Raw genomic sequence first — 57671 nt, 5'->3', positions numbered from 1 at the left:
TCCTCGTAACCGGGGTTGTGCGCCAGCCCCTCCGAGGCCTTCTGCAGCGCCGCCTGCGGGGCGGTGTCCGGTTCGGTGATCTCGAAGATCTGCACCAGCCCCCGCTCGTCCGGCGCCGTGTAGAAGACGCCGGTGTCGCGGACGCTGCGCCGCCAGCCGTCCGGCACCGCGGTGGTGAAGCCCTTGTCGTCGTGGACGAGGCGGTAGCCGTCCGGCGGCGCCGTCCCCCAGGGGTCGGTGGGATCGGTGGAGGCGGTGGGGCCGGCGTCGTCGGTGGGCGGCGCCGAGGTGCCGGTGGCGGGGTCCTCGGGCGCGGACGCCTTGGTGCGGGCCGGTGGGCGGGCGGCGGCCGGGTCGTCGCCGCGCCCCCACAGCAGATAGCCGCCGCCGACGCCCGCCGCGATCACGGCCGCCGCCACTCCGGCGACCAGTGCGGTACGGCGTCGCCGCCCGCCGCCCATGGGTTCCGGGGCGGCGGGCGGGGGCACGGGCGTGGGGACGACCAGTGGGTCGACCACCGGGCCGGCCCCCGAGTGGGCCACCGGACCGGCCACCGGACCGGCGGAGGCGTCCGCGGGCGGGCCGGCGGGAGCATCGGCAGGCGGCACGGCGGCGCCGTGCGGTAACGGCCCGGGCCCCGCCGACGGCGCGAAGTCCGGCCGGGGCGGCATCGGCCCCGTATAGGGGGCGGGCGGCGGTGTGCCGTCCTCCCAGCTCTGGGTCTCGCTGTTCCAGCGGGCCGGGCCGCGGCCCTTCATCGTCAGCCTCCCACCAGGGCCGCGACCGCCTGGCTGACCGCGGCCCCCGAGGCCAGCAGCCCCACCACGGCGCTGGCGTCCGTGAGCGCCGCACGCAGCCGGGCCAGCCGCCCCGGCCCGGCCGCCCCGGTGTCGGCGATCTCCGTCTCGGTGTCGGCCAGCTCCCCGCTCAGCGCCGTGACCTGCGGGGTCTCCACCGCCCGGGACAGATCCTCGCGCAGGGCCCGGACGGCGCGCAGCAGCTCCTGCTGCGCCGGGTCCGTCGTGGGCCCGGCGACGCCTTCGTTGTGGGTCACCGTGTTGTGGTCGCCGATGGCGAAGGCACCCTGGACGCTGCCGATGTGGATGCCGTTGCCGCGCTCGTCAGCCGTTGCCACGCTTGGTACTTCCCTTCGCCGCGGAGCCCCGCTCGGTGGTGTTGTGGGTGATCGTGTTGTGGTCGCCGATGCCGACGGCGCCCTGCGCGGACTCGACGTACACGCCGCCCTCGGCGACATGCACGATCCGCTGCTCGAACTCGTCGGTCCGGTAGCCGGCCTCGCTCAGCGCCGTGGTGACCCCGGCCGCCACCCGCTGCTGAATGGTCTTCAAGTAGCGGGCCACGTCCATGTCCTGGAAGAGCGAGGACTCCCCGTAGGAGCCCAGCTCGCGTACGGCGGCGCCCGGGCCCTCGGGGAGCGCCGCGCCGTGCCCCGCGGTCGCCAGCCGCCAGGCCGACAGCAGCCCGCGCACCAGCGTGAGCACGGCGGCGCCGGCGGAGCGCGGCGTACGGCTGAGCGCCCACACCGCCTTGCCGAAGTGGTGGTGGTGCCGGTACTGGTGGGCGAGCCGGTCGGCGTCCTGGAACTGCTGCCGCAGCGGCCACAGCACATGCGGCGCGACCTCCAGCATCAGCATCCCGCCCTGGGTGTGCACCCGCACGAAGACCGTGGTGACGATGCCCTCGTTCCAGCCGCCGACCCGGATGCGCAGGAAGTGCCGCCGGGTCTCCCCGCCCTCCTCGACGGCCGCGGCCCGGTGCTCCTCGAACGCCTCCGGCGCGTACGGCGCCGCCGCACGGGTCGGCAGCCCCTCGGCCGGCAGGAAGACGCACTCGTCGATCTCCATCGCGCGCAGCCGGTCGCGCACCGCGGCCGCCGCCTCGGGCGAACCGTGCGGGGACGGCACCCGCAGCGCCGCCACCAAGGGCACGATGCGCGCCAGGATGGCGGCGTTGTCCAGCGGCTCGACCTTGCGGTCCGGCCGCGGGACCAGCTCCACCGACAGCGACCACGTCTTGTACGGCCAGCCGGCGCCGCAGAACGGGTTGGCGGCCCGGTACATCATCAGCGGCCCGTGCTGCTCGATCCGCACCCGCTCCCGCAGCCGGCGAAAGCGCAGGCCCTCGGCCCGCTCCGCCGGGTCGGACATGACGTCGGGGAAGCGCTCCTTGGACAGCTCGCGGGCGAGCGCCCGGGCGAACTGCCCGCGCTGCAGGGCGACCAGCGTGGCCAGCACCAGCGGCAGCAGCAGCGCGATCCACACCTGGAGCATTCCGGAGCCGCCGCTGGGGTCGGCGTACCCGGCCGCGGACTCCCAGCCGCCGTACGAGCCGCTGTCCCCGTTCCAGCCGAAGTCCGGCTCGTCGGAGGAGGACGAGCCGAACGGCAGCAGGTTCGTCAGCAGTCTGGTGGGCAGCATCCGCCAGGCGCCGCCCAGGGCCTCACCGATGATGATCGCCATCACCAACGCCACGACGAAGAAGAGCAGTTGGAGCCGCCCGTACCACCGCAGCAGGAAGGAGAGGCCGCGCGCCAACCACGCCGGGATGGGCGCCCGGCGGACGAGGCGCGAGAGCGCCATGAAGACGACGGGGAAGAGGTAGAGCACCGCCAGCCCCGACGACATCGGAACGGCCACGATCCACACGCCCAGAATCGCGGCGGCCCAGCCCAGCTCCAGCCGGCGGGCGCGCAGTGCGTGGGCGAGCACCCGGGCCGCGTCGATGCCCAGCGAGGGCGCGGCGAACCGCTCCTCGTGGACGTACAGCTCGTCGATGACCGCGTCCCGGAACGGCTCGTCCATGTACGTACCGGCGCACAGCAGCCGGGTGGCATCACTGGCACCCGGCGGGGTCACGGGCAGTGGAGGCGGCGGAGCGTAAGTCGTGGACTCGGGCGGCTCAGGCGGCGCAGGCGGCTTCTTCTCCAACCGCGAGTGATCGTCGGGCCCTTCGGGCTGCGCGGGCACACTCGTCCAGGTCATCGGCCTCCCCCGTATCACGCCAATGGACTGCCACGGAGGCGAAGTTGGCGGACGAGACGCCAGTGACCGGCCGTGGCAACACGGAAGCCGCAGCATAGGCCAGGGGACCACTCCGTGTCAGCGCGATAACGGAAGGTGGTCGCCGCGGGGCTCAGAGGCCGGCGCGGAACTCCCCGTCTTTGACGGCGGCGAGGAAGGACGCCCAGCCGGCCGTAGGGAGGAGCAGGACGGGCCCGTCAGGGTTCTTGCTGTCCCGGACGGGGACGACGCCGGGGATACCGGGGGCTACTTCGATGCAGTTGCCGCCGTTGTCGTCGCTGTACGTGCTCTTGATCCAGGTCGCGGCGCTGAGTTCGTGCCTGTTCATGATGCTCGTACCCTTCCATCGCGTCGCTGATCAGAGCGGCGGACTCACGGGGCGAACAAGCGTCCGCCCGGAGCACATCATAGGTCCGGAAGTGGCGCGCGTAGGCGGCTGGATCGTCGTTGAAGTGCCCACGGTCCAGCGACTCCGAGTAGACCCACCTGTGCCCGTCTGGCAGCTCTATCAGCGACATGGAGCCTCTCGGCCGGGCAAGCCCGATGATGCCTGCTGGGGCCACCTGGATGCGGATGTTGGGGCGCCTGCCGACACTCAATAGATGCGCACATTGGTCGCGCATGAGCTTCGGACTGCCCACCATGTTGCGCAGGCAGCTCTCGTCCAGAACGACGACATACAACGGACCGTCGGCCGCGCGAAAGCGCTGCTGTCGACTCAGTCGGGCTCGGACGCGCTCCTCGACCTCATCGGCGCTCGCGGAACGACGGCTGAACAGCGCACGTGCGTAGTCCGGCGTCTGCAACAAACCCGGGATCACGCGCTCTTGATACTCCCGCAGGGCGATCGCCACCGCATCCATCTCAGCCCTGCGCTTGAACCAGTCCGGATGCTGCACCTCCGGATACCAGTCGATCCGCCCCCACAACCGCAGCAACACCCCACCCGTCCCCAGCAGTTCATCGCAAGCCCTGACGAAGGACTCCTGGGGTACGCGGGTGCCCGCCTCCACACGCGCCACATGGGAGCGGTCGCAGGGGATCTTGGCCGCCAGGGCGGCCTGGGTCAGGAGTGCCGCTTCCCGGTGGTGTTTGAGCACCTCGCCGAACACGGCCGCGGTGGTACCGGCAGTCCCTCCCGTGCCGTTGCGTCGCCCCACCGACCCCGCCCCCCTTTGTGACAGTTGACCACTGGCACGCGCTCAGCGTTGTGATCGGCGATCTCACTGAGCAACGATGAACACACCCAGAGTAAGAGGCCGCACTGACAATCACGGCGTGTTCCCGCATGCCCGAACGCGCAGAACCCCCGCGACGTTGGCAGACGTCCGGGGGCATGGTCTCCAACCCAGAGAGATTGACGACATGCACCACGTTATCCGGCTCTTCGAGCCCCTGCTACGGCTGTTACTCCCCAGCGCGGGGCGTCATCGGCATGCCGAGGTGCCGCCGCCCTGCGCGAGGTGCGCGGAGGGGCCGACGTCGACGCGGCCGCCCTTCCTGCCTCCCGTACGTCACTCGGAGGCGCTGCGGGATGAGGAATATGCCCTCGTACTCCCCTACCTGATCGCGTACGAGCGTCGGCAGCGGCGGCGCGAGTACTGGCGTCGCCAAGCGCAGGTGGGCTGATGGGCCGTATGGGTCGCCCCGTTCACCTGATGGAACCGTTGACGGAGCCCGATCCCCAGCCGGTTGCCGGGTGCGATGTGTGCGAGGCACTGGCCCGGCAGCGCGCGGGCGCGTACGCCGTCGGGGACCGGTCGGCGGTGACCGACCGCAACGTCGAGATCCGACGCCATCCCCACCCCGGGTAGCACCGGCTGTGGCTCACCCGCACCGGCCGTGGCCCACCCGCACCGGGCCCGGGTACAGCCGAGCCCGCACGGCCGTTGCGGACCGTGCGGGCTCGTGGTGGCTGCGGCGCCGCCCACGTGGGACGGCAGCGGCGGTTGCTCAGAGCAGACCGAGGGCGCGGACCGCGTCGCGCTCCTCCGCGAGCTCCTGGACGGACGCGTCGATGCGGCCGCGCGAGAACTCGTTGATCTCCAGGCCCTGGACGATCTCGTACGTGCCGCCCTTGGTGGTGACGGGGAACGAGGAGATCAGGCCCTCCGGGACGCCGTAGGAGCCGTCCGAGGGGATGCCCATCGAGGTCCAGTCGCCGTCGGCGGTGCCGTTGACCCAGGTGTGGACGTGGTCGATGGCGGCGTTGGCGGCGGAGGCCGCGGAGGACGCGCCGCGGGCCTCGATGATCGCCGCACCGCGCTTGGCGACGGTCGGGATGAAGCTGTCGGCCAGCCACTTCTCGTCGTTGACGGTCTCGGCGGCGTTCTTGCCGGCGACCGTGGCGTGGAAGATGTCCGGGTACTGGGTGGCCGAGTGGTTGCCCCAGATCGTCAGGCGGCGGATCTCGGAGACCGGGGTGCCGGTCTTCTGCGCGAGCTGGGAGACGGCGCGGTTGTGGTCCAGGCGGGTCATCGCGGTGAAGCGCTCACGCGGTACGTCCGGCGCGGCGGCCTGCGCGATCAGCGCGTTGGTGTTGGCGGGGTTGCCGACGACCAGGACCTTGATGTCGTCCGCGGCGTGGTCGTTGATGGCCTTGCCCTGCGGCTTGAAGATGCCGCCGTTGGCCTCCAGGAGGTCGCCGCGCTCCATGCCCTTGGTGCGGGGGCGGGCGCCGACGAGCAGGGCGACGTTCGCGCCGTCGAAGGCGACGTTCGGGTCGTCCGAGATGTCGATGCCCTGCAGCAGCGGGAAGGCGCAGTCGTCGAGCTCCATCGCGGTGCCCTCGGCGGCCTTCAGACCCTGCGGGATCTCCAGGAGGCGCAGCTTGACCGGCACGTCCGCGCCGAGCAGATGACCGGAAGCGATGCGGAAGAGGAGTGCGTAACCGATCTGGCCGGCGGCGCCGGTGACGGTGACATTGACGGGAGTGCGGGTCATGGCGATCTCCTGCGCGACGTTTTCTGGGGGCAAGCCCCAGACCACCATGGGTGGCGGTGGGTGTCCCTGCCCATTTATCTAGGCCTCTCAAGGTCTCTTGGTATCGAGAGACCGGCCGCCAGGCTATCGGACCCCCGCCGGTGGCAGGCGACGGGCCGGTGTGGCACACCTCACCGGGTGCGTCGCGGCATCCGTACGGCCGTCCGTAGGGGCGTACGCAGGGCCGTCGAGCGCTGGGCCGCACGCCCCTGGGAGGGGTCGGGGTGCGGCGGCCGCCCGCTGTAGGAGGGGTGCGGGCGACCGCCGAGTTGTGCACACCCGTGGGGGGTACCGGTCGCATGCCCCCGATGTCGGCGGGCATGCCCCCCAGTTTCCGAAGCGCTCCGGCGGACGGCGATTCCCGGCCAGCGGGGGGCGCACGCCGGCGGGACGACTGACCGGCGGGACAGCCGGCCGGCGGGACGGCCGGCCGACGGCTGACCGGCGGCTGACCGCGGGGCGGCCGACCGGCGGCTAGCGGGCCGTCGGCTGGACGCAGCCCTTCGTGCCCTTCATGGTCGTACCGCAGGCCGTGACCTTCGCCGGGTCGCCCGTCACCTCGACCATCGCGGTGTACGCGGCGCCGCCGCGCTCGACCCGCGCCGACAGGCCGCGGCCGGCCTCGCCGATGGTGACCTGGTCACCGGGCGCCGCACCGCTGATCCGCGCCCAGGCCGCGTGGCAGACGGAGCTGTAGCGGACCTCGATCAGGGCGCCGCCGGCCATCCCGCGCGACGGGCTGACGGCGCGGGTCCCCCCGCACCCCATCGCCTCCGGGTCCTTGCCCGCACACGCGGCCCCGTCGCAGCGCACCCCGGCGGGCAGCACCGGCCGCGCGCTCGGTGTCGCCTTCGGCGCGGGCGCTGCCGCCGCCTTCTTGGCGCCGCCGGTGTCCGGATTCAGCAGCAGTACCGCAGCGCCCGCCACCAGCAGCGCGCCGACGCCACCGACGACACCCATCAGCACCCGGCCACGGCGGGCGGGCGGCTTTCCGCCCTCCGCGGCGGGCTCGGCCGACGGGGCCGTGGACGGCGTCGCTGCCGCCTGCGACCACTCCGGGAAGTCCGATGCCGAGGGCGTCTCGCTGCTCCTCTGGTGCGGCACCGGCGGGATCCGGGGCGCGGGCTCGGTCCGCGGCGGATCCGCGACCTGCACGCCCTTCGCCGACCGCGCGGTCTTCACCGCCTTCGCGTCCTTCGCCGGCGGCTTGGCCCCGGCCGGCTGGGCCCCGATGTCCAGCGCGGCCCGCGCCTGGGCGACGCGTATCGCCTCCATGGTGACGTCGTGCCGCATCTCCGCCCGGCTCCAGGCGCGTTCGGCCAGCTCCCACATCGTGGTGAGGTGCCCGGGGTGGGTACCGGTCGCCTCGGCGAGCGCGAGCACCGCGCGCTGCGGCGGCAGCAGCCGCCCGTCGAGATACCGCTCCCACGAGGTCTTGCTGAAGCCCGTGCGGTCCGCGACGGCGGCCACACTCAGGCCGCTGCGGTCCACGAGTGTGCGCAGCCGTTCGGTGAACTCGCCCACCTGCGGGTCGAGTTCCTCCGGCAGCGCCTTCCAGCGAGGCATGGCCCCCCCTATCCCCACACGTACACGCGACGGCGCAACTCCCCCTGGTGCGCCCGCCCTCATTGACTACCCGTAGGGATGCTTCCAGCCAGGAGGCAGTTCCCCATTTCGAGGCGCACGGGAGCATTCAGGGGCATACCCGCTCGCCCGCGCACGCCCCGTGGGCCCCCTGCAGTGTGACATTTACACCGCACCGCCTACGACTTCTGTACGTATCTCGATAAGAACCGGCCACAATGGGGTATGGAATGCAGCCGTCCGGTCCGGGCCGGCTACCGCGGGAAGCACTCCGCGGCCGCGCCACCGGCCGGATACAGACACACCCGGACGCCGCTCGGGCCGCGGGCCGCCGTCATCGGCGTGACGAGGTACCCCTCGGCGTCGAAGCGGTCCTTCACCCGCGCCGACCGCGGCTTCGACCCCGGGGCCGACACCTCGACACGGTCACCGATCCGGCCGCCGCGAAGCCGCGCCCAGGCGGCCTTGCAGGACTCGGCGTAGCGGATCTCCACATGCCGGCCCCCGGCGGCGGTCCGCTCCGCGACCGTCGCCACCAGGCCCTGACCGCCGCAGTACATCGAACGGGCGTCCTTGCCGTCGCACGCCGTCCCCCGGCAGCCGGTCACCGAGAAGGACGTCGGCGCGGGCCGCGCGGCCGGGCCGCCCCCGGCCCCGTCCGCCGCCGGCCGCAGCACCAGCACCAGCACCAGCACCGCGACGAGGGCCAGCACGCCGGCGCAGCCCGCGGCCGCCACGGGCACGGCCCACCGCGGCCGCCGCCGCTCCACCCGCCCCGTCCCGGCACCGGGTCCCGGCCCGCCGCCGGCCGGTCCGGCGGCACCCGGCCCGCCCTCGGACGGGCCCGGGGCGGCCGCGGCCGGCGCGGCCCGCCCGCTCCACGCCGCGTCCGCCAGCTCCCACAGCGCCACCAGCCGCCCGGCCGGCTCGCCCGCCAGCCGGCACAGCGCCTCCACCGCGTCCCTCGGCGGCAGCTTCTTACCGTTGAGATACCGCTCCCACGACGACTTGCTGTACGCGGTCCGGGCGGCGAGCGCGGCCAGGCTCAGGCCCGTACGCGCCCGCAACTCCCGCATCCCCGCCGCCAGTCGGGCGCACTCCAGCCCTTCGCGCAGCTCACTGCCCCGCCCGCTCACCGGCGCAGCACCTTCCAGGTGTCGGGGCCCACGATCCCGTCCGACGGCAGACCGGCCGCCTCCTGCAGGCGCTTGGCGGCGCGCATGGTGTTCTCGCCGACGATGCCGTCCACCGGCCCGGGGTCGTACCCCCGGTGGCGCAGCAGGCACTGCGCCTCTACGGCCTCCCAGCCACTGGTGCCGTTGCCGAGGATCGCCGTGGCCGTACGGCTGCGCCCGGCGTACAGGCCGTCGGCCGTGCGCCGGACGTGGCAGGCGAAGGTCTCGCCCGCCCGGTGGGTGAACGCCGGTGCGGCATCAGGGGCGCGACCGGCCGACGCGACGCCCCGGGCGGGCCCGGCCGCGCCGTCGCCCTGCCAGGGCCGGGTGACAAGCAGCGCCACACCGGCCACGACGAGCAGGGCCAGCGCGCCGAGGGCGACCAGCCAGCGGGCGCGCGGGAGGCGGCGGGCGGGCTCCGGGGGCGCGGCCGCCGGGGGCGGCGGGCTCGCCTCCCAGGCCTGCGCCGCGACCTCGTGCAGCGCCAGCAGCCGGGTCGGATCGGCGCCGCAGACCCGCGCGAGCGCCTCCACCGCCTCCCTGGGCGGCAGATTCCTGCCGTTGAGGTACCGCTCCCACGACGACTTGCTGTACGCGGTCTTGGCGGCGAGCGAGGCCAGGCTCAGCCCGCTGTGGTCCTTCAGTCTCCGCAAATGCACGACGAGCTGCCGCACCCGCTGGTCAAGCGATGCGGGCAGCCCTTTCCAACGCGACATGTTCCACCCCATACGCGTTCGATCCCCCGAGGCCAGGAGCCCCCTGTGCCGCCGATGATGGCGCGCACCCGGCGCCCGGTTCCCGGTTTTACTCTTTCCGCACGGTATCCGGACATGCACACCCTGTTGTTCCGCATCCCACCGCGACCTCCGCAAAAGTGACGTCCCCGCAGGTCAGAGGCTGGGACGTCCCACCAGCTCCCCAGCACCGCGCTCCATGTGGCCGTGGACGCACACGGTGGCGCACAGTCAGTGGCGCACCACAGGGCGGCGCGGTCCACCCCGCGCCGCCACCACCACAACGGGGAGGAATTCCACACCATGAACGCTCGCAGGCGCCTTGCGCTCACCGCGGCCGCCGCGGCCGTCACCGGAGGCCTGGCGCTGGCGCCGGCCGCCGGCGCGGCCGCCGCCCCCGCGCAGGCCAAGCAGGGCTCGGTCACCGTCCAGCGCGCGCCGTCCAACTGTCCCCGCGGCTACCTGTGCGTCTACCCCAAGGCGAACTACAAGGGGACGCCGAAGAAGGTCGCGCAGAACAACCGCGACCTGCGCCGCTACGGCGGCGCCTTCAACTACCCGCTGTCGGCGTACAACAACGGCGCCCAGTGCAATGTGACGGTCTACGAGCAGCCCAACTACCGCGGCGGGCACGCGAAGCTGAACCGCGGCACGGGCTGGGCGTACATCGGCGCCAACCTCATGACCATCTACTCGAACAAGTGGTGCTGAGCCGGGCCTGCAGGTGGTGCTGAGCCGGACCTGAAATGCGGCGGCCCGCCCTCCCACGGGGGAGAGGGCGGGCCGCCGTCGTACGTGCCGGAGGGTCTGCCCCAGGGGTGCCTCTCCGAGGTACCGCTAGCGCACGGTGAAGTGCACGATGTCGTCCAGCAACGGGATATGGATCCACGGCTTGGGCTGCACCATCATCGCCAGCACCACGATCACGAAGCCCAGCACCCCGTACGTCGCCATGTCGGTGAAGCGGGAGCGGACGGCCAGCATGCCCACCGAGGGCAGCGCCCACCGCAGCACCGCGCCCGCCAGGAGCGCGAGGCCGATCACCAGCGCCCCGACCCGGAACGCGTCGAGCGCGACGAGCAGCAGCCCCACCGCGACGCCGCCCATCACCGCGAGCAGCGGCCACTGGCGGGCCGGCGCGGGGTAGTCGCCCGAGGCGGCCCGGCCGCCGCCTTCGGGGCGGGCCGTGTCGCGGGTCAGCGACGGAAAGCGGCGCGAGGAGCGCTGCGGCTCGGAGGCTCCGTCCGAATGCGCTTCGGCAGCCATGGCTGACAGTCCCTTTCCGGTGGCTGGTTCGATGGCGTTGGCCGTCTGGCCTGTCAAGAACAGGATCGCAGATACGGGGCGCGGGCTCAGCCGGCCGCGCGCTCGGCGGCCTCGACGACGTTGACCAGCAGCTGGGCGCGGGTCATCGGGCCGACACCGCCCGGGTTGGGGGCGACCCAGCCGGCCACCTCGGCGACACCCGGGTGCACATCGCCGACGATCTTGCCGTTCTCGTCCCGGCTGACGCCGACGTCCAGCACCGCCGCGCCGGGCTTGACGTCCTCGGGCTTGATGATGTGCGGCACACCCGCCGCGGCGACGATGATGTCGGCCTGCCGCAGGTGCGCGGACAGGTCGCGGGTCCCGGTGTGGCACTGGGTGACCGTGGCGTTCTCCGACTTGCGGGTCAGCACCAGCGGCATCGGGCGGCCGATCGTGATGCCGCGGCCGACGACCACCACATGCGCGCCCTTGATCTCGACGTCGTGCCGGCGCAGCAGCTGGACGATGCCGTACGGGGTGCACGGCAGCGGGCCCTCGATGCCCAGCACCAGCCTGCCCAGGCTCATCGGGTGCAGCCCGTCGGCGTCCTTGGCCGGATCCATCAGCTCCAGGACGCGGTTGGCGTCGATGCCCTTGGGGAGCGGGAGTTGGACGATGTAGCCGGTGCAGGCCGGGTCCTCGTTCAGCTCCCGGACGACCGCCTCGATCTCCTCCTGGGTGGCGGTCGCGGGCAGTTCGCGCTGGATCGAGGCGATGCCGACCTGCGCGCAGTCGCGGTGCTTGCCGTTGACGTACCAGCGGCTGCCCGGGTCGTCGCCGACCAGGAGAGTGCCGAGGCCGGGCTGCACGCCCTTGGCCTTCAGCGCCTCGACGCGGGTGGCGAGCTCGGACTTGATAGCGGCTGCGGTGGCCTTGCCATCCAGAATCTGGGCAGTCATGCCTCCATCCTCCCGGATGAGGGCGGCCGCGTTCCAATCAGGGCACGCGGGACGCCGTTGGCCGGAATTGATCATTGCACTTGCACAACAGCTGGGGACCTTGACTGGACAGAGTGAATGCGCAACTAGAAGGATTGACGCGCAGTGCCGCAGGCTTCGTCGGGGGGTGGCCAGTGCAACCTGTTTTTCCTCCGAGTCACGCCGCGTCGTCCCCCACTGACACAACGGAGGAAAACAGCAGATGAGCTTTGGTGACCCGAACAACCCGTACGGCCAGCAGCCGCAGGCCCCGCAGGCGCCCTACGGGCAGCAGCCGCCGGTGCCCCCGCAGGGCGGGCCGGGCTACGGCTACCCGCAGCAGCAGCCGGCCGCCCCGCAGCAGCCGTACGGCTACCCCCAGCAGCCGGCCGCGCCGCAGCAGCCCTACGGCGCCTACCCGCAGCAGGGAGCGCCTTACGGCCAGCCCGGCATGCCGGGGATGCCGATGGGCTACGCGAGCTGGGGCGCGCGGGTCGGCGCGTACCTGATCGACGGCCTGATCGTGGGTGCGATTCCGGGCATCCTGTACATCATCGCCGTGATCATCGCGAGCAGCTCGTCGGTGAGCGTGGACACCTCGACCTGCCCGCCCGGCGACTACCAGTGCATCAGTGACGCCTACGACGCGGCCAGCGTCATGCCGGTCGGCTCGATCATCATGATCGTGCTCGCCGGTCTGATCGCCTTCGCCGGCGGGATCTTCATCCTCACCAAGGAGGGCGCCACGGGCCAGACCCCGGGCAAGAAGGCCCTGAAGATCCGCCTGGTCAAGGAGGCGACCGGCCAGCCGATCGGCTTCGGTATGGCCTTCGTGCGCAAGCTGTGCCACTTCCTCGACGGGATCTGCTACATCGGCTACCTGTGGCCGCTGTGGGACGAGAAGTCCCAGACGTTCGCGGACAAGATCGCCGGCACGGTGGTCGTCAAGTCCCAGTAAGGCGTCGGGGAGACATCCCCGGCCCATAGCGCCACTCGTCGAAGGCCCCCTCGCAACTGCGCGTCGGGGCCTTCACCGCTCCGTCCAACTCGCTTGAAGGACACTGCTCGTGAGTTACCCCAACCAGAACCCCTACGGCCCGCCGCCGGGCCAGCAGCCCGGCTACGGGCCGGGTCAGCAGCCCGGCTACGGCTATCCCCAGCAGCAGCCGCCGTCGCCCTACGGCCCGTACCCCGGCGGCCCCGCGCCCGGTGTGCAGCAGTTCCCGACGGTGATGCCCGGCGGAGTCAAGGCCGCCCGGGTGATGCTGTTCGTGCTCGCCGGCCTGAACCTCATCGGCCTGGTCCTCGCCGTGATGGGACTGGGCGGCGTCAGCAAGGCCTCGCACAACGCCTCGCCGTACGCCGGTGAGGACGACATCATGGCCATGAACATCGGCAAGGGCCTGCTGATCGCGGTCATCGTGATCATCGTGGTCTTCTGCGCGGCCGCGATCACCCTCGCCGTTCAGTTCGCCAACGGCGGCAGCGGCGTCCGTGTCGGCACCATCATCTTCGGCATCGCCAACATCATGCTGAGCCTGTTCACCTTCCCCATCGGCCTGGTCCACACGGTCCTGGGCATCCTGGTGCTGGTCTTCGTCTCCAAGGACGACGGCAACGCCTGGTTCAACCGGCCGCGTTACTGACCCCGCACGCGCCCCGCACCACGAAGGCCCGCACCGGGCACACCCGGTGCGGGCCTCGCGCCGTCCTCGGACGGCGGCGGATCAGTGGAAGAAGTGCCGCGTCCCCGTGAAGTACATCGTCACGCCGGCCTTCTGCGCGGCCTCGACGACCAGCTCGTCGCGGACCGAACCGCCCGGCTGGACCACGGCCTTGACGCCCGCGGCGGTCAGGATCTCCAGGCCGTCCGGGAACGGGAAGAACGCGTCCGAGGCGGCGTAGGAGCCGCGGGCCCGCTCCTCGCCCGCACGCTCGACGGCGAGCTTCGCGGAGTCGACGCGGTTGACCTGGCCCATGCCGACGCCGACCGAGGCGCCGTCCTTGGCGAGCAGGATCGCGTTGGACTTCACCGCGCGGCACGCCTTCCAGGCGAAGGCCAGCTCGGCCAGTTCGCCGGCGGGCAGCGCCTCGCCGGTGGCGAGCGTCCAGTTCGCCGGGTCGTCGCCGTCGGCCTGCAGCCGGTCGGTGACCTGGAGGAGCGCCCCGCCGTCGACGGCCTTGACCTCGACGGGGTTGGCCGGCGCCCCCGGGGCGCGCAGCACCCGGATGTTCTTCTTCCGGGCGAGGATCTCGACCGCGCCGTCCTCGTAGTCGGGCGCCACGATGACCTCGGTGAAGATCTCCGCGACCTGCTCGGCCATCGCCACGGACACCGGGCGGTTGACGGCGATCACGCCGCCGAAGGCGGACAGCGGGTCGCAGGCGTGCGCCTTGCGGTGCGCCTCGGCGACATCCGCACCGACCGCGATACCGCAGGGGTTGGCGTGCTTGATGATGGCGACGCAGGGCTCGGTGTGGTCGTACGCGGCACGGCGCGCGGCGTCCGTGTCCGTGTAGTTGTTGTACGACATTTCCTTGCCGTGCAGCTGCTCCGCCTCGGCGAGGCCGCCCTCGCCGTTGACGTACAGCGCGGCGCCCTGGTGCGGGTTCTCGCCGTAGCGCAGCACGTTCTTGCGCTCGTAGGTGGCGCCGAGGAAGTCGGGCAGGCCCGACTCGTCGGCGGCCGCGTAGTCCTCGGCGAACCAGGAGGCCACCGCGACGTCGTAGGCGGCGGTGTGCCTGAACGCCGCCGCGGCGAACCGCTTGCGCAGCTCCAGCGTGAAGCCGCCCTCCTTGACCGCCTGGAGGACCGCGGCGTACGCGGCCGGGTCCGTGACGACCGCGACGGAGGGGTGGTTCTTGGCGGCGGCGCGGACCATCGACGGACCGCCGATGTCGATCTGCTCGACGCACTCGTCGGCGGTGGCGCCCGAGGCGACGGTCTCCTTGAACGGGTAGAGGTTCACGACCACCAGGTCGAACGGCTCCACGCCGAGGTCGGCCAGCTGCCGGCGGTGGTCCTCCAGGCGCAGGTCGGCCAGGATGCCGGCGTGCACCTTCGGGTGCAGGGTCTTGACCCGGCCGTCGAGGCACTCGGGGAAGCCCGTCAGCTCCTCGACCTTGGTGACCGGCACCCCGGCCGCGGCGATCTTCGCGGCCGTCGAACCGGTCGAGACGAGCTGGACGCCCGCCGCGTGCAGCCCCTGCGCCAGCTCCTCCAGCCCGGACTTGTCATAGACGCTGACCAGCGCGCGACGAATGGGCCGCTGGGTGCCTTCGGTGGCGGTCACGAGATACGTACCTTTCGTCCCTCAATGCGGTAGCCGTGCCGGGCCAGCAGCCCCACGACCTCGACGAGCAGCGATCGCTCGACTTCCTTGATGCGCTCATGCAGCGCGGATTCGTCGTCCTCGTCCCGGACCTCGACCACGCTCTGCGCGATGATCGGGCCGGTGTCGACACCGTCGTCGACGAAGTGGACGGTGCATCCGGTGACCTTCGCGCCGTACGCGAGGGCATCGCGTACGCCATGGGCACCGGGAAAACTCGGCAGCAGCGCCGGGTGGGTGTTGACGATCCGGCCGCCGAAACGGGCCAGGAACTCCTTGCCCAGGATCTTCATGAAACCGGCCGAGACCACCAGGTCCGGCTCGTACGCGGCGGTCGCCTCGGCCAGCGCCGCATCCCACTCGGCGCGGGTGCCGTAGTCCTTGACCCGGCAGATGAACGTCGGCAACCGGGCGGACTCGGCCCGCTCCAGGCCCGCGATGGCGCCGCGGTCGGCACCGACGGCCACGATCTGCGCGCCGTAGGCGTCCGGACCCTGCTCGGCGATGGCGTCCAGCAGCGCCTGGAGATTCGTACCGGAACCGGAGACCAGGACGACGACGCGGGCCGGACGGCCGAGCGGGGTCCCCCCTGCGCGAGCGGAGTCGCCGGCGCGGGGCTGGGCGGGCTGGGCGGGGGCTGGGGACGAAGCCACGGCGGGGCTCTTTTCCGATCTCGCGTGCGTGGAGCTCACAGGCTTTGTGTGGTCGTACAAGGCCGCGGGTACCGCAAATCCAGGGAACCCTACGAAGGCGCCGACCGTCAGCAACGATACCGGCACACCGAGCGGCCCCCGCGGGACGGGGGCGGGGACGGAAGGTAGCGTCGGGCGTAAGACTGCATGCAGTTCGTGGTAACCGACCGCCGGTCACTTGGCCCGCGTACGGACGAGACAAGGGGAAGACGCACTCCAGATGACGGACCGACGCCGCCGCGCGGCCCTCCTGCTCCCTCTGCCCGCCACCGCCCCAGGGGTGGTGCTGCTGCGCGAGCGCAAGCCGTCGGCCTCGCAGTCCGCCTCCCCGGGATCCGCGGGCACTCCGGGCCCCGACCGCGACGACAACCCCTTCGCACCACCGCCGGCCGACGCCCCCGACCAGGAATGGCGACCGCGCCACCCGGCCCCGGACGCCCAAGGCCGCGACCGGTCCCCGGGTGACGGCGGCGGGGACGGCGAGCAGCAGCCTCAGCAGGACGAGCCGACATCCGGCTGGGGCAGCCAGTGGAGCCCCCGGCAGCCGGGCCGGCAGAGCGGCGGATTCGGCACCCGGCCGGGCGGCCGCAACGGACAGCAGGGCGGCCCCGGCGGCCCCGGCAATCTGCGCTGGGACCCCACCGACCCGGCCCAGCGCCGCGCCCGCTACGCACTGCTGGCCGGTATGTGGTCGTTCTTCTTCGTGCTCTTCAGCCTGCCGGAGGTCTCCCTGCTGCTGGCCGCGCTGGCGCTGTACTGGGGCGTCAGCTCCCTGCGCGCCAAGCCGAACCCGGCGAAGGCGGCCGCCGCGGCGACCACCGCCGCCATGGAGGGCAACCCGCCCCCCGGCGCCACCGCCACCGGCCCCGGGCAGCACCCCGGCGCCCCGCCCGCGCCCGGCTCCACCCGGCCGCAGACCACCGCGGCGATCGCGGGGCTGGTGACCGCCGCACTGGCACTGGTGATGGTGGCCGCGACCTTCACCGTGCAGATCGTCTACCGCGACTACTTCACCTGCGTGAACGACGCCCTGACCCAGTCCGCCAGCAAGTCCTGCGAAAACCTGCTGCCGAAGGAGCTGCGCCCGCTGCTGAGCGTGCAGGAGTAGCTGAGCGTGCAGGAGTAGAGGTCACGGGTCGGCGTCCGTCTCGGCACCGGACGCCACCTCGCACTCCCGTGCCGCCGGTTTCGCTGCCCCGGTCTCCTGTGGCGGATCGGCCTCGGATGCCGTGCCGTCCGCGTCCCCGGACACCGCCTTGGGGTCCGCCCCCGGTCGCCCGCGTAGCCACCACATCCGTAGCCCGACCGCGCCCGGGACCCCGATCAGCGCGGTCCAGCCCGCCGCCGCCAGGCCCGTGCGCCACCAGCTCGGGCCGAAGTCGGCGAGCGCGCCGGTGCCCAGCGCGCCGCCGGCCAGGGCCGCGAGTGCCGCCATGAGGGCGCCGCAGACACCGGCCGCCAGGGCCGCCGCGCAGGCCGTCGTCCACCACGACCAGGGGCCGCCAGGGCCGGCGGTGCACAGGTCGCCGCCCACCGAGGGCGCGGGCGACGCCGCCGCGCGGGCCACGTAGCGGGCCAGCAGTACGCCGGCGGCCACCGGGACCACGGCGGCCGCCCAGGTCAGCGGGGTGCCCGGGCCGGGGGCCGAGAGTGCACCGAGGAGCGGCAGCGCCGGGTGCGCCGTGGCACCGAGCGGTCCGATCGTGCTGCCCGCGCCGAGCGTGAAGCCCGGGCCCAGGCCGTACGCGGCGCCCCAGGCGGCCGCGTTCGGGAGGAGGAAGAGGCACAGCAGCAGCACCGTGGCGCGGCTCTGCCAGTCCGGCGCCAGCTGCACCAGGTCCCGGTACACCTGTCCGGCGTGCAGGCCGAGGACGAGGAGGGTGAGCAGCGCGCCGGCGGCGAGCAGGGCGAGGGCCGCGGTGCCGGCGGCCCGACGGGCAGCGGCGAAGCGGGGGCCGCGGAGCATGGCCCGCAGGCGGTCCGGCGCCCTGTCCCAGGCCTGCCGGACCCGGTCGGGCAGCAGATCGGCGCCGGCGGGCCCGAGGAGGGACCAGGCGGTGCCGGCCAGGGTGGCGACGGCGAAGGCCGGTACGCACAGCAGGACGCTGACCGGCTCGGCGACCAGCCCGCTGGTCGAGGCGTAGAGCAGTACGGCGCCCGCGACCAGCAGATAGCCGGTGAGCAGCGCGCCGAGCAGGGTGCGCGGCGCGGCCGGTACGGCGAGGCCGACGCCGCCGCCGGGGCCCGTGGCGCCGCCGACCGCGGGCGGCCCGGTGTGGCCGGCGGCGGTCGCCAGGGTGTGGCGGGCGGCGCGGTGGAGCAGGCAGACCGGGAGTACGGCGAGCAGCAGCGGGGTCACGGCGACCGGGGCGGGCGTACCGGACTGCGTCGCGGTGCGCACCAGGTCGCCGCCCTGGGCCAGCAACCACAGGTCGGCGGCGAGGTGGAGCGCCCTGGAGGGATCGCTGCCGGGGTAGGGCGAGGCGACCCACAGCAGCAGTACGGCGACCGCGAGCGCGCCGAGGCCGAGACCGGCGGCCGTCACCCCGCCGAGGAAGGCGGCGCCGATCGCGGAGGACCGCTGGGCGGCGATCCGGCCCTGCGAGGACAACGTGGTGCCCCGGTCGGTCAACTGGCTCACGCGGTCATGCTGCCAACAACACCCGTTTCATCCTTGTACTGGGCAAATGATCGACGTGTCGCGCATGTCGCGTGTGTCGGTGGGGATCCGCCGACACCGCTTTCCACACTGCTGTCCATGACTCCGCCGTCCACGACTCCGCGCGAGCAGAACCCGGCCGCCTCCGCCTTCGACGATCTCCACATCCGCCATGCCGCGGCACTGGCCCGGCAGGCGTATCTGCTCACCGGGCGGCCCGCGCTCGCGCGGCGGGCGGTGGAGCGGGGCTTCCGGCTCGCCTGGCAGCGATGGCCGGCCGTGGCGGTGGACCCGGATCCGGCGGGGTGGGTGCGGGCGGCGGTCTACGAGTACGCGCTGACGCCGTGGCACCGGCTGGTTCCCTGGCTGCGGACGGCAGGGAAACCGCAGCGGCTGCCCGGGGCCGTCTCAGCGGCGGACCGTGCGCTCCTGGAAGCGGTGCTGGACCTGCCCGCCGTCCACCGGCGGACGCTGCTGCTGCACGACGGGGTCGGGCTCGGGCTGGACGCGACCGCGGCCGAGACCGAGGCGAGCGCCGCGGCCGCGGCCGGGCGGCTGACGCAGGCCCGCCGGCGGGTCGCCGCACGGCTGCCGGAGCTGGTGCCGGCGGGGCGGCCCACGGTGGCACAGGGCTGGCCCGGCGAGGTCCTGCGGCCCCGACTCGCCGGGCTGATGGCGAAGGAGGCCGGGGTGCCGGCCGATCAGGAGGCGACCCCGGCGGCGGCCGCGCGGCGTGCACGGGCCGGCGGCGAGTGCAGCGCCCGCCGCACCACCCGGGCGGCGCTCGCGCTGACCGGGCTGTTCGCGCTGCTCACCCTGTTCGTGGGGATCGCCGCGCCGGACCACTACGCCCCGCCGCACGACCGGCGGCCGGGGATCACGAAGTCCCCCGCGCTCACGGCCCGGGAGGCGCGCCTGGCCCCCGAGGCCCGGTGAGGCCGCGGGGCCAGGCCGCCCGGAACGGGCACGGGCCCGTACCCACCAGGGGTACGGGCCCGTGTCCGTGTGCACTGCGCCGCAGGACGGGTCCGGCGGTGCGACGGGAGGCGCGGGTCAGCCGACGAGGATCTCGCGGGCCAGACGGGCGGTCTCCGACGGGGTCTTGCCGACCTTGACGCCGGCGGCCTCCAGGGCCTCCTTCTTCGCCTGGGCGGTGCCGGAGGAGCCGGAGACGATGGCGCCGGCGTGGCCCATGGTCTTGCCCTCGGGCGCGGTGAAGCCCGCGACGTAGCCGACGACCGGCTTGGTGACGTTGGCCTTGATGAAGTCGGCGGCCCGCTCCTCGGCGTCGCCGCCGATCTCGCCGATCATCACGATCAGGTCGGTGTCGGGGTCGGCCTCGAACGCGGCGAGCGCGTCGATGTGGGTGGTGCCGATGACCGGGTCGCCACCGATGCCGACGGCCGAGGAGAAGCCGATGTCACGCAGCTCGTACATCATCTGGTAGGTCAGCGTGCCGGACTTCGACACCAGACCGATGCGGCCGGGCTTGGTGATGTCGCCCGGGATGATGCCGGCGTTGGACTGGCCGGGGGTGATCAGGCCGGGGCAGTTCGGGCCGATGATCCGGGTCTTGTTGCCCTTGGCCTTCGCGTACGCCCAGAAGGCGGCGGAGTCGTGGACCGCGATGCCCTCGGTGATGACGACGGCCAGCGGGATCTCGGCGTCGATCGCCTCGACGACGGCGGCCTTGGCGAAGGCCGGCGGCACGAAGAGGACGGAGACGTTGGCGCCCGTCTCCTCCATCGCTTCCTTGACCGAGCCGAAGACCGGGACCTCGGTGCCGTCGAAGTCGACGGAGGTGCCGGCCTTCTTCGGGTTGACACCGCCGACGATGTTGGTGCCGTCACCGAGCATCAGCTTGGTGTGCTTCATGCCAGTGGCACCGGTCATGCCCTGGACGATGACCTTGCTTTCCTTGGTGAGGAAGATAGCCATGGTTTAAGTGTCCTCGTCCCTTACTTCGCAGCCAGCTCGGCGGCCTTGTCGGCCGCGCCGTCCATGGTGTCCACGCGCTGGACCAGCGGGTGGTTGGCGTCCGACAGGATCTGGCGACCCAGCTCCGCGTTGTTGCCGTCGAGGCGCACGACCAGGGGCTTGGAGACGTCCTCGCCCTTGGACTTGAGCAGCTCCAGGGCCTGGACGATGCCCTTGGCGACCTCGTCGCAGGCGGTGATGCCGCCGAAGACGTTGACGAACACGGACTTGACGTCCGGGTCGCCGAGGATGATCTCCAGGCCGTTCGCCATGACCTCGGCGGAGGCGCCGCCGCCGATGTCGAGGAAGTTGGCGGGCTTGACGTTGTTGTGGTTCTCACCGGCGTAGGCGACGACGTCCAGGGTGCTCATGACGAGACCCGCGCCGTTGCCGATGATGCCGACCTGGCCGTCGAGCTTGACGTAGTTCAGGCCCTTGGCCTTGGCCGCAGCCTCGAGCGGGTTGGCTGCGTCCTTGTCCTCCAGCGCCGCGTGCTCCGGCTGGCGGAACTCGGCGTTGGCGTCCAGGGAGACCTTGCCGTCGAGGGCGAGGACCTCGCCGCTGGCGACCTTGGCGAGCGGGTTGACCTCGACGAGGAGCGCGTCCTCGGCGATGAAGGTCTTCCACAGGGTGACCAGGACGTCGGCGACCTGGTCGGCGACCTCGGCCGGGAACTTCGCCGCGGCGACGATCTCCTGGGCCTTCTCCTTGGAGACGCCCTCGTTGGCGTCCACCGGGATCTTGGCGAGCTTCTCGGGGGTCTTCTCCGCGACCTCCTCGATGTCCATGCCGCCGGCGACGGAGGCCATGGCCAGGAAGGTGCGGTTGGTGCGGTCGAGGAGGTACGAGACGTAGTACTCCTCGGCGATCTCCGGCGCGGTCTCCGCGATCATCACCTTGTGGACCGTGTGGCCCTTGATGTCCATGCCGAGGATGTCCCCGGCGCGGTCCACGGCCTCCTGCGGCGTGGCGGCGAGCTTCACACCGCCGGCCTTGCCGCGGCCGCCGACCTTCACCTGCGCCTTGACGACGGACTTGCCGCCCAGCCGCTCGGTCGCCTCGCGGGCCGCCTCAGGCGTGTCGATGACTTCACCGGCCAGCACCGGTACACCGTGCTTGGCGAAGAGGTCCCTCGCCTGGTACTCGAACAGGTCCACGCGCGTCCGTCCCTTGTCTTCTCAGAATCGCCGTAGTGATCGCGGTTCGTTGTCTGCGATGGGCGTGCCGCGAAGGGCAACGTGACGGCGCTGTCACTGAGGGAGGCGTACACGGTGTCCGGATACGCGGCATGTCCGTCTCGCAGGTTATCGCCGCTGGACCTGCGGCCCTAAATCGCAGATCACACTCTGGCGGTGATTACGGTCACAGATCTTTTGGCCGAGTTACGCCTCCGTGGGATTTCCGCATGTTGGCGGCCGGTTTTCGGTGACCCTTCTGGTAGGGCGCGGGCTCCGGTGCCGCTCGCCGTACACCTCCGCTTCGGATGGTGTTCGGCAGCTCCTCCTGGTACGTCCCCGGGCGCCCGGTCTCACGTCGTTCCGGTTCCGCAGATGAGGGCATCCGCTTGCGAAGAAACCCGCGCGGCACCGTCACAACACCTCCGCAGGCGGTGTCCTGAAAGGTCTCTTGACCCGTCAACTCCCCACGGCAGAAACTGCGTTGAGCACTCACACACACATACGCATCAGGAGTCACAAGCTTCGGGCTTGGTCCCGTGCGGGCCGGTCGACAGACCGCTCGGCACCGGGTGCAGACGGGGGAACTTGATGGGTAGCGGGGGGATGCGCGGCCGCGGGCAGCGGGCGGCCGCGGGCTCTTCCGTACCCGCCGCCCCTCCCCCTTCTTCCCACCACCCCTCCCAGCTTTCTCGATTTCTTGGTGTCGTCACACCTGGTGCCTGAAGGGATTGGAGGGGGAATGCCGACACATACGACCTATCCCGGCGTTTATGTCGAAGAGCTTCCCAGCAGCATCCGCAGCATCACCACCGTCACCACTTCGGTGACCGCTTTCGTCGGCCACACCCGGCGCGGCCCGCTCAACCAGCCGGTGCGGATCACCAGTTTCGCCGACTTCGAGCGCCGCTTCGGCGGGCTGACCTCGCAGAGCCCGGTCGCCTACGCCGTCCACCAGTTCTTCGGCAACGGCGGCACGGTCGCCGTGATCGTACGGGTCGCCAAGGCCGGCAGCGGCAAGGAAGCGCACGTCACCCTGGAGTCCACCGAGGGCCACAGCCAGTGCCCGGTGCTTCAGGTGCACGCCAAGGAGCCGGGCGTGTGGGGCTCGGGCCTGCGGGTGGCCGTCGACCACGACTCTCCGTGCCCTGAGGAATCCTTCAATCTGCACGTCCTGGACGCCCACGGCACCGCCCGTGAGTCCTTCTCCGGCCTGTCCATGGATTCCTCCCACGGCCGCTACGCCGAAACGGTGATCAACGCGGGGTCCGCGCTGATCCGCGTCGAGGTGGTCGGCGAGGGCCGTCCGGACCCGTCCGGCACCGTCTCCAAGACCTTCCACCACGAGCTTCCCGACCTGGCCGTCGACCTCACCGTCAAGATCGGCGAGGTGGAGCGCGAGTTCACGCTCTACGATCCGGACTGCGACGGCGCGGCGCCCTGCAACGTCACCGAGCTGGCGCTGCTGCTGGAGCACAAGCTGCGCGCGCTGCCGGACGCCCCCGGCAAGCACGCCTTCGCGGGCGCCGAGGTCACCGCCTTCGGCCGCCGCATCCAGGTCGTCGCCGGCTCGACGGACCCCGACGACGTGGTCCGCTTCCTGGGCGAGTGCGCCAACGACCTCGGCCTGGAGGCCTCCGTCAACCCGCCCGTCTTCCCGCTGTGCGGCGGCGAGGACGGCGATCCGCCCGGCCCGCGGGACATCATCGGCAGCGAGGCCCGCAAGAGCGGCATCCAGGCGCTGCGCGACGTGCACGACGTCAACCTGCTCGCGCTGCCCGAGCTGGCCGCGTACGCCGACACCGAGGACATCGTCACCGTCCTCTCCGCGGCCGAGCGCCTCTGCAAGGAGCGGCGGATCTTCCTCCTGGTCGACGCGCCCGCCGCCTGGGGCAGCGTCGACGCCGCCCGGGCCGGTATCACCGCCTTCGACCCGGTCCGCGGCAACCACTCCGCGCTGTACTTCCCGCACCTGCAGCTCACCGACCCGCTCTCCGGCCGGCTGCGCTCCTTCCCGCCGTCCGGTGCGGTCGCCGGCGTCATCGCCCGTACGGACGGTGAGCGCGGGGTGTGGAAGGCGCCGGCGGGAACCGAGGCCCGGCTGGCGGGCGTGCACTCCCTGACGGTCAGGCTCACCGACCGCGAGAACGGGCTGCTCAACCCGCTGGGCATCAACTGCCTGCGGACGCTGCCGTTGGCCGGCCCGCTGGTGTGGGGCGCCCGTACGCTGCAGGGCGCCGATGCGCTGGACAGCGAGTGGAAGTACGTACCGGTGCGGCGCCTGGCCCTGCACGTGGAGGAGAGCCTGCTGCGCGGGCTGCAGTGGGTCGTCTTCGAGCCCAACAACGAGCAGCTGTGGCAGCAGATCCGCCTCAACGCCTCCGCCTATCTGCACTCCCTCTTCGAGAAGGGCGCGTTCAAGGGCGGCACTCCGCGCCAGGCGTACTTCGTCAAGTGCGACAAGGACACCACGACGGAGGCGGACATCGACAACGGCGTCGTGAACGTCGTGGTCGGCATCGCGCCCGTCAAGCCCGCCGAGTTCGTGATCGTCAAGATCCAGCAGATGGCCGGCCAGTTCGACCTCTAGCGGCGTACCGGAAGCAGGAAAGGAGAAGTGAAGGAATCCGATGGCTGAGTTCCAGATCAACGCCCATCGCTTCGACCCGTACAAGAACTTCAAGTTCCTGGTCCTGTGGGACGGTCGTACGGTCGCGGGCGTCAGCAAGATCAGCCCGCTGAAGCGCACCACCGAGGTCGTCAAGCACCGGCACGGCGGCGACCCCAGCTCCCCGCGCAAGTCCCCCGGGCGCTCCGAGTTCGAGGGCATCACCCTGGAGCGCGGGGTCACCCACGACCCGGAGTTCGACCGCTGGGCCAACAAGGTCTGGCAGGTCGGCGCCGGTCTCGGCTCCGAGGTCTCGCTGGCCGACTTCCGCAAGGACATCGTCATCCAGGTCCTCAACGAGGCCGGGCAGGTCGCCGTCTCGCACAAGATCTACCGCTCCTGGCCGAGCGAGTACCAGGTCCTGGGCGAGATGGACGCCAACGCCAACGCCGTCGCCATCCAGAGCCTGAAGCTGGAGTGCGAGGGCTGGGAGCGCGACTACGAGGTCCCGGAGCCGGAGGAGCCGTCGTTCACGCATCCGGCGTGAGGCGGCGTCGACGGCGAGCCACCACAGCACCGAAGCACCGGACGAGGTGAGGAATGGCGGTCACCGGGCCCGCTGAACTGCTGGCCACCTGGGAAGCAGGGCTGGCCCAGCAGGGCGGCGGCCGGGCCCTGTTGCTGCACCGGGCGGCCCGCTCGGGAGCCGACACCGACGCACTGCTGTCGGTGCCGCTCGGGGAGCGGGCGGCCGATCTCTTCGCGCTGCGCCGGGCGCTGTTCGGCGACCGGATGCAGGTCACGCTCGACTGCGCGGATCCGGACTGCGGCGAGGCGATGGAGTTCGAGCTGGACGCTACGGCGATGGGCGCCCGGCCGCGGCTGCCGGAGGGCGGTCTGCGGGTGGCGGAGGACGACTGGGTGGTGCGCTTCCGGCTGCCCAGCCCCGCCGATCTCGCCGCCGTCGCCGACCTCGCCGCGGTCGCGTCCCTGGCCGACGGTGCCGCGGACGCCCGGCGGCTGCTGGGTGCCCGGTGCGCGCTGTCGGCTCGGCGGGGCGGCCGGACGGTCGCGCAGGAGGAGTTGGCCGCACTGCCCGAGCCGGTGCTCAAACGCTTCGCCGAGGCGGCCGAGGAGGCCGATCCGGCCGCCGAGGTGACGCTGAACATCGCCTGCCCGGAGTGCGGTACGGCCACCCCGGCGGAGCTGGACATCGCCGCGTACCTGTGGACCGAACTGGACGCCTGGGCGCGCGATGTGCTCCTGGACGTCCATCTGCTCGCCTCGGCCTACGGCTGGAGCGAGCCGGAGATCCTGGCGCTGAGCCCGCTGCGGCGCCGCTACTACCTGGAGCTGTGCGCAGATGCCTGACCTGGCCGACTACTTCGACCGGCTGCTGGCGCGGCATGCGCCGGCGGCCGGGGGCGCCGTTCCCGGCGTGCCCGGCGGCGGCCCTGCGGACGGACCCCGGCGCATGCTCGTACAGCCCCGGCTTCCGGGCCCGTTCGAGCGCGTCGAGGCGCTGCGCGGCGCGCCCGCGGAGGCGGACGAACCGGCTCCGCTGTATCCGCAGGCGCCTCGGACCTCGCCCTTCGGGGGTGAACAGGTCCGGTACGAGCGGGAGATCAGGACCACGGAGCGGCAGACCGTGGTACGCCCCGAGGCCACGCGGGACGCCCCCGCGGACCCCGTCGATCCGGTGGCGCGGCCGGCGACACCACTGCTGCGGCCCGCGGCGGCGGTGGAAACCGGGCCGCGTACCGCCGCCGCCGAGGTCGTGCGCCCGCAGCGGGGAGTGCGGGCGTCCGGGGAGGACGGGTCCGCCCGCCGGGCGGCCGCCCCCTCGCCCCCGCCCGGCAGGAACGTCGCTCCCTCCGCTCCGGCCCCGGTACTGCGTCCGCGTACCGAGGCGGTGACGGCGGCCCGCGATGCCACCCGGGCCACGGCCGCCGGGCGGCGCGGGCAGCGCGGCGCCGAGCGGGTGGTGCACGTACAGATCGGGCGTCTGGAGGTCAGCGCGGCCGGCGCCGAGCGCCCCGCGGCGGGCGGGCGGCCGCCGCGCCCGCAGCGCGGCGAGCCGTCGCTGAGCCTCGCGGACTATCTGGCGCGCGGGGGAAGGGCGAGCTGACGGTGACGCACAGGGCGATGTGGCCGGCGCGGATTTCAGGGATTTCAGGGGGACGGACTTCATGAGCAACGCACTCGCCGTCGCGACGGTCACCCAGGCCCTTGCGCTGCTGATCGAGCACAATCTGCACCCCGAGATCGATATGGCGGTCTCGGTCGAGACGCGCAAGCCGCCGGCCGATCCGCCGACCGACCCCACGATCACGGTCTTCCTCTACCAGGTCACCCACAACCCCTCGATGCGCAACAACGACCTGGTCACCCGCGCCTCCGACGGGACGCTGCTGAAGCGGCCGGCGGCCGCGCTCGACCTGCACTACGTGATCAGCGCCTACGGCGAGGAGACCGAGCTGGTCGGGCAGCGGCTGATCGGGAGCGTGGTCCGCACCCTGCACGAAATACCCGTACTGCCCCCGGAGTTGGTCGAGGAGGCGGTGCAGCGGCCGTATCTGGCGGGCAGCGACCTCGCCGAGTCGCTACAGAAGGTCCGCTTCACACCGACCCAGATGGACGTCGACGAGACCTCCAAGCTCTGGGGGATGCTCCACAACACGCCGTACTCGCTGTCGGTCGTGTACCAGGCATCGCTGGTCCTGCTCGACGGCCATCAGAAGCCGAAGCCGGCGCGGCCGGTGGAGCGGCCGGAGGTGACGGTGCTGCCGTTCGGGGCGCCGGGGGCGCCGCAGCCGCCGAGCACGAGGGGAACGGCGGACGCCTCGGTGCCGCCGGGTGTGGTGGCGTCGGGGAGTACGGCTTCCTCGGATACGGATACGGATACGGATACGGCGTCCAGGGCGGCCGCGGAGGCGAAGGGCGGCGCGCCGGCCGGGGGCGGGAAGGGCGCGGGGGCCAGGACTGCCGGCGCCGGGGGCGGGGACGCCGAGGCGGGCCGGGCCGACGGGGCCGGGGGCCGGGCGCGGGCGGGGCGTGCGGCCGGGGCGTCGACGCGGGCGGCGCGCAAGGCCGCGGCGAGTGTCGGGGGCAGCCGGGCCGCCAAGAAGGCGCAGCCGAAGCGGGAGGCGCAGGGAAAGCGGGAGGCGCAGGGAAAGCGGGAGGCGCGGGCCGAGCCCGACGCGTCGGCCGAGAACCCTGACTCCGGCTCGGGTTCAGGTTCCGGCTCCACCGGCTCCACCGGCTCCACCGGCTCCGGCAAGGAGGGCTGAGCGGGGTGAACGATGTCACCGAGGGCGACCGGACGACGGACGGCCAGGCACTGACCGCCGCCCTGGCGGCCGTCCTCGCGCGTCTCGACACCCACGCCGCCCGTGCCGCCCGTACGCCTGCCGAGCCCGCCGACCAGCCCGCTGAGGAGAGCGCCGACCAACCCGCCGACGAGGGCGCCGACCAACCCACCACGCTCCCCGCCGCGCTGGAGGCCCTCGTCTCCTGCTTCGGCCTCAGTGACTTCGAGCGGGACCTCGTGCTGCTCGCCGCCGCGGCGGAGCTGGACCCGACCACCGCGCCCCGGTGCGCCGCCGCGAGCGGCCACCCGGACCGGGCGTACCCCACCTTCTCCCTCGCCCTGGCCGCCCTGGGCGCCCCGCACTGGAGCGCGCTCACCCCCGTCGCCCCGCTGCGTCGCTGGCGCCTGATCGAGCTGGACGACGAGACCCGCCTGACCACCACCCGGCTCCGCCTGGACGAACGCATCCTGCACTTCCTGGTCGGCTCGCCGTACCTGGACGCCAGGCTGCACGGCCTGCTGCGCCGCACCACCGCTCCCCACACCCTGCCGCCCTCGTACGACGCGGCCGCGGACCGGGTCGCCGCGGGCTGGGCGAACGCCGGGCCGGACTCGGCGCTCCGCGTCGAACTGATCGGGGCCGACCTGCGCACCCGCGCCGACATCGCCGCGACGGCCGCCCGCCGTTCGGGACTCGGCCTGTACTCCATGGCCGCCGGCGACCTACCCGCCGACGCCGCCGAACGCGACCGCCTGGCCCGCCTCTGGCAGCGCGAGGCGATCCTGCTGCCCGCCGCCCTCCTGATCGAAGCCGACGAGATGGACCGCGACCAGCACGCCGCGGCGGACGCCTTCATCGCGGGCGCGGCCGTCCCCCTGGTCGTCTCCAGCCCCGACCCGCGCCGGACCGGCCGGCCACGCGGCCGGCGGGTGACCGTACCCAAGCTGAACGACGAGGAGCAGCTGGGACTCTGGGCGGACGCATTCGCCGACCTCCCCGAGCTGACGCCAGGTCATTTGCGGTCCCTCGTCGCCCAGTTCCAGCTCCCGCCGCACGTCGTACGGTCGGCCGCCGCCACCGTACGCCGCGATCTGCCGCAGTCGGACGGGCTCGACGCCGCCGGACTGGCCTGGCAGGCCGGCCTCACCGAGGCCCGGATGGGCCTGGACGAACTGGGCCGCCGCATCGAGCCGCGCGCCGGCTGGGACGATCTGGTCCTCGCCGACCGCCAGCTGCGCATCCTCCAGGAGATCGTCGCCCACGTACGCCGGCGCGGCACGGTCTACCAGGACTGGGGGTTCGCCAAGGCGCTGCGCAGCGGCCTGGGCGTCACCGCGCTCTTCGCGGGCGGCTCCGGCACCGGCAAGACCCTGGCCGCCGAGGTCATGGCCAAGGAACTGGGCCTGGACCTGTTCGTCATCGACCTCTCCCAGGTGGTCAGCAAGTACATCGGCGAGACGGAGAAGAACCTGAGCAGGGTCTTCGACGCGGCCGAGCGCGGCGGCGCACTGCTGCTCTTCGACGAGGCCGACGCGCTCTTCGGCAAGCGCAGCGAGGTCAAGGACAGCCATGACCGCTACGCGAACCTGGAGGTCAGCTATCTGCTGATGCGGATGGAGGCGTACCGGGGTCTGGCCGTGCTGACGACGAACATGAAGAAGGCGCTGGACTCGGCGTTCATGCGCCGTATCCGCTTCGTCGTGGACTTCCCCTTCCCCGGCGAGAAGGAGCGCGCGGAGATCTGGCGCCGGGTGCTGCCCGCCCAGGCTCCCCTGAAGGGTGTCGAGCCCTCGCTCCTCGCCCAACTCACCGTCGCCGGCGGCTCGATCCGCAATATCGCGCTGTCGGGCGCCTTCCTCGCCGCCGAGGAGGGCGACCGCCTCCAGATGCGTCACATGCTGGCGGCGGCCCGTACCGAATACCTGAAGCTGGAACGCTCCTTGGCGCCGTCGGAGGTCCACGGATGGGTCTGAGCGAGGTCGGGAACGAAGCGCGGAAGCCGGCAGCCGAGCCGCCGCCGCGCTCCTTCCGTATCGACATCGGCGAACTGGTCCTGGACGGCTTCGATGCGGCCCGGATCGATCCGGACCGGGTGTCGGCGGCCTTCCAGGCCGAGTTGACCCGGCTCGTGCGCGAGCGCGGCGTACCGCTGGCCGCGGACGGGACGGGCGTGGCGCTGGACGGCCTCGCCGGGCTGCCGCCGCTGCCGGCGACCACCTCTCCCCTGCGCCTGGGGGAGGCACTGGCCCGCGCGGTGCACGCGGGGCTCGCGGGACGGGGGGATCCGCAATGAGTACGGCGCAGTCCTCGACACAGGACAGCCGGTCGGCCGCCGAGGACCGGCGCCGCAAGCGCAGGGAGCGCTCGGCCAAGGCCCGCGCCCCGGAGCCGAAGGACATCGTCAGCGGCGCCGGCCAGCCCCTGGACCTGAGCGTCCGCCGCGAGCTGGAGGAGCAGCTCGGCCACGACTTCGGCCAGGTCCGTCTGCACACCGACCGCGACTCCGGGCAGCTCGCGGAGCTGATGGGCGCGGACGCCTTCGCCGTCGGCCAGGACATCTTCTTCCGGGAGGGGACGTACCGCCCGGGCACGGCCGACGGGCAGCGCCTGCTCGCCCATGAGCTGCTGCACACGGTCCAGAACCCGCACGGCCTGGGCGCGTTGCGGGCGGGCCGCGACCTGGGCGCGGTCAGCCTTCCGCAGGAGGCGGTCGAGCGGGAGGCGGAGTCGGCGGCCCGGGCGTCGGTGCTGGGCGCGCTGCGGGACTCCGTATGGGAGGAGCCCGCCGCGGAGGTCGAGCCGGGGCAGACCACGCCCGGCTGGCTTCGTTACGCGACGGTCGACGCCGACCGTCGGCGTTTCGAGCAGCTGGACCCGGCCACGTTGGTGGACCGCCTCGCCAATGGTGTGCTGCGCTCGCTGCGCGGTGACCCCGAGGACCTTTCGGGCCGGGTGCGGCTGCAACTGGCGCGGCTGGCGCCGGAGGTGCAGGACGGCGTGCTGGACCGGCTTGAGGTGCGGCTGTCCACGCCGGACCTGGAGCGGCTGTATGCGCTGGTCGAGGAGGTGGAGCAGGCCGGGCAGCTGCCGTTGGACGCGGCCGCGGCTCCCCAGGCCGTGCCCGACGAGGCCGAGGCGATCCGGCAGGAGCGGGCGCAGCGGGCGGCCGACGCGCGCGACGCGCGCGAGCGGGCGGAGCAGGAAGGCGACGACCGGCGGAAGCGGCAGCAGCGGCGGAAGGACTCCGATCCGGCCGGCGACGGGGCTGCCGTGGAGCGGGGCGGGCGGTCCGAGGCCGGGTCCGCCGCCGGTGGTGCGGCGAAGACCCCTTCACCGCAGACCGCTGCGGCGGCGCCGGAGCGGCCGGCGGGGCAGTCCCGGGACACGGCCGGGGCGCAGCAGGAGTCGCGGGCCGAGGAGAAGCAGCAGGACTCCGACGCCGCCCGGCAGCGCTCGCGGCAGGACTCGACGGGCGCGGCCGGCGGCAAGGAGGACGGCCCGGACGCCGGCCGGCAGTCGGAGCAGGCCGCTCAGCAGGGAGTGGAGGACGCCGGGGACGATCGCGCGGACCAGCAGGCCGCCGAGGAGCAGGCGGCCGATCCCGAGGAGCTGGATACCAGCGAGGCGGAGCCCGGCGAGAAGGACCGGACCGGCCGCGGCGCCGACGTGCGCCGCGCCGGCGACCCCGACAACGAAGCGGACGCCGACGACGAGCCGCTCGGCCTCGAAGAGGAGCCCGCGGACCTCGACGAGGACGACGAGGACGCGGGCGCCGAGGAGGGCGACGAGGACGCCGACCTGGAGGCGGCGGACGACGAGGCCGCCGCGGACGCCGAGGAGTCCGGGCCCGAGGACGGCCTCGACGGCTCCACCAGTGCCGCCGCGGGCGCGAAGAACGCGCAGAACCAGCAGAGCGGGGGCGACTCGGCCGGCGGTGGGAGCAAGGGCGCACCCGGCGTTCTCAACTCCCCGGCCGGCGAGGATCAGTCGGCGGCGGCCTTACGTCAGGCGGAGAGCGAGTCCGGCGGGTCCGCCGACGGGAACGCCACGGAGGAGGGCGAGTCCGGCGACCGGCTCTCCGAGGATCTGCAGACCGACAAGTCCATCGAGCAGGAGATCGGCCCCGAGCCGGACGAGTCGGCGGACGACAGGACCGGCGAGGAGCCCGGGGAGAACAGCACCGATACGACCGATCCCGACGACGCCGAGCGGGACGCGGAGCAGGCTGCGGAGCGCAGGGAGGACGCGGAGGCCAAGCGGCGGGACGAGGCGGCCCGTGCGGCCACGGCCGGGTCCGGCGGCGGGGCGGGGCCTGGACCGGGTGGCGATACGGCCGCGCCGGAGAAGCTGGCGAAGTCCGATGAGGACGCGCGCCGCCAGGCGGTCGGTACGGCTTCGGAGTCCTCGGCTGCGGGCGCCGGCGGCGGGAAGGGCGCGGGGGGCGGCTCGGCGGGTGCCGGGGATACCGGTGTCCAGGCGGCGAGTGCGACGAATGAGGCGAGTGAGGCGTCCGGTGCTCAGGCCGGCGCTCCCTCCGGTACGCACACCGGCTCGGCCACCGACAAGGCCACGGGCACGACGCACAGCGGCTCGGCCTCGGGCAGCTCGGCTTCCGGCGACGCGGCCTCGACCGCGGGCGAGCGTGCCAAGGACGACCCCGCGACGAAGGACGCCACCGAGGGGAAGGGCGGCACCGAAGCGAAGGACGCCGCAGAGGCCCCGGACGTCACCCAGGGCAAGGGGCCCGCGACCACACCGGGTTCGCCGGCCGGTCCCGACGACCTCTCCAGGGCGGGCTCCTCGTCCCCGGCGAAGCTCGCGGCGGGCGGCGGTCCCGCCGGGCCGATGTCCGCCGGCACGTCGGCGAAGGGCGGAGCCCCCGCGGCCGAAGGCGGACCCAAACCCCGGGCGGCGAAGCCCGCTGCGCGGCCGAACCTGACCGGGCCCAAGCGGCAGGCGGCCCGGCAGGCGGCGAAGGCGGCCGCCGGGCGGGGCGGAGGCGGCGGAGGGGGCCGTACGTCTCCGGCACCGGCGCCGGCGCCGGCACGAGGCGGCGCTCGCGGGGGCGGCGGGGGCGGCCGGGGCGCCGCATCCGGCGCGACGAAAGCCAAGAAGGAGGCTCCGGCCCCCGATGTCTCCAAGGCCACCCCCGAGTCGGGGTTGGCCACGGCGGCCAAGCTCAAGCCGCATATCGCGCTGGAGACGCTGAAGGGCGTCGACGGGGCGGTGGGCAACTCGGTCGGCAAGGAGCGTGCGGCGCTGCGCAAGGCGCCGCCGAAGACGGAGCGGCCGGCCGGCTCTCCGAAGACCGTGCCGGGTGGTCCGAAGGCGGCCGCTCCGGGGACGTACACCCACGCCAAGGTCTCGCGTACCGACGCCGCAAAGGGCGAGACGCCGAAGATCGACGGCGAACAGCGGCCGCAAGGCCAACCGCCGACCGCCGATATGCCGGAGCCGAGCTGGTGGGACATCGGCGTGACGATCGGCGCCAAGCTGCTGGGCAAGCTCCTCAAGGAGATCCTGCCGCTGGACGACCTGATCGACTCGATCCTCGACCTCCCCAGTACGGACCCGGGGATGCACGGCACCAAGGTGGGCGACGCCCCCGGCCTGCCGCTCCAGGACGACTCCGACCCGCAACGCACCGACGAGCAGGGGCTGAAGCTCGACGAGCGGAAGAACGAGCTGCACAGGTCCGGCCGTGAGGACGCCGCCCGGCCGATGGGCGAGGACCAGATCTACCCCGACGTGCCCCGCGAGACGCTGACCGGGAAGGTCCCCGGCGGCAAGGGCAGCAAGGCCGGGAAGGCGGGCGGGCACAAGGCTCCCGGCGGCGGCGTACCGGTCGAGTCCCTCGACGCCGTGGCCGAGCACGACCGCGGCCCGCAGATCCAGGCGGGCTTCACCAGCGGCCGGCAGAAGATGACGGACGAGCGCCGGGCCAAGGACAGAAAGGCCAGGGACGACAAGCAGCGGCACGACCGTGATCTGAAGCGGGAAGTCGACGCCAGCAGCAAGACGCAGGCCAACGAGCGTGAGAAGGGCCAGTCCGAGATCTCCGGCCACCGCGACAAGTGGCGCAAGGAACAGGACGGCAAGGTCGCGGAGATCGACGGCAGGAAGGGCAAGCGGTACGACGACGTCCGCGGCAAGATCAAGACGCGGCAGAAGGAAACCGACGACAAGGTCGACGAGCGCACCAAGAAGGACAACGAACAGATCGACAAGCACCAGACCGGTGCGAAGGAGAAGGCGGAGCAGAAGAAGAAAGACAGCAAGGACAACGCCGACAACTGGCTCGACGGGGCGATCAACGAGCTCAAGTCGTGGTTCAAAGAAATCAAGAAGGCGATCAAGGGGTTCTTCGAAGAAGCTCGGAACGCCGTCACCGGCCTGATCGACAAGTTCAAGTCCGAGGTCTTCACGTTCATCGACAAGGCCCGCGAATGGGTCGTCGAGCGGATCAACGAGTTCGCCGACGACCTGATCGCCCTCGGTGACGAACTCCTCGCCGACTACCCGGCGATGCGCGACAAGTGGCGCAACACCATCAACGGCGCGCGCAACTACGCCGTACGGAAGGTCAACGAGGCCGCCGGCGCGCTCAAGAAGGTCGTCGGGGGGCTGCTCGACGGATTGTCCGACGCACTCGTGGCGGGACTGGACGTGCTGGAAGACGGCCTCATGAAGGCCGTCGATGTCGTGGAGGGCGCCACGGTCGGCGCGTTGGAGTTCGCGAAGGGGGTCGTCGAGGCCCTCGGCGAATGGGCCGCCATCTTCAACGACATCGTCTCCGACCCGGGCGGCTGGATCAGCAAGGCCGGCGACGCGGCACGGACCGGGGCGAGGGAGTACCTCTTCGAGGAGACGAAGTCGGCGGTCAAGAGGTGGGTCAACGAAAAGATCCAGGAAATCACCGGCCTGTCACCCGAGGACTTCCAGGCACTGATCGAAGGAAACGTCTCCGCCGAAGAGATGGGCAAGATGGCCTGGGACGCGGCCCTCCCCCAACTCCCGGTGATCATCGGCGAACTGGTCATCAAGCAGGTCGTGGCCAAACTGATCCCCGGCGCCGGCTGGGCCATGGCCATCATCGACGCCCTCAAGACCGCCTGGGGCGCGCTCAGCAAGATCCTGGCCGCCTTCGGCCTCTTCATGGACTTCCTGAAGGCGGTCAAGAGCGGGAATGCGGCGCGCCCGTTCGCCAAGGCGGTCGCGGCCGGTGTCGTCGCCCTCCTGGAGCTGGTCTACCAGGCCCTGGTCCACGGCATCCAGAAGTACATGGGCAAGGTCACCAGCAAGCTCGGCGAGATGCTCAAGAACATCCGCAGCAAGCGGCGGCCGGGCGGGCACGACGGCCCGGACGAGCCCGGCGCGCCCGGAAACCACGACAAGCCGGGCCGGGACGACCGCCCGGCGAACGCCAACCGGCCCAGCCCGACGGCCGACAAGCCGGGCCCCACCGACAAGCCCAACCAGCGCCCGGTCCCGCGCAAGCCCTCCCCGGACAAGACCTCCCGCCCGGACGACGGCCCCCGCCCGACCAAACGCCCCTCCCCCGAAAAGAAGCCGCGCCCGGCCCACCAGCCCAAGCACAAGAAGAAGCCGGACGAACACGAGCGCCGCGAGGACGGCCGCGAGGTCAACACCGCCCGCCGGCGCGCCCGCGCCGCACAGCGCAAACAGCACGAGGACGACAGGCCCCACCTCAACAAGCGCCGCGGCCCGGCCCGCGACACCCTCCGCAAGAACAACCGCCCGACCAACAAGCGCGACGACGCCCACAAAACCAAGGACCCGCTCCACAAGAAGGACCCCAACAAGCCCGACCTCACAAAGCACACGGACGCCAAGAAAAAGGTCGACACCAAGAAGCGCCCGCCCCGCAAGCCCGAGTCCCGCACCCGCCGCAAACTCCGCCGCGCCCGCCAGACCATCAAGTCCGCCCTGAACAGGGCCCGCCGCGCGGCCCGCCGCCTCTCCGGCAAGGCCCGCAAGCTACGCCACAAGCTCAACAACCGCACACACCGGTTGAGGAACCAGTGGCGGCGGCAGCGGGATCGGTTGCGGCGAAACCACCAGAAGAGGCGGGCCCAACGGCGGGAGAAGAACCGGAGGCGGGAGCCCACCCGCGATCACGACATGCCGAAGGTGCGCTTCCGCAACAGGGACGAAGAAGTGCACACCCTGATGTACCGCGGCAAGGGCCGCGGCGCCGAGTTGGTGGTACGCAGCCAGACCGACCCGATCGACGAGTACCTCAACGGCTGGGCGCAGAAGGCTGGCGAGATCAAGAACGACGCTCAACGTAAGGCCGCCCAACAGGGAGCCGTCCGAGCGGCAAGGGCCGAATACACGCAGATAGAGAATCTGCAGAAGCGGCTACCCGCCAGAGGCACGACGACGAGAAGCGGCGAGGCCGTCTACACGGCCCTGCGCATCGCACTCACGAGACTCGGACGAATTCTGGAAACCCGTGATGACAATCCGGACCATCCGCCGCTTCTCCCGATGATACTCCCGCCCTATACCGACGGCGTACGCGGCGCAGGTTTTCAAGCAACCGGCATCAATAAGACCATCACGAGCCACAAGGGAGAGAAACCCAGCAACAAGTACCCGAATGTCCCGCTCGGATGGAATCTCGTCCCCAACAGCCTGAAAAACGATACAGCATGGGTGCGCATGCACCTCTTCACGGAGAATTTTGGCGGAAAAGCCACGGGCTCGAACCTCGTCCCGGCGCCAGGCCCGTCCGTCAACACCAGATTTGCGTACCGCGTAGAACTTCCAGCATTTAGGGCGATAACAACGATCCCCGCAATCAAGATGATCTGGTTCAATTACGACGTCAGCTTCTACACGGGTCCCGATGAATACTTCCCGAAGAAGATCTCGATGGCATGGGGACCGTACAAGCCGGCAGGAAACACCTGGCGGAAGGAACCCGCAAAGGATCACTACACGCGGGACAACATAGAACGCCCGAATGCCCTAGACCCCAGGTTCGACATCAATGGAAGAGGGCCGGGATCAATTAGGTCCAAATTCGGAGTCGGCCTCGCTTTCGCGAAGGCTGTGAGGGATCAGTCCCCGTATCGCGACATATACCACCTGATCGTGCGACTGAAGAAGTACAAGAAAGACCTGGCCGCAACATCACCGAGGAAGCTCAAGAATTTCGAAAAGGAATTGAAGGCCGTGGTCGACAAGAAGTCGGACATACGCTTTACCTAGAGGATCGAGAAATTATGGCACGCTTCACCGAGCAGGAACTCAGGTACCTCAAGCTCCTGGATGAACTGCAGGAGAAGGGCGAAATCACGGTCTTCTCCGAAGAGCGGGGCAACATCGAGGAGGCCACAGGAGAGGCAGCCGAAGCCTTCTCGCTTATCGCAGAATGGCATGACATTCATCTCTCACCGGAGCTGCAGCATGCATTTCTTCGATTCGACGGGATCTCCTGCCACTGGCGCATGGAGAGCGGCCACACGATCCTGACCGGCGAGTTCTCACTCCGGCACCTGACTGCCGCCATGTTCGCAACCGGGGACACCCTGATCCACGAAGACTGCAGTACGGCCGAGCGTGCTCTTTACTCGGAGTTCCGCATATTCGACGATCACCCCAGAACAGGAGCAGGGACGCTGGCCGCGCTCCGTGTCCAGCCCGACGCGACCGGCCCCACCTCGCCGGAAGTCTGGTACTACGACAGTTCTGACGGTGCGTTCAAACTGGACATCGACTACGCCCAGTACCTCGATGCGCTCCTCATCACCAAGGGAACCAACGGCTGGCAGTACTTGTACGCCGACGTAGACCTGAAGGACAGCGGCTTGGGGAGCGTCGCAGACGACATGCGAAACATGCTCGACGTATTTCCGACACTCTTTCCCGACTATTCGTATGAGCCGCTGAGGCGGCGCCTGGAGGAAAGGCTGTGACCCGCTACGCCGACATCCCCAAGCCCATCCGTTCCGGCATCGTCATTGTCGATCCCGATCTCGGGACGCCGCAGCGGATCATCGTGCTGCAGTTCAATCCGGACACTCTGGAGCGGTCCGTGGCGCCCCAAGCTGCCGGAGGTGAGGGAGACGGCGGCGGAGGTGGGAGTGGTGGGGACAGGAACGAGGCGCTGAGACTCAAAGGGCCGGCGCAGGAGACGTGGAAGTTCACGGCGGAGATTGATGCTACGGATCAGCTTGACGTAGCGGCGCCCCATGGCATCCACCCTCAACTCGCCGTGTTGGAAATGCTCGTGCAGCCGACCACTGCGCAGCTTCGGGCCGCCTCCCATCTCAGCAAGAAGGGGACTATTGAGATCAGCCCCATTGAGATGCCGTTGACGCTGTTCACGTGGGGCAGCAAGCGGGTCATGCCTGTCCGGCTCACCGAGTTGTCGGTCAATGAGTCGGCGTTCGACGTCAATCTGAACCCGATCAGGGCCTCGCTCAGTATCGGGATGAAGATCCTGACCGTGAGTGATCTGCCGGCGGGGCACCGTGGGGCCGAGTTGTACCTCGCGCACCTGGCGCAGAAGGAGCAGTTGGCGCGGGCCGCCCGGGGCGGGAGCTTTGCGGCGCTCGGGCTTGGTGGGAGGGGGATCTGAGGGTGATCGAGCCGTATGAGCGGGCGTTGGACGAGGTGCCCGGGGCGCATCCGTATCCGCGGAGCAGTCGGTACGCCGACGTGGAGATCGGGGTGCATCGCATGCCCGACGGGAGCGAGGTGAAGTACGCCAAGCGGCGGTTGCTGCCGCGGCTGGAGGATGCGGCCGAGGAGACGGTGCCGCACACCGTCAGCAGTGGCGAGCGACCGGATCAGCTGGGGCAGCGGTACTTCGGGGATCCGGGGCAGTGGTGGCGGATCGCCGATGCCAATCCGGTGTTGGATCCGCGGGAGTTGACGGATGAGCCGGGTGAGGAGATAGCCGTTCCGCTGCCGGGTGGGTTCCCGGGCGGGATGGGCGGGCCGGGGGTGCGCAATGGGTGACGACCAGCCCGTTGGGCGGGGGCCCGTTCATGTGTCGCTGTATATGGGGCCGAAGTCCGCGCGGCCGGTGCCGGCAGAGGTGACCGAGGCGTTGTTGTCGGCGCAGATCACGAGTACGGCGGGTGAACGGAGCGGTTTTCAGATCGCGTTTGATCTGACGAAGAAGGGGGCGATCGTTGACCGGTTGTTGCCTGAGGGGTTCTTCGATCCCAAGACTCGGGTGATTGTGGCGGTTTCTGTGAAGGGGACGCCGTTTGTTTTGCTGGACGGGTTGATCGTGCGGCAGGAGGTGGGGGCCAGTAATCAGCCCGGGCAGACGACTCTGACGGTGACGGGGGAAGACCTGACGCTGTTGATGGACCTGGAGGAGCGGGCCGACCGGTATCCGAACCTGGCTCCCTCGCAGCGGATCGAGCGGATTCTGGGGAAGTACGCGGATTACGGGATCGATGCCCGGATTATTCGGGAGCAGATTCCGCAGCCGCCGCGGGAGCAGTTGCGGGTGGATTACCAGGTCGGGACCGATCTGCAGTATGTGAATGAGCTGGCCAGGGCGAACGGTTATACGTTCTATCTCGATCCTGGGCCCGTGCCGGGGAAGTCGACGGCGTTCTGGGGGCCCGAGCAGCGGCTTGGGCAGCGGCAGCACGCGTTGAATGTGAATATGGATGTGAACTCGACGGTGGATCAGTTGACGTTCGCTTACGACGGGACGGCCAGGGAAGAGCCGCAGGCGCGGGTGCAGGACCCGGTGACGCGGCGGGCGCCGTTGCTCGCCCAGCCGGATATCAGTCCGCTGCGGCCGCCGCTGGGGCTGCGGGCCTCGCCGGCCCTGAAGCGGAAGACGTTGGGCGGGACCGCGAAGAGGGATGAGGCCATCGCCCGGGCGGAGGCGCTGGGAAGGGCTGCGACGTCCGCCGATGCGATTTCGGGGTCCGGGTCGTTGGACGTCAATCGGCATGGATATGTGTTGCGGCCACGGGAGTTGGTCGGGGTGCGCGGTGCCGGAGTGACGTACGACGGTGACTACTACGTGAAGAGTGTGACGACCAATCTGCGCCCCGGGTCGTACCAGCAGAATTTCACCCTGTCGCGGGAGGGCCTGATCGCCCGTAGCGGGACCGTACGCCCATAGGCCCGCAAGCCCCCCGTAGGCCCGCAAGCCCGTAGAGCGGCGCTCGCTGGAACCAGGAGATGTGAGTAATGGCCGGTGCACCGAACAACCGCTTTCTCGGCAAATTCCGCGGCCGGGTGGTGGACAACAACGACCCGATGGGGCGAGGGCGGCTGATCGTCCAGGTTCCGGATGTGCTCGGCGATGAGCCGTCGACGTGGGCGCTGCCCTGCTTCCCGTTCACCGGGCCGCAGGCGGGGCAGGTCGTCGTGCCGTCGGTCGGGGCGGGTGTGTGGGTGGAGTTCGAGCAGGGCGAGCCCAGTTATCCGATCTGGGTGGGGTGTTGGTACGGAAGCCGGGAGGAATTGCCGGAGGACGCGCAAACCGATCCGTCCACGGCGCATCCCGTCGTCATCCAGACGCCGAGGAAGCACAAGTTGGTGATGTCGGACGTGCCCACCAACGGGATTTTGCTGGAGGCGCCGGGCGGGGCGTACGTGAGGATCGATGCGACGGGTGTGCATATCAACAACGGGCATGGCGCCTCGATTTCTCTGGTCGGGGATCAGGTCGATATCAACGACGGCCGGCTGACGGTGCCCAGGAAGCGCTGAAGCAAAAAGGCATACGGGGAGGGGGCAGGGAAATGGCGAGCGGGAATCTCGTGCACGGCGGGACCGCGATCAGTTGTCCGCATGGCGGGCGCGTGGTGTCCGCGGGTTCCGCGGGCGCGCACGGCGGTGTGCGGATCGATGACGCGCCGGTGGCCACCGCCGCGGGCCTTTTCACGGTCAGTGGATGTATGCACCGCGTCGGCGGGCGTGCGCATCCGTGCACGAGCGTGCGGTGGACGCCGGACGCCGGGGATCACGCCGTACGCGTCGACGGGGTGCCGGTGCTGCTGGACACCACGGCGGCGATGTGTTTCAGCGCCGGGCTGGTGCCGCAGGGCCCACCGGTCGTGACGTCCGTCCATCAGGGCCAGGGGGTGTCCAGCCGATGAGGGCTGCGAAGAAGGTACGTACCGAGATCGCGTTTCCGTTTCGGATCGACCGGCGGGGGCGGACCGCGCACGCGGACCACGACGACCATGTGCGGGATCTGATCGAGCAGTTGTTGTTCACCAGTCCCGGTGAGCGGGTGATGCGGCCGGACTTCGGGTGCGGGCTGCTGGATCTCGTCTTCACCCCGAACAGCCCGGAGCTGGCGTCGGCGGTGGAGCTGTCGGTGCAGGCGTCGTTGCAGCGGTGGCTGGGGGACCTCATCGAGGTCGAGTCGCTGGACGTGGTGAGCGAGGAGAACGTCGTACGGGTGTATCTGCGCTATGTGGTGCGCTCCACCGCGAGCCGGCGCGACGAGGTGTTCGAGGGGCGGGGCGAGGGATGAGCCAGCGGCAACAGGGCGCGACGACAGGCGAGTTGGCAGATGCCGGGGAGGGGCGGCGCGGGCGGGTCAGGGCGGCGCGGCTCAACGGCGTCGACGCGGTGGAGGTCGCCGACGACGGGGTGACGCTGACCGTCACCTTTCTCGGCAAGGCGCCGCACGGGCTGCGGCCGGAGAACGTCCGTATCGACGGCGGGCGGCGGATCACCGGCCTGGAGGCCCTGGAGGTCTTGGTCGAGCGGGAGGAGGACCCCGAGCTCGACGACCGGCTGCTGGTGACGCTGGACCGGGCCGGGGACACCTCCCGCTACCGCCTCTCCCTCGTCGAGACCGATCCGTACGGGCGACCCGGCACCGAGCCGTACGAGGGCTTCGACCAGCGGTACTTCGGCCAGGAGTTCTCCTTCCGGCCCGATTGCCCCAGTCCCTTCGACTGCGCGGACGAGGAGGGCGGCACCGGGCCGGGCGACTGCCCGGACACCTTCCGGCCGGCGCCCGTCATCGACTACACGGCCCGCGACTACGACACCCTGCGCCGGCTGGTCCTGGACCGACTGCGGCTGACCTCCCCCGACTGGGTCGAGCGCAGCCCGGCGGATCTGGGGATGACGCTGGTCGAGCTGCTTGCCCACACCGCCGACCAGATCAGTTATCAGCAGGACGCGGTGGCGACGGAGGCGTATCTCGACACGGCCCGGCGCAGGGTGTCCGTACGGCGGCACGTCCGGCTGATCGACTATCCGATGCACGACGGGTGCAGTGCGCGGGCGTTCGTGTCCGTCGAGGCAGTGGAGGAAATCACGCTGCTTCCGGGCGAGTTCCGCTTCGCCGCGATCGATACCAGGACGTACAGCCCCCACGACCGGCCGGAGATCGGCAGCGTCATCGACGACCGGGATCTGGCGGTGCTCGACGAGCGCGGTGCGGTGGAGGTCTTCGAGCCGGTCGCCGCCACGCCCCTGGTGGTGCGGCCCGAGCACAACGCCGTCCGGCTGTGGACCTGGGGCGGTGAGGTCCGCGCCCTGCCGAAGGGGGCCACCGGCGCGACGCTGCGCGACGAGTGGGCCGACGACGCCTGCCAGACGCGCGCGCTCCGGCTCCGCCCCGGTGATCTGCTGCTGTTCGAGGAGGTCAAGGGGCCGCGTACGGGAACGCCCGGCGACCAGGACCCCACCCACCGGCAGGCCGTCCGCCTCACCTCCGTCACCCCGGCCGTCGACCGGCTCGACGACCAGCCGGTGCTGGAGGTCACCTGGGCGCCCGAGGACGCGCTGGCGTTCCCGTTGACGCTGTCCACCCGGGGCGGGCCCCACTGCGCGCCCGTCGAGGACGTGAGCGTGGCGCGCGGCAATGTGGTGCTGGTCGACCACGGGCGGTCGCCGGCCTTCGGCAGCGCCGACGAGGGCGTCCCCGAGGCCGTCACCGTCCCGCCCGTCCCCGCCGTCCTCGGCTCCTGCGACCCGCCGGCCTTCGGCTGCGGCGACCGCAAGGACGACGGCAACGCCACCGCGGCCACGATCAACGCCCTGCTGGAGAAGACCGGTTGCCATCAGGCGCTCACCCCCGACGACATCCGTGAGCTGTTCACCGTCGTCGGCGAGGAGGCGACCGTACGGGCCGGGCTCGGGCTGGAGCTTGCCGGGCAGCGGCGGGAGAGGGTCGTACCGGGCACCGTCCATGCCCAGGCCGAGGCGCTGCGCACGCTGCTCGCGCAGTCCGTCTACCCGGGCGTCGTGCCGCGCTTCGGGCCGGTGCTGCACCGCTCCCCCGTCGCCCAGACCGTGCCGTTCCCGCAGCCCGCGCAGGTCGCGGCGGGGCAGGCCGACCGGCTGGCGGGGATACGGGAGCGGGTGCGGGACCGGCTCGTCGCACTGTGGCGCAGCGCCCGGGACCACGACGGGCTGGCGGAGGACGAGATCACCGAGCTGACGGTGGTGTTCGGCCTGAAGACCCTCGAACGCCTCGAACTGCGCCGCCACCCGGTGCGGGCGCTGCGGGAGCTGCTGCACCGCGCCGACGAGCTGCTGGCGGCCAAGCTGCGGCGGCTGGAGGTGCTGGGCGCACGGGCCCGGGCCGGCACGGTGCTGGACCGGCGGACCGCCTGGGAGATCGCGCACAGCTGGGGCCCGGCGTACGCCGTGGGGCTGGACCCGGACGAGCCGGTGCTGCACGGGCCGGCGGCCGCACTGCTGCCCGATCCGCGGGCCGCGCTGCCCGCCGTACGGATCGAGGAGGAGCAGGGCGGCGTCTGGCTGCCGCGCCGCGACCTGCTCGACAGCGGCCCCCGCGACCGGCACTTCGTCGGTGAACTCCAGGACGACGGGCGGCTCGCGCTGCGTTTCGGCGACGGGCGCTACGGGGCCCGGCCCGAGCCCGGCAGCCGGCTGGTCCTGCGCTACCGGCTGGGCGGTGGTACGGCGGGCAATGTCGGCGCCGAGGCCATCAACCACCTCGTGCTCGGCCGGAGTGCGAAGGACTCGGATGCCGCCGCGCCCCTGCCGGTGGCCGGCGTCCGCAACCCCCTGCCCGCCACCGGCGGTACGGAGCCCGAACCGGTCGAGCAGGTGCGCCAGCTCGCCCCGCTCGACCTGAAGCGGACCCGGCTGCGGGCCGTGACCGCCGCCGACTACGCGGAGCTGGCGTCGGCGCTGCCGGGTGTGCAGCGGGCCGCGGCCGAGATCCGCTGGACCGGCAGCGTCCAGGAGGCGCATGTGGCCATCGACGCGGCGCGGACCGGCGAGCCCAGCCCTCAGCTGCTGGACTCCGTCGCGTACGCGCTGGAGAGCTACCGGCGGATCGGGCACGACCTGGTCGTCGAACCGGCCCGGACGGTGCCGGTCGATCTGGGGATCGAGGTATGTGCGACTCCCGGTCACCAACACGGCCAGATCCTGGCCGAGTTGACGCGGGTGCTGGGCGGCCGGCGGCTGCCGGGGGGCGGTCTGGGCTTCTTCCATCCGGACGCGCTGACGTTCGGGGAGCCGGTGCGGCTCAGCCGCCTCACGGCGGTGGCCGCGGCCGTCCCGGGCGTGCTGAGCGTACGGGTGACCCGCCTGCAGCGGCTGGTCCACGAGGGACACCTCGACGACCGGGCGCTCAAGGACGGTGTGCTGCGGCTCGGCCCGCTGGAGATCGCCGTGTGCGACAACGACCCGGAGCGGCCCGAGAACGGCCGGCTGACCATTGAGTGGGGGAGTGCCCGATGAGCACCTGCGGATGCGGCTGCGACGGGGGGATCGGCGGCCACGACGAGCGCCGCGCCCCCGACGCCCTCTACAACCCGCCGGGCCGCCCGGCGCTGGACTACCGCGTCGACGACTACGGCGGCTTCCTCGCCGGGATGCTCGACCGGCTCGCCTCGCCCGCCTACCCGGCGCTGCGCGGCCTGACCGTGCGAACGCCGGACGATCCGGCGATCGGGCTGCTGGACGTCTGGGCGGTGCTCGGCGACGTACTGACCTTCCACGGCGAGCGGATCGCGCAGGAGGGCTATCTGCGCACCGCCAACGAGCACCGGTCGCTGGCTCTGCTGGGGCGGCTGGTCGGGCACCGGCCGCGGCCGGGCGTCGCCGCCGACACCCACCTCGCGTACACCCTCGACAAGGATCCGCGCGCCGAGGACCTGCCGGTGGTCGTCCCGCGCGGCGCGCGCAGCCACAGTGTGCCGGCCGCCACCGGCGAGGAGTCGCAGACCTTCGAGACGGACGAGGAGCTGACGGCGCGCTGGGCGTGGAACGAGCTGAAGGTACGCAGGCGGCGGCCGGCCCTGTTGGTCGCCGAGGACCTCGCCCAGCGCTCGGAGCTGTACGTGGCGGGGACGAACACCTCGCTGCAGACCGGTGACCAGCTGCTCTTCGACTTCGGCGGGGACCGGCAGCTGCTGCTGCCGGTCGCGAAGGTGCGGATCGACCGGGACGAGGACCGCACCGCGATCGGGCTGCCGCGGTCCGCGCCGCCCACTCTGAAGGAGCTGGTGGACGAGCTGCGGCAGTGGATCACCGAGCCGCCCGGCGGCGGTGACCCGGACGATCCGGACGAGCCCGGCCCGCCCACCCCGCAGACGCCGAACCCGCGGCCGGTCAGCAAGCTGATCGACACCTTCGACGTCCAGGTGCTGGCCCCGCTGCGCAAGGACCTGGACGGGGCGGCCGGTTCCTCTCCGGCCGCCTTCGCCGAGCGGCTCGCCGGGCCGCACGAGCGGCTGGCCGAGGCACAGGTGCTGGCCGCGCCGTACGAGGAGGTCGCGGCCTGGTTCGAGCGGTTGGAGGCGGTGGTCGGCGAGCTGCGGGAGCGGGCCGGGGATCTGGAGCCGGCGCGGACGGTGCCCACCGCGCCGCAGCCGAAGTCCGCGCAGGGGCAGGGCGCACCGGCGCTGCAGGCCCTCGCCGCCGTCCTCCCCGCCCTGCGCACCCGCGTGGTCCGACCGCCGTCCGGTGCCGGGGCCGCCTTCCGCGACCCCGGCCGGCTCTTCGCTCCCGGTTCGGATCTGACCGCGCGGCTGCTGTCCGCGCTGGATCCGCGGCTCGCCGACGGGATGTACGCGGCGTGGCGGCAGGCGGCGCCCACGGCGCAGGGCGCGCTGCGGGAGTTGCTGGCGATGCGGGTGAGCGCCGCGCCGTACGGGTCGACCGCGCCGCTCAAGCCCGTGCAGGACGACAAGGGCCGGGTGATCCGGCAGTCGGACTGGCCGCTGACCGGCGGCGCGCTGACCAGCATGCGGATCGTGTTCGACACGGCCGGCAAGGTGCCGGTCAAGGCGGAGTTCCAGCACGTCGAGAACACCGGCAGTTCCGCGCAGCGCGCCGTGAACCTGCCGTCCGACGAGCTCTTCGACCTCGGTCCCGGCCGCGTCGAGCTGTCCACGCGCACCGGCCAGGACCACGATCTGAGCTGGCTGGGCCGCCGCCCGACCGATTCGCAGAAGGCCGGGGTCACCGCGCGGCTGCGCTCCGGCCTGCCCGAGCGCACCCTGTTCGTGGCCCGCCCGGACGAGGAGGACCGGATCGAGGTCGCGGTCCACAACGGCCGGACCGAGACCTGGCATCTGCGGCCGGGCGAGCAGCGGCAGATCCGGCACGGCGAGTACGAGGTGACGGTGCGGCGCACACCGGGCAGCGAACCGCCCGCCGTGGAGATCGCCATCGCCACGGTCCCCGCGCCCGCCAACCGCCATGTGCTGGCGCTGGATTCGGTGCAGGACGGCATCACGGTCGGCAGCTGGGTCGCCGTCCGGCGTCCCCGTAAGGGCGCGGACGGGCAGGACGGCATACCGGGCGACAAGAAGCTGGCGTTCGTCACCACCCGGGTGACGGCGGTGCGCACCGCCGCGTACACGAACTTCGGCATCACCGGGCGGGGCACCGAACTGACGCTGGCCGACCCCTGGCTGGACGAGCACGATGTGGTGCTCTCCGCGATCCGCGACACCACCGTGCACGCGGGCGGTGAGCCGCTGCGGACGGCGGACGAGCCGCTGGGTGAGGACGTGCACGGCAACGAGCTGGAACTCGCCGAGCTGTACGACGGGTTGCTGCCGGGCCGGCGGATCGTCGTCTCCGGTGAACGCAGCGACATCCCGGGGCTCGCGGGCGGTGCCGGGCTGCGCGCCACCGAACTCGCCGTGATCGCCTCGGTGGACCAGCGGCTGGACGCGGACCTGCCGGGCGACCATGTGCACACGGTGCTGACCCTCACCGCGGATCTGGCCTACCGCTACCGGCGCGAGACGGTCCGTGTCCAGGGCAACGTCGTGCCCGCGTCGCACGGGGAGAGCCGCGACGAGGCCATCGGCAGCGGGGACGCGACCCGCGCCAACCAGACGTTCGCGCTGTGGCAGTCGCCGCTGACGTGGCTGCCGGACGACAGTCCGCTGGGCGCCACCCCGGAGCTTGAGGTGCGGGTCGACGGGCTGCGGTGGCATCCGGTGGACAGCCTGGCCGGGCGCGGGCCGCACGAGCGGGTGTATGTGGTGGGGACGAGCGCCGGCGGCAGCGCGGAGGGGAACGGCGGAGGCCGTACGACGGTGACGTTCGGCGACGGGGTGCACGGCGCCCGGCTGCCGACCGGCCACGACAACGTCCGGGCCCGTTACCGCTTCGGCACCGGACGGGCGGCGAACGTCGCGGCGAACCGGATCACCCAGGCGGTGACCCGGCCGCTGGGCGTGACCGGCGTGACCAATCCGCAGCCGGCGAGCGGCGGCGCGGACGCCGACGGTCCCGGGCTGACCCGGCGCACCGTCCCGCTGTCGGTCTCCGCGCTGGACCGGCTGGTCTCGCTCGCGGACTACGAGGACTTCGCCCGCTCCCGGGCCGGCATCGGCCGGGCCTCGGCCCGCGAACTCTTCGACGGGCGGCGCAAGGTGCTGCATGTGACGGTGGCCGGGGTGGACGACATCCCGATCGCGCCGGACGCGGAGGTGCTGCGGGCGCTGCGGGCCTCGCTGGCCGAGTACGGCGACGCCCGGCTGCCGGTCCGGGTGGACGTGCGCGAGCCGGTGCTGCTGCTGTGCGTGGCGAAGGTGAAGGTGGCGGCGGATCATGCGTGGCCGCTGGTGGAACCGCGGGTGCGGCGGGCGGTGCTGGACCGGCTGGGCTACGACGGGCGGGAGCTGGGGCAGCCGGCGCGGCTGTCGGAGGTGCTGGCCGCCGCCCAGTCGGTACCGGGGGTGGACTACGTCGACGTGGACGCCTTCACCGGCGTCCCGGCGTCCGTCTCCCCCACCGAACTCGCGGCACTCTCCGAGCAGTTCGGGGATCCGCCGCGCACTTCGGTGCCGTCCCGTCTCGCCGCGTACGACGAGCGGATCCACGAGGTGACGGCGAACGGCGGCGAGACGCTCACCGCCGTCGCCGCCCGCTACGGCATCCCGCTGGCCGAGCTGCTGCGCCTGAACCCCGACATCACCGACACCCGGCCGCTGGCGAAGGGCCGCGCGGTCTGCGTCTTCCGCGGTATCCGCCCGGCGCAGCTGGCGCTGTTCTCGCCGCGGGTCGCGGACACGCTGATCCTCACGGAGGTAACCCGATGAGTACGACCAGGGAGCCGGACGGGCTCGCGGAGCTGCTTCCGCAGTGGCACCGGCTGCGCGACGCGGAAGGCGGCGAGCCTCCCCCAGCTACCGCTGGGAGGGGCCCCCAGCGCGCGCTGCTGGCCGTGATCGCCGAGCAGGTGGACCGGGTGCGCGACGGGGTCGCCCAGAGTTACGACGACTGGTTCGTGGAGAGCGCCGCCGAGTGGGTGCTGCCCTACCTCAGCGACCTGGTGGGCTACCGTCCGCTGCCCGGCTACGAGCGGGTGCTGGCCGGCGGGCTGCGCGACGGCGGGCTGCCCAACTCCTCGCGGCGGCGGCTGGCCGAGGCGCTGGCGCCGCGCCGCGATGTGGCGGCGACGGTCGGCAACCGGCGGCGCAAGGGCACCCTGGCGCTGCTGGAGGAGCTGTCGGAGTCGGTGGCGGGCTGGCCGGCGCGGGCGGTGGAGTTCTCCCGGCTTCTCGCGCACCAGCAGCCGGTGAAGCTGTACGGGTCGGGCACCGAGGCGGTCAACGCGCGGCGGGGCGGGCGCGGGCGGCTGGTGGACCTGCGCGACGGTGCGGCGCTCGACCTCGCCGGCGGGCCGTTCTCGACGGTGGCCCGTTCGGTGGACGTGCGCCGGGCCGACTCCCGTCACACACCGGGCGGTCACACCCCGGCCGGGGTCGGCCTGTTCGTGTGGCGGCTGAAGCCGTACGCGGTGACCGGGGCGCCGGCGTACTGCATCGACCGGGCCCGCAACCTCTACACGTTCTCCATCCTGGGCAACGACACCCCGCTGGTGACCCGCCCGGAACCGGAGCCGTCCGCGACGCACCTCGCCACCCTCGACAACGTGCCGGCGGCGATCCGGCGCCGACAGCTGCACGACCGGCTCGCGGACTACTACGGGCCGGGCAAGAGCTTCACCATCCGCCGGGACGGGCACGACACCCCGGTCCCGCTCGCCGACCTCGTCGTCGCCGACCTCGGCGACTGGCGCTACCGGCCCAAGCGCGGGCAGGTCGCGGTCGATCCGGAGCTGGGCCGGATCGCGTTCGGCGCGCGCTCGGCGCCCCGGCAGGGCGTCTGGGTGGACTACCACTACGGGTTCGGCGACGAACTGGGCGGCGGCGAGTACGAGCGGGAGCGAAGCAAGACCGCCCCGGACGCCGCGGTCTACCGGGTCGGGCCGGGCCAGGCGTTCCAGCGGATCATGGACGCCTACGGGGCGTGGCAGCACGACCGGCGGGCCGGGCGGTGCGGCCCCGAGGGGATCATCGAGATCACCCACAGCGGCGCCTACCAGGAGCAGCTGGACTTCGACCTGGATCCCGGCGACCGGCTCCAGCTGCGCGCCGCCGAGGGCACCCGGCCCGTCATCCGGCTGCTCGACTGGTACAGCAACCGGCCCGACGCGCTCAACATCCGGGCGCGGGAGGCCGACTGCGCGGTCGGCGAGCGGCCGCGGATGGTCCTCGACGGGCTGCTGGTCACCGGGCGCGGGCTGAACGTCACCGGCCCGATGGGGGCGCTGGTGCTGCGGCACTGCACGCTCGTACCGGGCTGGTCGCTGGAGCCGGAGTGCGCTCCGCACTCCCCCGAGGAGCCGAGCCTGGTGCTGGACCGTACGACCGCGTGCGTGGAGATCGACCGGACGATCCTGGGCACCATCGAGGTGATCGGCGACGAGGTGGGCACCGATCCGCTGCCGATCCATCTGCGCGACAGCATCCTGGACGCCACCGCCGCCGACCGCGAGGCACTGTCGGCGCCGGACTGCCGGCATGCGCACGCGGTGCTGTACGCGCACCGCGCCACCGTCATCGGCGAAGTGCACACCCACGCCGTGCAGCTCGCCGAGAACAGCGTCTTCACCGGCCGGCTGCACGTCGCCCGGCGCGGTGTCGGCTGTCTGCGGTTCAGTTACGTACCGCCGGGGTCGCGCACCCCGCGCCGCCACCGCTGCCAGCCGGACCTGGCGGGGCGGGATGGGGGTACCTCCCGCTCGAGCGGAGCCGAGAGTGGGGGAGCCGCGGACGCCGCGCGGGTGCGGCCGCTGCTGCGCGGCGAGCGCTACGGCACGCCCTGGTACGGGCAGTTGGCGGACGGCTGCGCGCCGGAGATCCGGCGCGGCGCGGAGGACGGCGCGGAGATGGGCGCCTACCACGACCTGTACCAGCCGCAGCGCGAGGACAGCCTGCGGGCCCGGCTGGCGGAGTACACACCGGCGGGCAGCGACGCGGGGGTGGTGTTCGTGACATGAGCCCGCCGCCCGCGCACGCGGTGGACCGCCCGCCCGTCCGTGACGTGAACCGCGGGCGCACCCGGCGCCCTTGCTGTGAGACGACCGCCGACCTTCTGAGCATCCCGTACGAGGGGGACCCCTTCCATGCACGCTGATCTCTCGCGCCTGACCCACCGGCCGGAGCGTCACTACTCCGCGGTCGTCGCCCAGCAGGGCCGCGTACAGCTGGACGCGGACGCCAACGAGCAGTCCGCGATCCAGCTGTTCCAGGCCCGTACGCTCGCCGCCGACCTGATCGGCGAGCACGGCGGCCCGCGCGGCGCCACCGGCTTCAAGATCGCCCTGCGGGGCGGCGGCCGTGACCTGGACGACCTGGTCATCGGCGGCGGCCGCTACTACGTCGACGGCATCCTGTGCGAGGCCACCCGGCCGCGGCCCGGCGTGCCGGTGCCCGCGCACGGCGCGGCCGACGACGACGGCAGGGACGAGCCGGACGGCGACGGCGCGGGCGGACCGGCCGCGCCGCCCACCACCTGGACGTACTGGGACCAGCCCGACGGGTTCCGGGACCCGGAGCGGCCGGGCGACCGGCTGCCCGGCGCCTTCCCGTATCTGGCGTATCTGAAGGTGTGGGAGCGGGTGGTCACCGCCGCCGAGGACCCGGCGCTGCGCGAGGTGGCGCTGGGCTCGGCGCTGCCGGACACCGCGGCCCGTACGAAGGTGGTGTGGCAGGTGCTGCCGCTGCCCGCGGCGGAGCTGGGCATCGAGGACCACACCCCGCCGATCAAGGACATCCGCAAGGCCTTCGCCGACTGGGCGCGCAAGCAGGCCGCCCCCGGCTCCGGTCTCGCGGCGCGCAGCGAGCGCCCGGACCACGCCGACGACGAGCCCTGCCTGGTCGCCCCGGACGCCCGCTACCGGGGGCCGGAGAACCAGCTCTACCGGGTCGAGGTGCATGACGGCGGCAGCACGAAGGACGCCACCTTCAAGTGGTCCAGGGAGAACGGGTCCGTCACCTTCCCGGTCGACGAACTCGACGGCACCTGGGTGGCGCTGGCGACGCTGGGCGGCGACGACAGGCTGGATCTGAACGTCGGCGACCGGGTCGAGTTCGTGGACACCGCCTACAGCAGCCGCGGGGAGGCGGCGCCGCTGCTGCGGGTGGAGGAGCTGGACCTGCCGGGCCGCCGGGTGCGGCTGTCCGACGAGCCGGCGCCCGGCGTCGGTCGCCGGCCGGAGCTGCATCCGTTCCTGCGCCGCTGGGACCACCACGAGGGCGGCCGCAGGACCGTCCGGCGCGGTGCGCCGGCCGAGCGGCTCAGGCACGGTGCGCTGCCGGTCGCAGAGGGCGAGTGGCTGCCGCTGGAGGACGGTGTGGAGGTGTACTTCGCGCCCCGCGGCACCTACCGCACCGGCGACTACTGGCTGATCCCGGCCCGTACGGCCACCGGCCAGGTGGAGTGGCCCACGGACGCGGCGCGCCGTCCGCTGCTCGAGCCGCCGTCCGGCATCGAGGTGCACTTCGCGCCGCTGGCGTGGGTGGCGGGCGAGCAGGCCGAACCCGATCTGCGGCGGGCGTTCGGGCCGCTGGCGGCGGACATCCCCGCCGCGGACGACGCGGAGCTGGCCGCGGAGGCCGAGGCGCGGGCGGAGGAGCAGGCGGGCCACGCGGCGGACGAGCCGTCCGGGGCCGGGTACGACGCGTCCGGCGCGGCGGGCGACGCGGCGCAGCCCGCCCCCAGCAGGTCGCAGACCACCGCCGCGGCCGAAGCCGCGGTCGACGAGGGGGGAGCGGGCTGATGGCCACACCGCTGACCGCGGGCAAGCTGCTGGCGGCGCTGCGCGCCGAGGGCCTGGTCGTCCACGAGGTCCGCGACTGGCGTCGGCACCACCGCAACGCGAAGGGCAGATGGGGCCCGCTGCACGGGGTGATGATCCACCACACCGCCACCGAGGGCCTCGAAGCCTCGGTGGACCTGTGCTACGACGGGCACCCCGACCTGCCGGGACCGCTCTGCCACGGCGTGATCGACAAGCGGGGCGAGATCCACCTCGTCGGCAACGGCCGCGCCAACCACGCCGGACTCGGCGACCGCGACGTGCTGGAGGCGGTGATCGCCGAGGAGTACCCGCTGCCGAAGGACAACGCCGCGGACACCGACGGCAATCGGCACTTCTACGGCTTCGAGTGCATCAACCTCGGTGACGGCGCGGATCCGTGGCCGAAGGAGCAGCAGCTCGCGATCGAGAAGGTGGCGGCGGCGATCTGCCGGGCCCACGGCTGGAGCGAGCGCTCGGTGATCGGCCACAAGGAGTGGCAGCCGGGAAAGGTCGACCCGCGCGGCATCGTGATGGACCGGATGCGGGACCGGATCAAGCAGCGCCTGGCGAAGGCACCGGAGGGCCCACGCGATACGGGCAACACCGTCCCGGGCGGTGGCGCGGGGCCGGGCGACGGCGGTGCGGGAGGCTCGGGCGGGGGTGCGGGGTACGGCTCCGGTGGCGGTTCGGGCGGTGGTTCGGGCGGTGGTCCAGGGGACGGCTCCGGTGGCGGTTCGGGCGGCGGTGCGGGCGGTGGTTCGGGGGGCGGCTCCGGTGGCGGTGCGGGGTACGGCTCCACTGCCGGTTCGGGGAACAGATCCACTGGCGGCTCGGGGGACGGATCCACTGGCGGCTCCGGTGACGGGACGGGGCGGCCGGGGGCCCCGCCCAGGCCCCGGCATCCGCCGTACGAGCCGTTCCCCGGCCGCGACTTCTTCCGGGCGGGGGCACCGAGCCCGGTGATCGCGGCGATGGGCGAGCGGCTGGTGGCCGAGTCCTGCGGCCACTACAGGGGCCGCCCGGGCCCCGAGTGGAGCGAGGCGCACCGCAAGTCGTACGCCTCCTGGCAACGCAAGCTCGGCTTCCGCGGCAAGGACGCCGACGGCCTCCCCGGCCGAGTCAGCTGGGAACGGCTACGAGTACCCAACTCATAGCGCCGGCTGGCCAATCGGGGGTGCGCTGCCTCGTGGCCTGTGGCCCGTGGCTCATGACTCGTGGCCTGGGGCTCGGGACTCGTGGCTCGTGGCCTGTGGCTCATGACTCGTTGCCCGTGGCTCTGAGTCGTGGCTCATGGCTCATTGACGAGTGGCTCGTGGCCCGTGGCTCATGACTCGTCGCTCGCGGCTCGTGGCCTGTGGCCTGTGGCCTGTGGCCTGTGGCCTGTGGCCTGTGGCCTGTGGCTCATGGCTCGTGCACCGGGTGAACACGGAATGCCGCCCTGCACCACAGGAATACCGCCCTGCACCACCACGTTGTGGCCTCACAGGGGGCCCTCGCTTCCCCTACAGGATGCGTTCGACCGCCCCCTAGGGCACCCGCCCCACCCCGGCCAGGCAGTCGGCACGCTCTCGCGCATACAAACACCAAGGCCGGGCGGTCCTCCCCCACAGAGGTCCGCCCGGCTGTTCATGGGTGATCCGGCGTCGGCCGCCGCCGCGGCCGGCGAGCCGGTGGTGTCGGCCTGGTCGGCCGACGGGTCAGACGGCCTGGACCGGGAGGACCGGCAGCGCCGGGACGTTGGCGGCGTTGGTCAGGTCGGCGAGGTCGGCGGGCACGGCCGGAACGGCGGGCGCAGCCGGGACGTTGGCGACGTCGGTCAGGTCGGCGGGCACGGCCGGAACGGCGGGCGCAGCCGGGACGTTGGCGACGTCGGTCAGGTCGGCGGGCACGGCCGGAACGGCGGGCACGGCCGGGACGGCGGGCACGGCCGGGACGGCGGCGACGTCGGACACGTCGGCGGGCAGGGACTTGACCGGGGTCAGGCCCTGCACGCCGGCGGCGGCCTCGGTGGCGGTGCCCTGCGCGTCGGTCACGACCACGGCGGTCAGGCCCTGCGCGAACGGGGTGGCGTCGGTCGCCGCGCCCTGCGCGAACGCGACGGCGCCGGTGGCCTTGCCCTGCGCGAACGGCACGGCGCCGGTGGCCTTGCCCTGCGCGAAGGCGACCGCGTCGGTGGCCGCACCCTTCGCGAACGGCACCGCGTCGGCGGCGGTGCCCTGCACGAACAGCTGCGCCTGGCCGCCGACGACGGTCACGAACGGGGTCGCCTGGGCGGCCGCGTCACCGGCGAGCCGACCGGCGCCGCCGACCGCGCCCTGGGCGACCGGCACGACCTTGACGACGATCCGCTGGGCGACGGGCGGCAGCACGTCGGCGGCCGTGCTGTCGACGACCGGGCGGGCGGTGGCCAGCGCGCCCTGGGCCTGCTTCGTCAGCTGCTCGGGGCGGACACCCGCACCGGCGAGCGAGGCCAGCAGGTTGTCGGCGGAGCCGGGAGCCTTGGGCAGCTCCGGGGTCTTGGGCAGCTCGGGGGTCTGCGGCACCTCGGGCAGGCCGGCGGAGGGGACGCCCGGGGTCGCGGGCAGCGACGGAACGGAGGGCAGCTTGCCGTCCGTGAGGCGGCCGAGCTTGCCGAGGTCGGCCTTCTTCGCGGCCTTCTGGGCGGACTTGGCGGCCTTCTTGGCCTGCTTGAGGTCGGCGGCCTTGTGCACGGCGCCGGTCTTCGGCAGGTCCGCGCCGCCGGCCAGCTTCTGCACGCCGTCCACGGCGCCGGTGACGTCACCGAGCTTGCCGGTGGGCAGGTCCTGGGTCGGCAGGCCGCCGCCGAGGGCGCCGGTCGCCTTGCCGGCCACGTCGCCGGCCGTCTTCTGGGCGGTGCCGGTGGCGTCCGTGACGGTCTTGTTCGCGGTGTCGGTCACCGTGCCGGTGGCGGGCAGGTCCGGGACGGCGGGCAGCTCGGCGGCGTTGGCGGCGACGGAGCCCAGGGCCCACAGGCCGGTGGCGGCAGCGGCGACGACGATGGAACGGCGGATGTTCGAGCGCATGGAGATGAAGTCCTTCGAATTCAGGAGGGGTTTAAGGGCAGACCTGTCCCGCCCCCGCGCGGCAGGTCCTGTTACAGACGCGGAGCGGTCTGCCCTAGCCCGGGAATTCGAGGATTTCTTCGGCCCGCATGCGCGTCGGAGCGCCATCGGCCGTGCGAACGCCACCCGGCAGCAGCCGGAGGCTCATGAAGTCCGCCGGGGTGGCGGCGTGCTGGTCCCCACCACGGGGGCCATGGCCGTCACCGGCGGTGTGCGAGGCCGGCGCCGCCTGGCCCTGCGGAAGCTGGCCCGGAAGGCCCTGGTGGCCCGGGTCCCGCTGCTCGTGAACGGTGGTCACGGGCTTCTCGGCGGCCGACTTGTGCAGGCCGTCGGAGCGGTGCGCGAGCCGGGCCGAGGCGCCGCCGTCGGCCGGCGCGGAGCACCGCGGCTGACCGGACGGGTGCACGCCCTGCGGCGTACGGCCGTGCTGCTGGTCCGCACCGTCGCCGGGACGGTTCGCGTGCTCACCGGCCGGGAGGTGTACGGGCAGCGCGGCACCGGCCGAGTCCCCGACCTCCCGCACGATCCGGTTCACCGGCTCGGTGATCCGGCCGGTGACCGGCGCGGTCCGCTCGGCGGCGGGCTCTACGGCCTCGGCCACCGCGGCGGACGCGTCGTGCGTACCGTCGGCGATCTCTTCCCGGCTTGCCTGGCCCTGCCGCTCGAGTGCGGTCTTGGAGCCGGACAGCCGGTCGGCCGACCCGGTCCGGGTGGCGGCCCGGTCCGGGAGGGACGCCTCGGCCGGGGCCGGGGAAGCCTCCCCGGTCAGGGCCGGTGCGCTCGTGCGGTCGTCGGCATGGGCGCCGGGACCGAAGGCGAAGCCGAGGGCGACGAAGCCCACCAGGAAGAGCCCGGCCAGCAGTGCGCGCCGCGCGGCGACCGTGCGCGGCAGGCGCACGGCGGCAGGCAGGGCGAACACAGCAGACAAGGAGGGGACCTTCCCATACGGACGGGGACATCCGGGCACATGGCCTCGATGTCACGCGCGTCGCGGGCGATCGAGCGATGCCCTGATCCTTGCACGAGGAGCCAGGTGCCACGCAAGTCCTCCCGGTGCATCGGTCACCGTTGCTCCGCCATGTCCGGTATGGGCAGCGGCCGTTTCTCCAGCGCGGCCGCCATCACGTCCGGAAACAGGTCCGGCGTACAGGCGAACGCCGGTGCGCCCAGGGTCGCGAGGGCCGCGGCGTGGTCCCGGTCGTAGGCGGGGGCGCCCTCGTCGGACAGTGCGAGCAGGGTCACGAACTGCACACCCGACGCCTTCATCGCGGCGACGCGCCCCAGCATCTCGTTGCGGATGCCGCCCTCGTACAGGTCGCTGATGAGGACGACGACGGTCTCGGCGGGGCGGGTGATCCGGGACTGGCAGTAGGCGAGGGCGCGGTTGATGTCCGTACCGCCGCCGAGCTGGGTGCCGAAGAGCACATCGACCGGGTCGTCCAGCTGGTCCGTCAGATCCACCACCGCGGTGTCGAAGACGACCAGCCGGGTGTCGAGGGCCCGCAGGGAGGACAGCACCGCGCCGAAGACCGAGGCGTAGACGACCGAGGCGGCCATCGAACCGGACTGGTCGATGCAGAGCACCACGTCCTTCTTCACCGACCGGGCGGCCCGGCCGTAGCCGATCAGCCGCTCGGGGACGACCGTGCGGTGCTCCGGCAGGTAGTTCTTGAGGTTCGCCCGGATCGTGCGGTCCCAGTCGATGTCCCGGTGGCGGGGCCGGCTGATCCGCGCGGAGCGGTCCAGCGCGCCGGTCAGGGTGGCGCGGGTGCGGGTCGCGAGCTTCTTCTCCAGCTGTTCGACGACCTTGCGGACGACGGCCCGTGCGGTCTGCTTCGTCGTCTCGGGCATGACCTTGTTGAGCGAGAGCAGGGTGCCCACCAGATGCACGTCGGCCTCGACGGCCTGCAGCATCTCCGGCTCCAGCAGCAGCGCGGACAGCCCCAGCCGGTCGATGGCGTCACGCTGCATCACCTGCACTACCGAGGACGGGAAGTACGTCCGGATGTCGCCGAGCCAGCGCGCGACACCGGGTGCCGAGGCTCCCAGCCCGGCCGAGCGCCGCCCGCCGCCGTCGCCCTTGCCCCCGTCGCCCGGCTGCCGCCCGTAGAGCGAGGCCAGCGCCCCGTCCATGGCGGCATCGCGCCCCCGCAGCTCGTAGCCCGTACCGTCCGCGCCTCCGTCGCCCAGGACCAGCCGCCAGCGGCGCAGACGCTCGGCGGTGGGCTCACGGCCCGTTGCGATCTCACTCAACTCGCCACCCCCGTAAGGTTTTCGGTCGATCCGGCGGCCCGATCCGGTCGCCTCTCCGGTTGCCCGTCCGCTCGTCTGTCCGGTCGGCCCTCCGGCCGGTCCTCCGGTTGCCCGCCCGCCCGGCCATCCGCCCGGTCGTCATCGAAGCCGCGCTGTTCGATCCCCAGCAGCAGGCGCAGCGTGGGGAGTACCGCCGCGGCGCGGTCGCGGTCCAGGCCGGGGCCGAAGCCGGGCGCGGCCATGGCGTCGCCGGCGGGCCCGCCCGCGGCGGT

At 72.5% G+C, this 57671-nt stretch carries 46 protein-coding genes (2 of these 46 only partly in view); 26 read left to right on the top strand and 20 right to left on the bottom strand.

Annotated elements, in window-relative coordinates:
* The 5 genes from ACZ5XZ_RS25905 to ACZ5XZ_RS25885 all read right to left on the bottom strand — a co-directional run.
* Nucleotides 1-758, bottom strand: the 5' portion of a protein-coding gene (locus ACZ5XZ_RS25905) for a hypothetical protein (RefSeq protein ID WP_468982015.1). It extends 229 nt beyond the left edge of the window; only the first 758 of its 987 coding nucleotides appear in the window; its start codon is at nucleotides 756-758; the stop codon falls past the left edge of the window.
* 2 nt (nucleotides 759-760) lie between these two features.
* Nucleotides 761-1135 carry a hypothetical protein gene (locus tag ACZ5XZ_RS25900; RefSeq protein ID WP_468982014.1) on the bottom strand — a complete coding sequence of 125 codons (375 nt, stop codon included), beginning with the start codon at nucleotides 1133-1135 and terminating at the stop codon, nucleotides 761-763.
* A complete protein-coding gene (locus tag ACZ5XZ_RS25895) occupies nucleotides 1122-3002 on the bottom strand; it encodes a hypothetical protein (RefSeq protein ID WP_468982012.1) in 1881 nt (626 codons plus the stop codon). Before ACZ5XZ_RS25895 ends, ACZ5XZ_RS25900 begins: the two co-directional genes overlap by 14 nt.
* A gap of 151 nt (nucleotides 3003-3153) precedes the next feature.
* Nucleotides 3154-3297: a DUF397 domain-containing protein gene (locus ACZ5XZ_RS25890; protein ID WP_468982163.1), complete on the bottom strand. Its 144-nt coding sequence runs from the start codon at nucleotides 3295-3297 to the stop codon at nucleotides 3154-3156.
* Entirely contained in the window at nucleotides 3239-4153 is a 915-nt protein-coding gene (locus ACZ5XZ_RS25885; protein ID WP_468982010.1) for a DUF5753 domain-containing protein, read from the bottom strand. The genes ACZ5XZ_RS25890 and ACZ5XZ_RS25885 overlap by 59 nt, the downstream gene beginning before the upstream one ends.
* A gap of 546 nt (nucleotides 4154-4699) precedes the next feature.
* Here ACZ5XZ_RS25885 and ACZ5XZ_RS25880 point away from each other — a divergent pair.
* Nucleotides 4700-4855, top strand: coding sequence for a hypothetical protein (locus ACZ5XZ_RS25880; RefSeq protein WP_430977194.1), 156 nt, complete (start codon nucleotides 4700-4702; stop codon nucleotides 4853-4855).
* A 139-nt stretch (nucleotides 4856-4994) separates the two neighbouring features.
* Here ACZ5XZ_RS25880 and ACZ5XZ_RS25875 read toward each other — a convergent pair whose 3' ends face one another.
* The 4 genes from ACZ5XZ_RS25875 to ACZ5XZ_RS25860 all read right to left on the bottom strand — a co-directional run bounded on the left by ACZ5XZ_RS25875 (nucleotide 4995) and on the right by ACZ5XZ_RS25860 (nucleotide 9498).
* Nucleotides 4995-5984, bottom strand: a complete 990-nt coding sequence (locus ACZ5XZ_RS25875) for a malate dehydrogenase (protein WP_407287679.1) — start codon at nucleotides 5982-5984, stop codon at nucleotides 4995-4997.
* A 513-nt stretch (nucleotides 5985-6497) separates the two neighbouring features.
* Complete coding sequence (locus tag ACZ5XZ_RS25870) at nucleotides 6498-7589, bottom strand: helix-turn-helix domain-containing protein (protein ID WP_468982008.1); 1092 nt, start codon at nucleotides 7587-7589, stop codon at nucleotides 6498-6500.
* A 272-nt stretch (nucleotides 7590-7861) separates the two neighbouring features.
* A complete protein-coding gene (locus tag ACZ5XZ_RS25865; RefSeq protein ID WP_468982006.1) occupies nucleotides 7862-8743 on the bottom strand; it encodes a helix-turn-helix domain-containing protein in 882 nt (293 codons plus the stop codon).
* On the bottom strand, nucleotides 8740-9498 hold the full coding sequence (locus tag ACZ5XZ_RS25860) for a helix-turn-helix domain-containing protein (RefSeq protein WP_468982005.1): 759 nt from the start codon (nucleotides 9496-9498) through the stop codon (nucleotides 8740-8742). The genes ACZ5XZ_RS25865 and ACZ5XZ_RS25860 overlap by 4 nt, the downstream gene beginning before the upstream one ends.
* Nucleotides 9499-9819: 321 nt before the next feature.
* Here ACZ5XZ_RS25860 and ACZ5XZ_RS25855 point away from each other — a divergent pair, with 321 nt between their 5' ends.
* Nucleotides 9820-10227 (top strand): peptidase inhibitor family I36 protein, encoded by a 408-nt coding sequence (locus tag ACZ5XZ_RS25855; protein ID WP_468982003.1) that lies wholly within the window; start codon nucleotides 9820-9822, stop codon nucleotides 10225-10227.
* 126 nt (nucleotides 10228-10353) lie between these two features.
* Here ACZ5XZ_RS25855 and ACZ5XZ_RS25850 read toward each other — a convergent pair whose 3' ends face one another.
* Together ACZ5XZ_RS25850 and ACZ5XZ_RS25845 are read right to left on the bottom strand one after the other, a co-directional pair.
* Entirely contained in the window at nucleotides 10354-10782 is a 429-nt protein-coding gene (locus ACZ5XZ_RS25850) for a DUF3017 domain-containing protein (protein WP_468982001.1), read from the bottom strand.
* 86 nt (nucleotides 10783-10868) lie between these two features.
* The gene (locus ACZ5XZ_RS25845; protein ID WP_384425330.1) at nucleotides 10869-11723 is read right to left on the bottom strand and encodes a bifunctional methylenetetrahydrofolate dehydrogenase/methenyltetrahydrofolate cyclohydrolase; all 855 of its coding nucleotides are present in this window, start codon (nucleotides 11721-11723) and stop codon (nucleotides 10869-10871) included.
* Nucleotides 11724-11964: 241 nt separating this feature from the next.
* On the opposite strand from ACZ5XZ_RS25845, the gene ACZ5XZ_RS25840 reads away from it, so the two are divergent.
* Nucleotides 11965-12699 (top strand): RDD family protein, encoded by a 735-nt coding sequence (locus ACZ5XZ_RS25840; protein ID WP_468981999.1) that lies wholly within the window; start codon nucleotides 11965-11967, stop codon nucleotides 12697-12699.
* A gap of 109 nt (nucleotides 12700-12808) precedes the next feature.
* Nucleotides 12809-13387, top strand: a complete 579-nt coding sequence (locus ACZ5XZ_RS25835; RefSeq protein ID WP_468981996.1) for a hypothetical protein — start codon at nucleotides 12809-12811, stop codon at nucleotides 13385-13387.
* A gap of 81 nt (nucleotides 13388-13468) precedes the next feature.
* Here ACZ5XZ_RS25835 and purH read toward each other — a convergent pair whose 3' ends face one another.
* Nucleotides 13469-15034: a bifunctional phosphoribosylaminoimidazolecarboxamide formyltransferase/IMP cyclohydrolase gene (gene purH / locus ACZ5XZ_RS25830; protein WP_468981995.1), complete on the bottom strand. Its 1566-nt coding sequence runs from the start codon at nucleotides 15032-15034 to the stop codon at nucleotides 13469-13471.
* Nucleotides 15031-15726: a phosphoribosylglycinamide formyltransferase gene (gene purN / locus ACZ5XZ_RS25825; protein WP_468981992.1), complete on the bottom strand. Its 696-nt coding sequence runs from the start codon at nucleotides 15724-15726 to the stop codon at nucleotides 15031-15033. The genes purH and purN overlap by 4 nt, the downstream gene beginning before the upstream one ends.
* 259 nt (nucleotides 15727-15985) lie before the next feature.
* On the opposite strand from purN, the gene ACZ5XZ_RS25820 reads away from it, so the two are divergent.
* The gene (locus ACZ5XZ_RS25820) at nucleotides 15986-16873 is read left to right on the top strand and encodes a hypothetical protein (RefSeq protein ID WP_468981990.1); all 888 of its coding nucleotides are present in this window, start codon (nucleotides 15986-15988) and stop codon (nucleotides 16871-16873) included.
* A gap of 21 nt (nucleotides 16874-16894) precedes the next feature.
* On the opposite strand, the gene ACZ5XZ_RS25815 is transcribed toward ACZ5XZ_RS25820, so the two are convergent.
* Nucleotides 16895-18406 (bottom strand): cell division protein PerM, encoded by a 1512-nt coding sequence (locus ACZ5XZ_RS25815; protein ID WP_468981989.1) that lies wholly within the window; start codon nucleotides 18404-18406, stop codon nucleotides 16895-16897.
* 117 nt (nucleotides 18407-18523) lie between these two features.
* Here ACZ5XZ_RS25815 and ACZ5XZ_RS25810 point away from each other — a divergent pair, with 117 nt between their 5' ends.
* On the top strand, nucleotides 18524-19360 hold the full coding sequence (locus ACZ5XZ_RS25810; protein WP_468981987.1) for a SigE family RNA polymerase sigma factor: 837 nt from the start codon (nucleotides 18524-18526) through the stop codon (nucleotides 19358-19360).
* Nucleotides 19361-19477: 117 nt separating this feature from the next.
* Here ACZ5XZ_RS25810 and sucD read toward each other — a convergent pair whose 3' ends face one another.
* Both sucD and sucC read right to left on the bottom strand, forming a co-directional pair.
* Nucleotides 19478-20362 (bottom strand): succinate--CoA ligase subunit alpha, encoded by an 885-nt coding sequence (gene sucD, locus ACZ5XZ_RS25805; RefSeq protein ID WP_468981985.1) that lies wholly within the window; start codon nucleotides 20360-20362, stop codon nucleotides 19478-19480.
* A gap of 20 nt (nucleotides 20363-20382) precedes the next feature.
* Nucleotides 20383-21558 (bottom strand): ADP-forming succinate--CoA ligase subunit beta, encoded by a 1176-nt coding sequence (gene sucC / locus ACZ5XZ_RS25800; protein ID WP_468981983.1) that lies wholly within the window; start codon nucleotides 21556-21558, stop codon nucleotides 20383-20385.
* Between the two features lie 760 nt (nucleotides 21559-22318).
* On the opposite strand from sucC, the gene ACZ5XZ_RS25795 reads away from it, so the two are divergent.
* The 20 genes from ACZ5XZ_RS25795 to ACZ5XZ_RS25700 all read left to right on the top strand — a co-directional run bounded on the left by ACZ5XZ_RS25795 (nucleotide 22319) and on the right by ACZ5XZ_RS25700 (nucleotide 53217).
* On the top strand, nucleotides 22319-24166 hold the full coding sequence (locus ACZ5XZ_RS25795; RefSeq protein ID WP_468981980.1) for a phage tail sheath family protein: 1848 nt from the start codon (nucleotides 22319-22321) through the stop codon (nucleotides 24164-24166).
* Nucleotides 24167-24206: 40 nt separating this feature from the next.
* On the top strand, nucleotides 24207-24731 hold the full coding sequence (locus ACZ5XZ_RS25790; RefSeq protein ID WP_136741012.1) for a phage tail protein: 525 nt from the start codon (nucleotides 24207-24209) through the stop codon (nucleotides 24729-24731).
* 53 nt (nucleotides 24732-24784) lie between these two features.
* Nucleotides 24785-25555 carry a T4 family baseplate hub assembly chaperone gene (locus ACZ5XZ_RS25785; RefSeq protein WP_468981978.1) on the top strand — a complete coding sequence of 257 codons (771 nt, stop codon included), beginning with the start codon at nucleotides 24785-24787 and terminating at the stop codon, nucleotides 25553-25555.
* On the top strand, nucleotides 25548-26312 hold the full coding sequence (locus ACZ5XZ_RS25780; RefSeq protein ID WP_468981975.1) for a hypothetical protein: 765 nt from the start codon (nucleotides 25548-25550) through the stop codon (nucleotides 26310-26312). Before ACZ5XZ_RS25785 ends, ACZ5XZ_RS25780 begins: the two co-directional genes overlap by 8 nt.
* Before the next feature lie 61 nt (nucleotides 26313-26373).
* Nucleotides 26374-27474, top strand: coding sequence for a Pvc16 family protein (locus tag ACZ5XZ_RS25775; RefSeq protein WP_468981972.1), 1101 nt, complete (start codon nucleotides 26374-26376; stop codon nucleotides 27472-27474).
* Between the two features lie 5 nt (nucleotides 27475-27479).
* Nucleotides 27480-29468, top strand: coding sequence for an ATP-binding protein (locus tag ACZ5XZ_RS25770; protein WP_468981969.1), 1989 nt, complete (start codon nucleotides 27480-27482; stop codon nucleotides 29466-29468).
* Nucleotides 29459-29788: a hypothetical protein gene (locus ACZ5XZ_RS25765; RefSeq protein WP_468981967.1), complete on the top strand. Its 330-nt coding sequence runs from the start codon at nucleotides 29459-29461 to the stop codon at nucleotides 29786-29788. The genes ACZ5XZ_RS25770 and ACZ5XZ_RS25765 overlap by 10 nt, the downstream gene beginning before the upstream one ends.
* Nucleotides 29785-36732, top strand: coding sequence for an eCIS core domain-containing protein (locus ACZ5XZ_RS25760; protein ID WP_468981964.1), 6948 nt, complete (start codon nucleotides 29785-29787; stop codon nucleotides 36730-36732). Before ACZ5XZ_RS25765 ends, ACZ5XZ_RS25760 begins: the two co-directional genes overlap by 4 nt.
* 14 nt (nucleotides 36733-36746) lie before the next feature.
* Complete coding sequence (locus tag ACZ5XZ_RS25755) at nucleotides 36747-37439, top strand: hypothetical protein (protein WP_468981961.1); 693 nt, start codon at nucleotides 36747-36749, stop codon at nucleotides 37437-37439.
* Nucleotides 37436-38104 (top strand): hypothetical protein, encoded by a 669-nt coding sequence (locus ACZ5XZ_RS25750; RefSeq protein WP_468981959.1) that lies wholly within the window; start codon nucleotides 37436-37438, stop codon nucleotides 38102-38104. Before ACZ5XZ_RS25755 ends, ACZ5XZ_RS25750 begins: the two co-directional genes overlap by 4 nt.
* A complete protein-coding gene (locus ACZ5XZ_RS25745; protein WP_468982162.1) occupies nucleotides 38101-38487 on the top strand; it encodes a LysM peptidoglycan-binding domain-containing protein in 387 nt (128 codons plus the stop codon). Before ACZ5XZ_RS25750 ends, ACZ5XZ_RS25745 begins: the two co-directional genes overlap by 4 nt.
* The gene (locus ACZ5XZ_RS25740) at nucleotides 38480-39622 is read left to right on the top strand and encodes a hypothetical protein (protein ID WP_468981957.1); all 1143 of its coding nucleotides are present in this window, start codon (nucleotides 38480-38482) and stop codon (nucleotides 39620-39622) included. Before ACZ5XZ_RS25745 ends, ACZ5XZ_RS25740 begins: the two co-directional genes overlap by 8 nt.
* A 68-nt stretch (nucleotides 39623-39690) precedes the next feature.
* A complete protein-coding gene (locus ACZ5XZ_RS25735; RefSeq protein WP_468981954.1) occupies nucleotides 39691-40215 on the top strand; it encodes a phage baseplate assembly protein V in 525 nt (174 codons plus the stop codon).
* Nucleotides 40216-40310: 95 nt separating this feature from the next.
* Nucleotides 40311-40604: a hypothetical protein gene (locus ACZ5XZ_RS25730; RefSeq protein WP_468981953.1), complete on the top strand. Its 294-nt coding sequence runs from the start codon at nucleotides 40311-40313 to the stop codon at nucleotides 40602-40604.
* A complete protein-coding gene (locus ACZ5XZ_RS25725; protein WP_468981951.1) occupies nucleotides 40601-40987 on the top strand; it encodes a GPW/gp25 family protein in 387 nt (128 codons plus the stop codon). Before ACZ5XZ_RS25730 ends, ACZ5XZ_RS25725 begins: the two co-directional genes overlap by 4 nt.
* Nucleotides 40984-44190 carry a putative baseplate assembly protein gene (locus tag ACZ5XZ_RS25720; RefSeq protein WP_468981949.1) on the top strand — a complete coding sequence of 1069 codons (3207 nt, stop codon included), beginning with the start codon at nucleotides 40984-40986 and terminating at the stop codon, nucleotides 44188-44190. The genes ACZ5XZ_RS25725 and ACZ5XZ_RS25720 overlap by 4 nt, the downstream gene beginning before the upstream one ends.
* The gene (locus tag ACZ5XZ_RS25715) at nucleotides 44187-48014 is read left to right on the top strand and encodes a putative baseplate assembly protein (protein ID WP_468981947.1); all 3828 of its coding nucleotides are present in this window, start codon (nucleotides 44187-44189) and stop codon (nucleotides 48012-48014) included. The genes ACZ5XZ_RS25720 and ACZ5XZ_RS25715 overlap by 4 nt, the downstream gene beginning before the upstream one ends.
* On the top strand, nucleotides 48011-50260 hold the full coding sequence (locus tag ACZ5XZ_RS25710) for a hypothetical protein (protein ID WP_468981946.1): 2250 nt from the start codon (nucleotides 48011-48013) through the stop codon (nucleotides 50258-50260). The genes ACZ5XZ_RS25715 and ACZ5XZ_RS25710 overlap by 4 nt, the downstream gene beginning before the upstream one ends.
* Before the next feature lie 126 nt (nucleotides 50261-50386).
* Nucleotides 50387-52042 (top strand): DUF6519 domain-containing protein, encoded by a 1656-nt coding sequence (locus tag ACZ5XZ_RS25705; RefSeq protein ID WP_468981943.1) that lies wholly within the window; start codon nucleotides 50387-50389, stop codon nucleotides 52040-52042.
* Complete coding sequence (locus tag ACZ5XZ_RS25700) at nucleotides 52042-53217, top strand: peptidoglycan-binding protein (RefSeq protein WP_468981941.1); 1176 nt, start codon at nucleotides 52042-52044, stop codon at nucleotides 53215-53217. Before ACZ5XZ_RS25705 ends, ACZ5XZ_RS25700 begins: the two co-directional genes overlap by 1 nt.
* Before the next feature lie 543 nt (nucleotides 53218-53760).
* Here the strand turns inward: ACZ5XZ_RS25700 and ACZ5XZ_RS25695 are convergent.
* From ACZ5XZ_RS25695 to ACZ5XZ_RS25680, 4 genes are all read right to left on the bottom strand, one after another.
* Nucleotides 53761-55107, bottom strand: coding sequence for a hypothetical protein (locus tag ACZ5XZ_RS25695; protein WP_468981940.1), 1347 nt, complete (start codon nucleotides 55105-55107; stop codon nucleotides 53761-53763).
* A gap of 94 nt (nucleotides 55108-55201) precedes the next feature.
* Nucleotides 55202-56074, bottom strand: coding sequence for a hypothetical protein (locus ACZ5XZ_RS25690; RefSeq protein ID WP_468981937.1), 873 nt, complete (start codon nucleotides 56072-56074; stop codon nucleotides 55202-55204).
* 134 nt (nucleotides 56075-56208) lie between these two features.
* Complete coding sequence (locus ACZ5XZ_RS25685; protein ID WP_468981934.1) at nucleotides 56209-57399, bottom strand: vWA domain-containing protein; 1191 nt, start codon at nucleotides 57397-57399, stop codon at nucleotides 56209-56211.
* Nucleotides 57396-57671 carry the 3' end of a DUF5682 family protein gene (locus ACZ5XZ_RS25680; RefSeq protein WP_468981932.1) on the bottom strand. It continues 2280 nt past the right edge of the window, so 276 of the gene's 2556 nt are visible here — the last part of the coding sequence; its start codon lies off the right edge, out of view; it ends in the stop codon at nucleotides 57396-57398. Before ACZ5XZ_RS25680 ends, ACZ5XZ_RS25685 begins: the two co-directional genes overlap by 4 nt.

This window comes from Streptomyces sp. NPDC033270 (assembly GCF_055576575.1).
The sequence above is the reverse complement of the archived record's forward strand: the minus strand, read 5'-3'. Positions and strand labels throughout refer to the sequence as shown.

What these genes read in the sequence shown, in the direction of transcription:
- ACZ5XZ_RS25895 (WP_468982012.1), bottom strand. Translation starts at nt 3,002, where the DNA reads ATGACCTGGACGAGTGTGCCCGCGCAGCCCGAAGGGCCCGACGATCAC.
- ACZ5XZ_RS25880 (WP_430977194.1), top strand. Translation starts at nt 4,700, where the DNA reads ATGGAACCGTTGACGGAGCCCGATCCCCAGCCGGTTGCCGGGTGCGAT.
- ACZ5XZ_RS25875 (WP_407287679.1), bottom strand. Translation starts at nt 5,984, where the DNA reads ATGACCCGCACTCCCGTCAATGTCACCGTCACCGGCGCCGCCGGCCAG.
- ACZ5XZ_RS25870 (WP_468982008.1), bottom strand. Translation starts at nt 7,589, where the DNA reads ATGCCTCGCTGGAAGGCGCTGCCGGAGGAACTCGACCCGCAGGTGGGC.
- ACZ5XZ_RS25860 (WP_468982005.1), bottom strand. Translation starts at nt 9,498, where the DNA reads ATGTCGCGTTGGAAAGGGCTGCCCGCATCGCTTGACCAGCGGGTGCGG.
- ACZ5XZ_RS25855 (WP_468982003.1), top strand. Translation starts at nt 9,820, where the DNA reads ATGAACGCTCGCAGGCGCCTTGCGCTCACCGCGGCCGCCGCGGCCGTC.
- ACZ5XZ_RS25850 (WP_468982001.1), bottom strand. Translation starts at nt 10,782, where the DNA reads ATGGCTGCCGAAGCGCATTCGGACGGAGCCTCCGAGCCGCAGCGCTCC.
- ACZ5XZ_RS25845 (WP_384425330.1), bottom strand. Translation starts at nt 11,723, where the DNA reads ATGACTGCCCAGATTCTGGATGGCAAGGCCACCGCAGCCGCTATCAAG.
- ACZ5XZ_RS25840 (WP_468981999.1), top strand. Translation starts at nt 11,965, where the DNA reads ATGAGCTTTGGTGACCCGAACAACCCGTACGGCCAGCAGCCGCAGGCC.
- ACZ5XZ_RS25820 (WP_468981990.1), top strand. Translation starts at nt 15,986, where the DNA reads ATGACGGACCGACGCCGCCGCGCGGCCCTCCTGCTCCCTCTGCCCGCC.
- ACZ5XZ_RS25810 (WP_468981987.1), top strand. Translation starts at nt 18,524, where the DNA reads ATGACTCCGCCGTCCACGACTCCGCGCGAGCAGAACCCGGCCGCCTCC.
- sucD (WP_468981985.1), bottom strand. Translation starts at nt 20,362, where the DNA reads ATGGCTATCTTCCTCACCAAGGAAAGCAAGGTCATCGTCCAGGGCATG.
- ACZ5XZ_RS25795 (WP_468981980.1), top strand. Translation starts at nt 22,319, where the DNA reads ATGCCGACACATACGACCTATCCCGGCGTTTATGTCGAAGAGCTTCCC.
- ACZ5XZ_RS25790 (WP_136741012.1), top strand. Translation starts at nt 24,207, where the DNA reads ATGGCTGAGTTCCAGATCAACGCCCATCGCTTCGACCCGTACAAGAAC.
- ACZ5XZ_RS25785 (WP_468981978.1), top strand. Translation starts at nt 24,785, where the DNA reads ATGGCGGTCACCGGGCCCGCTGAACTGCTGGCCACCTGGGAAGCAGGG.
- ACZ5XZ_RS25780 (WP_468981975.1), top strand. Translation starts at nt 25,548, where the DNA reads ATGCCTGACCTGGCCGACTACTTCGACCGGCTGCTGGCGCGGCATGCG.
- ACZ5XZ_RS25775 (WP_468981972.1), top strand. Translation starts at nt 26,374, where the DNA reads ATGAGCAACGCACTCGCCGTCGCGACGGTCACCCAGGCCCTTGCGCTG.
- ACZ5XZ_RS25765 (WP_468981967.1), top strand. Translation starts at nt 29,459, where the DNA reads ATGGGTCTGAGCGAGGTCGGGAACGAAGCGCGGAAGCCGGCAGCCGAG.
- ACZ5XZ_RS25760 (WP_468981964.1), top strand. Translation starts at nt 29,785, where the DNA reads ATGAGTACGGCGCAGTCCTCGACACAGGACAGCCGGTCGGCCGCCGAG.
- ACZ5XZ_RS25755 (WP_468981961.1), top strand. Translation starts at nt 36,747, where the DNA reads ATGGCACGCTTCACCGAGCAGGAACTCAGGTACCTCAAGCTCCTGGAT.
- ACZ5XZ_RS25740 (WP_468981957.1), top strand. Translation starts at nt 38,480, where the DNA reads ATGGGTGACGACCAGCCCGTTGGGCGGGGGCCCGTTCATGTGTCGCTG.
- ACZ5XZ_RS25735 (WP_468981954.1), top strand. Translation starts at nt 39,691, where the DNA reads ATGGCCGGTGCACCGAACAACCGCTTTCTCGGCAAATTCCGCGGCCGG.
- ACZ5XZ_RS25725 (WP_468981951.1), top strand. Translation starts at nt 40,601, where the DNA reads ATGAGGGCTGCGAAGAAGGTACGTACCGAGATCGCGTTTCCGTTTCGG.
- ACZ5XZ_RS25720 (WP_468981949.1), top strand. Translation starts at nt 40,984, where the DNA reads ATGAGCCAGCGGCAACAGGGCGCGACGACAGGCGAGTTGGCAGATGCC.
- ACZ5XZ_RS25715 (WP_468981947.1), top strand. Translation starts at nt 44,187, where the DNA reads ATGAGCACCTGCGGATGCGGCTGCGACGGGGGGATCGGCGGCCACGAC.
- ACZ5XZ_RS25710 (WP_468981946.1), top strand. Translation starts at nt 48,011, where the DNA reads ATGAGTACGACCAGGGAGCCGGACGGGCTCGCGGAGCTGCTTCCGCAG.
- ACZ5XZ_RS25705 (WP_468981943.1), top strand. Translation starts at nt 50,387, where the DNA reads ATGCACGCTGATCTCTCGCGCCTGACCCACCGGCCGGAGCGTCACTAC.
- ACZ5XZ_RS25700 (WP_468981941.1), top strand. Translation starts at nt 52,042, where the DNA reads ATGGCCACACCGCTGACCGCGGGCAAGCTGCTGGCGGCGCTGCGCGCC.
- ACZ5XZ_RS25695 (WP_468981940.1), bottom strand. Translation starts at nt 55,107, where the DNA reads ATGCGCTCGAACATCCGCCGTTCCATCGTCGTCGCCGCTGCCGCCACC.